Origin of the sequence: Shewanella frigidimarina NCIMB 400 (genome assembly GCF_000014705.1) — a bacterium.
In the GTDB taxonomy this organism is placed as follows: Bacteria; Pseudomonadota; Gammaproteobacteria; order Enterobacterales; family Shewanellaceae; genus Shewanella; species Shewanella frigidimarina.
The window spans coordinates 2,594,926-2,652,596 of the sequence record NC_008345.1; the positions used below are offsets into that span (position 1 = coordinate 2,594,926).

The following is a 57,671-nucleotide window of genomic DNA, read 5'->3' on the forward strand; positions in this document are numbered from 1 at the left end:
TAAACAACTTAACTTATCGCTAAATAATTGTACCAATTTAAGTCTAACTCAAGCACTACAAGGGTTAGCAGCTCATTTACAGTAGAAGTCCACAAGTTTATCCACAGATTTAGTGGATAAGTCACTAAAGCCCAATACTACTGCGGGGTAGCGCCCGAGTGAGTTTCATAAAAACGTAAGAAAGTCGTGATGAAATTAAATTACATTTGCGCATTAATACGAAAGATAGCGACAATAGTTCAGCTATTATTTTAAAATTGTTGTCAGCTCATATTTTAGCAACGCATTGAAGACCGATCAACTTGGCGATCTTTGACCAATTACCCTACACATTCAACTCCCCCGTATCGCTAAACATCATTGACTAAGTACACACTCCGTCTCATCGATAATATCCATACTCAAACCGTTATCTTTCAATCACAACTTCGTATGTAGTCGTAGCAGTACAATAGTATTCATCCAGTATGTGACGATAGATGAATAATATCACCAGTAATAGCCGTGTAATCTCATCAACACAAACAATGTAATACTCGGTGACGAAGCTTACTAGCTAAATGTATCCATTCCTTCACTGATTAAAATATCATTAACGTACCTTTCCTCAAGAAACTGTAGATAACAACATCTATCAAGCTTCATCAAATCAATCCCTCTTCAGGAAAATAAACAATTATCAAATATCAAATATCAAGGTATGCGGCTATCAGTTTGCTTAAAATGACATTGTGTTGCAATAAGGCCCTTGCTCGCATTTAAATTCGGCTTAATAAGTACCAACAATTGGTAAGTTGATATTACTGACTAGTCATCAAACCGATTTACTCTATCTCCCTAGACCAAGTTGTACTGATAAAGTGTTAAGTTACAAAATAAAATCACATCGAGCTACAGCGGATGAACCTACAAACGCAAAAATTGACACCAAAAACATGATATGCGCAAAATATTGCCGTTAAAATCATGAAAACGAATGTTTAGAGTAAGTGATTCATTTTGTTTTCATTGTTTAAAAATCGACACAAATGCCCAAAAGTCGTTCACGATGTGTGTTTGGTAACCAATTAGTCACATAAATGCGTTTTTTTTTATAACTCGAGTTGACTCAGTTACCAGAGCGTTTTACTATGCGCTCCGTTCTCAGCAATACATTGCTAAAAACGTTTCCCCAGTAGTTCAGTTGGTAGAACGGCGGACTGTTAATCCGTATGTCACTGGTTCGAGTCCAGTCTGGGGAGCCAATTTAGTGTTAAGAGTTGAGAAGTAAGCGTAATTCCCCAATAGTTCAGTTGGTAGAACGGCGGACTGTTAATCCGTATGTCACTGGTTCGAGTCCAGTTTGGGGAGCCAACGTTTACCGTTATCGAAATAATTCCCCAATAGTTCAGTTGGTAGAACGGCGGACTGTTAATCCGTATGTCACTGGTTCAAGTCCAGTTTGGGGAGCCATCGAGATAACACATTTGAAATATTACGCTTCCCCAATAGTTCAGTTGGTAGAACGGCGGACTGTTAATCCGTATGTCACTGGTTCGAGTCCAGTTTGGGGAGCCATTTCAACATAAGTGTCAATAGTAATAATACGTTTCCCCAGTAGTTCAGTTGGTAGAACGGCGGACTGTTAATCCGTATGTCACTGGTTCGAGTCCAGTCTGGGGAGCCATTATTAAACGCAACATTATCCACAATAATCCCGCAACATTCCCTACTAAAGCACAAAACAGCCTAACCTACCCTATAATTTCAATATCTTAATCAATAGTTTAATTTACCGTCTCTGTAACCGTTAATTTAACGGTATTGATTAGTACTATATTGCTAGTTTTTCTATTATTAATAATACCTTAGATTAGTAATTATTTATTCTCATTTCTGCTATGATGATATTGGTTATTATATAAACTATTTAAAGCATTATTATTTAAAGCATTATATTATTGGCTAGACAACACGGTCGAACATCTATTGCACAATATTTGTGCAAGGCCGAGAAAGTTTAGCCACACACTCATGGGAATGGTTGTTTTATGGGCTTATCGAAATCCTTTCAGCTTGTCCTTTTTATCGTTTTCGGTTTATTAATTTACCGAATTTACACGGTGGAAAACAACGAAGTACAAGAACAAGGTGAAATAGCACGTGCTAATTACCAGCAATATGTGCAAACCATAGATCAATGGCATGGTAGTGGAGAAGCGCTATACCAACGTATGTCTAAAGTGTTTTCTTTTCAATTTTTCCAATATATCCATAATACTGACAGCAATGAAAATTTTACTCATGGCAGCTTACTTCGTCCTGCTGACGATTTTGCCAGCGAGATTTTTAATGTTGAATTAGGTCATGTGCAAGATTTTCCTGACGGGCGCTTACAAGTTAGATTAGACACTGCGAGTGTGTTGTCACCTAGTTTTAATGACTTAGAACAAACGGCAACATTATTGATTACCGCTTATATCGCTTTGATGTTGTTATTTGCAGTGTTAATGCAATTACATCGTAAAAGAATTAACTATGCCGCCGAATACATTACTCATATTCCAGACTTATCATTCCTAGCCATTGAAAAATCTCGCTTCCCAGGGGTGCTACACCCCATCGGCAAAGCATTAGAAATATGTCGTAGTCAATTAAAACTCAGTCTAGATCGCGTACGCAAAGAAAATGAACAATTAACTAAAGCGGCTTATCAAGATCCCGTGAGTGGCTTTTCTACTCGACAACGCTTTACACAACATATTGAAGCCATTAGCAAAAAAGATAAGCAACAGTATGGTGTTCTGGTTGTTATTAAGGCCGCAGAACTGGCAACGATTAACGAACTTCATGGCCGTGCTGCTGGTGATGATTATTTAGCTAAACTGGCTACTTGTATTCGAAAATCAGTTACAAACCTCGGATTGAGTGAATGTTTTCGGGTATCTAGCGGTGATTTTGCTGTTTTCATTGAAAGTATTACTCTTAAAGAGGGTGAACGATTTTTAGAGCAACTTAAGCGCCATCTTGATGAATATGCTCAAAGCACAAAAAGTGACTCTGTTGCACATGCCGGTATGGTTCCGTACGAACAAGGAATTGAACCAGTAGCATTGATGACTTTAGCTGATACAGCCGTCAGCGTGGCACAAACACTAGGACCCAATCGCTACTATCAATTGGAAAAATTATCCGCTAATGAGCAATTCGGTAATGACCATTGGAAAGTCACCATTGACGACTTGATTAACCGTCGAAGTATCAAATTCTATCAACAACCTATTCAGCCCTGTAATAATGACACCGAAGTTTACCGTGAGCTTTTGGCTCGGTTTTATAACTCCGAAGGTGAACATTTACCCACAACCACAGTGATTGCAATGGCTGAGCGTTATGGAATGAGTGTAGAACTCGATAAAATGATAGTCACTCAAACCATTAAAGTGTTAAGTGAAAATCCGAGTATTTCAGGAAAAATGGGGGTGAATATTAGTGCATCCTCAGCACTACAAGACAGTTTTACCGTGTGGTTGAAAGATATATTATCTAAACACCGTGGTACTGCTGCCCGCTTAGTGTTTGAACTCAATGAGTCTGGAATGCAGGCTAACTTAGAGTCTAGCCATAAATTTGTTACTGAGATCCATAAAGTTGGCGCTAAAGTCGCTGTCGAACGCTTTGGTTTAGGTTTTACCTCATTTAAATTTTTCCGCGAGGTCCGTCCTGACTTTATCAAATTGGACAGCAGTTATAGTGATAATATTGAACAGGATAACAACAATAAATTCTTTATACGGATGATTGTTGATATCGCTAAACGCATCAGTATTCGTGTCATTGCCACCGGAGTTGAAAAACAAGATGAAAAGCTTGTCCTAGAAAAACTCTTAGTGGATGGTCTACAAGGATATTATATTGCTAAACCTGAAGCATTGTTAATTAAACAGTAAAAAAGTCGTTAATAGACGGTAAAAATAGCCATTTTATTCCAAGGTTAAACATTTTATGTTTAACCTTATTTTTTATCCGTTGTTTATCGGCGCCAAACCTAAGATAATACTGGGATCTATTGGTCAAAAAATTGTAGCAATGTCAGAGTATCTTCTCCTGTTGATCGGCACAGTGCTGGTGAATAACTTCGTTCTGGTAAAATTCTTAGGTCTATGCCCTTTTATGGGGGTGTCGAGCAAATTGGCGTCAGCAATTGGCATGTCGATGGCAACCACGTTTGTGTTGACCCTAGCCTCTATTCTGAGTTATCTCACCAATGAATTTCTACTGCAACCATTTGACCTCAACTACTTACGTACAATGAGTTTTATTTTGGTTATTGCAGTTGTAGTGCAATTTACTGAGATGGTTGTCCAAAAAACCAGTGCATCTTTACATCGTGCTTTGGGCATTTACTTGCCGCTGATCACGACTAACTGCGCGGTATTAGGTGTAGCTTTACTTAACGTCAATGAAGACCATAACTTTATTCAATCTGCTATTTATGGTTTTGGTGCGGCGGTTGGATTCTCCTTAGTATTAATTTTATTTTCGGCCATGCGTGAGCGATTAGCCGCTGCAGATGTGCCCTTACCTTTTAAAGGTGGCGCTATTGCCATGATCACTGCCGGTTTAATGTCATTAGCCTTTATGGGATTTGCGGGGCTAGTGAACTAATGATATCGAGTATATTGATTGCTGTTGCTGTATTAAGCGTTTTAGCATTAGTGTTTGGCGTCATTTTGGGTTTTGCCTCAAAGAAATTCAAAGTTGAAGGAAATCCTATTATTGATCAAGTTGAAACCCTGTTACCGCAAACTCAATGCGGCCAGTGTGGTTACCCTGGTTGCCGCCCTTATGCTGAGGCAATAGCGAATGGCGATAAAATCAATAAATGCCCTCCAGGTGGTACTGCTACCATGGAAAAGATTGCTGAGCTTATGGGGGTTGAACCTGAAGCATTAGGCGAAGAGGCGCAAGCCAGTGTAAAAAAAGTCGCTTACATCCGTGAAGATGAATGTATTGGTTGTACCAAATGTATTCAAGCCTGTCCGGTTGATGCTATTTTAGGCGCCGGTAAATTAATGCACACCGTTATTGCCAAAGATTGTACTGGCTGTGACTTATGTGTTGAGCCTTGTCCTGTCGATTGTATTGATATGATCCCAGTTGAAACCACAATACAAAATTGGGATTGGAAGTTACGTGCTATCCCTGTCAACGTGATTAATCCTGAGCAAGAGGACAAACGGTGCTAACGTTATTAGAGCAATTAGATAAAGGTACTTTGTGGCGCTCTCCTGGCGGGATCCATCCACCTGAACTTAAATCACTTTCCAATCAAAGCACCATCGCATCTTTGCCACTGCAATCGCGATTTGTGATACCGGTTCCTCTTGTTGGTCAACAAGCGACCTTGAGTGTCAAGGTCGGCGACTCGGTCTTAAAAGGACAACCACTCACTGAAGGTGCTGGTTTTATTTATTTACCCGTTCATGCTCCTACTTCAGGGACCGTTGTCGCGATTGAGCAACATGGTAGCAACCATGCCTCATCATTGCCCGTGTTGAGTTGCATTATCGAAGCTGATGGTCTTGATACTTGGTGTGAACTTACCTCAAGTAAAATTGAACAACTGTCCAAAGGCGATATTTTAGCCAAAATAAAGCAAGCAGGTATTGCAGGAATGGGCGGTGCGGCGTTTCCAAGCCATGTCAAACTCAATCCAGCGAGTGAAATCGATTTAGTCATTATTAATGGAGTAGAGTGCGAACCCTACATTAGTGCTGACGATCGATTAATGCGTGAATTCAGTGATGAAATATTAACGGGTATTAGTATTATTCATCATTTGCTTAACCCACAGCGTATTATCATCGCCATTGAAGATAATAAACCTGAAGCGGCCCAAGCAATGGAGTCTGCTATTCGTCGCAGTTCATTGCCTAACGACATGATCCGCGTCACCGTTATTCCGACTAAGTACCCTTCTGGTGGCGAAAAACAACTTATTCAAATTATTACTGGCAAAGAAGTACCCAGTGGCGCCATTCCTGCTCAACTTGGTATTGTGGTGCATAACGTCGGCACAGCCTATGCAATTCAAGAAGCGGTATTACAAGGCAAACCACTCATTGAACGAGTGGTGACGTTAACCGGTGAATCCATCGGTAAACCCGGAAACTATTGGCTTAGAATAGGCACAACAGTTGAAGATGCCCTTAGTCAAGTCAGCTTCCAGCCAGAAAGTTCACAAAAAGTCATCGTTGGCGGCCCCATGATGGGATACGCATTAGCCGATCTTGATGTACCTATATTAAAAGGCACCAACTGTTTATTAACACCAAGCCAAGCAGAAATAGCCCCAGATCCAGATGAAAAAGCCTGCATTCGTTGTGGTGAGTGTGCAGTCGCTTGCCCCGCATTATTATTACCGCAACAACTATTCTGGCACGCAAAAGCCGAAGAATATGACAAAGCTGCTAGTTTCAATTTAAAAGATTGTATTGAATGCGGTTGTTGCAGCTACGTATGCCCAAGTGACATTCCTTTAGTTGAATATTATCGTGTCGCAAAATCAGCATTGAAAAATGCTGCTGAAGAAAAGCTACAAGCTGAACAAGCAAAAATTCGCTTCGAAACACGCTTGCAACGACTTGAAGATGAAAAAAATGCTCGCGAAGAAAAGTCAAAACAAGCAGCCGCTAAACGTCAAGCGAATATGAAATCCGGTGATAAAGATGCGGTAGCAGCTGCAATGGCACGCATCGCTGCTAAAAAAGCACAAGCAGCAGAAGGCATCACTGCTGATCCTGCGGCAACAACACCTGATACCACTACAACAAAAGCAGCAATAGACGCTACCAGCGCGAAGAAAACAGCGGTTAATGCTGCGATTGAACGCGCGAAAGCTAAAAAAGCCGCCTTGGCTACTCAGTCTCAGAAAGATAATCAAAGTGATGTTGCTACGGTAACAAATGATATGCCTGTCGACACCATCGATCGCGCCAATGACAAAAAAGCACAAATTGCAGCTGCCATTGCCAGAGCTAAAGCCAAGAAAGCGGCATTAGCTAATGAATCTGCCGAGAAAAATGACGTAGACGCCGAACAGCCTAGCAATACCGTAAACGAAGTTAGTCCGGTAAATGAAACGGCTACAACAAGTGTAGTAGACCCGGCCGATGACAAAAAAGCTAAAATTGCTGCTGCCGTTGCCAAAGCGAAAGCCAAGAAAGCAGCATTAGCTGGTGATTCTACCGAGAAAAATGACGTAGACGGTGATCAGACTCGCGATACTATAAGCAAAGTTAATCCGGGAATCGAAGTAGATACAACTATTACAGCAACCTCAGTCGATGACAAAAAGGCTAGAATTGCTGCTGCCGTTGCCAAAGCGAAAGCCAAGAAAGCAGCATTAGTTGGTGATTCTACCGAGAAAAATGACATAGACGGCGATCAGACTCGCGATACGGTAAACGAAGTGAACCGAGCAATCGAAATTGATACAACAATTGCAGTAACACCTGTCGATGACAAAAAGGCTAGAATTGCTGCCGCTGTTGCTAAAGCGAAAGCCAAGAAAGCGGCATTAGCTAGTGATTCTAGCGCGACAAATGACGTAGACGGAGTTCAGACTCGCGATACGGTAAACGAAGTGAACCCAGCAATCGAAATTGATACAACAATTGCAGCAATCCCAGTTGATGACAAAAAGGCTAGAATTGCTGCCGCGGTTGCTAAAGCGAAAGCCAAAAAACTCGCTAACAGTGCTAAGCAAGAGGAACTATAACTATGGCATTTAAAATTGCCTCATCTCCACATGTCAGCACAACGTTACACACCAATACGGTAATGAAGCGTGTGGCGCTATGCCTTATTCCAGGAATTGCAGTACAAAGCTATTATTTTGGTTATGGCACGTTAGTTCAATTATTACTCGCAATTACGGTGGCTTATTTAGCAGAAGCGGCGGTAATGAAACTACGCAATAGAAATATTACCGCCACCTTAACGGATAACAGCGCATTGGTTACCGCAAGCTTACTTGCGGTTGCAATCCCGCCATTAGCGCCTTGGTGGTTAATTGTCATAGGAACATTATTTGCTATCGTTATTGTTAAACAACTTTACGGTGGGTTGGGTAATAATGTCTTTAATCCGGCTATGGCCGCATACGTCCTGTTACTGATTTCATTTCCGGTACAAATGACGTCTTGGGTTGCCCCTCAAACCTTAACGGTCAATTACGCTGATATGTTGCATACCTTCAACAGTATTTTTCAATTAAATGCAGGTTATGCAGCAGATTTTTTCCATTTGGCGATTGATGGCACCACCATGGCAACGCCGCTAGACACATTAAAAACAGACCTTTCTATGGGGCTTACCACAACAGAAAGTATGACTAAAACCATCTTCTCTGGCAGTGTTGGCGAAGGTTGGTTTTGGGTCAATATGGCCTATCTTGTGGGTGGCCTGGTGATGCTAAAGCTTAAGGTGATACGCTGGCACATTAGCGGCGCTATTGTGCTGACATTATTTGTCTGTGCCAGTATTGGTTTTTTGATCAGCCCAGATACCTTCGTTAGCCCGATAATGCATTTATTTTCGGGAGGAACCATGCTGGCGGCATTTTTCATTGCCACAGATCCCGTTACCGCTGCAACAAGCCCTAGAGGTCGACTTATTTTTGGTGCCATGATCGGCTTACTCATATACTTAATACGAACATTTGGTGGCTATCCTGATGCTGTCGCATTCGCGGTGTTATTAGCCAATATGTGCGCACCATTTATTGATTATTATGTGCGCCCACGCAGTTATGGTCATCGAGTAGGAAATTAATAATGTCTATTTTAACAACTAACCCGATGATTAAAAATGGTCTGTTACTGGGCCTGTTTGCCTTATGTTGCACAGGCCTAGTTGCATTAGTCAATGCGCTAACCAGTGACACCATATTATTGCAACAGCAAAAACAATTAACCTTAACGCTGAACCAAATTATTCCAACTGAATTACACGACAATGTACTCAGTGAGCAATGCATTTTGGTTAACTCTCCGGAGCTTTTAGGCACTAAAGCAGACTTACCGGCATATCTTGCCTATAAAAATGAACTGCCCGTAGCCATCGCGATAGAAGCTATTGCACCAGATGGTTATAACGGTGAAATCAAACTCATTGTTGGCGTGAATAATCAGGGAGAAATATTAGGTGTCCGTACCCTCTCCCATCAAGAAACACCAGGGCTTGGTGATAAAATTGATCTGCGAAAATCTGATTGGGTCACTCATTTCAGTGGTAAATTATTTAAAGACAACACCAACATGTGGAAAGTAAAAAAAGATGGTGGCCAATTCGATCAATTTACGGGTGCCACGATTACTCCGCGTGCTTATGTTAAAGCGATCGCCAATGCACTGACATTTGTCGAACAACATCGCCAAGCACTTTATCAAAGTCATTATGCCTGTGAGGCCAACCATGAGTAAATACAGTGAAATTGCAGCTCAGGGGCTATGGAAAAATAACCCCGGTTTAGTGCAACTATTAGGATTGTGTCCGCTACTAGCTGTTACTGCTACCATCACCAATGCATTAGGTTTGGGCGTCGCTACATTGTTGGTATTAATTGGCTCCAATGTTTTGGTCTCTTTGGTTCGCGATTTTGTACCTAAAGAAATTCGTATACCAGTATTTGTCATGATCATTGCCGCACTTGTTACTTGCGTGCAATTACTGATCAACGCTTATGCCTATAATTTATATTTGTCATTAGGTATTTTCTTACCTTTGATTGTAACCAACTGCGTCATTATCGGCCGCGCAGAAGCATTTGCCTCGCGTAACTCATTAGCGCATTCGGCATTCGATGGATTAATGATGGGCTTAGGCTTTACCGCTGTACTGGTTGTTTTAGGTGCTAGCCGCGAATTGCTCGGCCAAGGAACGTTATTTGGCGGTGCAGATTTACTATTAGGTGATTGGGCAAGTGTGTTAACCATTCATGTATGGCATGTGGACACGCCATTTTTATTGGCTATGTTGCCGCCGGGAGCATTTATTGGCATGGGATTATTAATAGCCCTTAAAAATGTCATCGATAGCCGAGTTAACGCCATGCAACCTAAAGTTGAAAGTGTTAGCGTAACGCGTGCGCGGATCACTAAAGTCAACTAACACGACTGCACAGTTAATCTGGAGCGGCCGTAAACTTAACGATAAATGACCGATTATTATGAATAAAGATAAGCGATACCAGATACTTACCAGATTAAGAGACAATAACCCTAAGCCTGAAACTGAATTGAACTTTTCGAGTCCATTTGAGCTACTCGTTGCGGTCACGCTATCAGCACAAGCAACCGATGTGAGTGTCAACAAAGCAACTGATAAGTTGTTTCCGGTTGCCAATACGCCTCAAGCAATATATGACTTAGGGATTGACGGGCTTAAGCAATACATCAAAACCATAGGCTTATACAATAACAAAGCTGTTAACGTGATTAACGCTTGTAAAATGTTGATTGATTTACATGCTGGTGAAGTACCAGAGAATCGTGAAGCATTAGAGGCTTTACCAGGCGTAGGACGTAAAACAGCAAATGTGGTCCTCAATACCGCCTTTGGCTGGCCAACTATTGCTGTCGATACTCATATTTTTAGGTTAGCGAATCGAACTAAGTTTGCCCCTGGCAAAAATGTCGACCAAGTTGAATTGAATATGCTTAAAGTGGTGCCGAGCGAGTTTAAAGTGGATGTGCATCATTGGTTTATTCTACACGGACGTTATACCTGTTTAGCACGAAAACCACGATGCGGCAGCTGTATAATCGAAGATTTATGCGAATTTAAAGACAAGGTATACCCAGAAGATTAACCCCCAAAGCACCGAAGGCACTTTGGGGGTTTTGTATCAATATATTGGATATTAACTCATCAATTAATATCCAATACATCTTTCGTGATGGCGCAAATGGGACTATCTATTTTTTGCTGACGCTTAAAACAACGACACAAAAAATGCACTAAAACAAATCGCAATAACAACAGTAGTACCTAATGCCATTTTCAATTCTGTATTCATTGTCTTGCCTCCAAATGTGTATATGGCAACAATAACGCTTTTTAGCGTTTAACCCAAAAAATATCCTCACAAATGTGAACTAAAGCAAAATTTTATTGGTATCAACCGCTAATATTTTCATTGTCATCCGAGCTTGTTAAACTTAGATAAATTTTTATAAGAGAGCATATCATGTCGCAATTACTTCATACGATGATCCGAGTAGGCAACCTAGAACGCAGCATTCAATTTTATACCCAAGTGATGGGCATGAAGCTACTGCGTCAATCTGAAAACTCAGAATATAAATACACCCTCGCCTTTGTTGGTTTTGGTGAAGAAACCACAGGCCAGGCCGTTATCGAATTAACCTATAACTGGGGTGTCGATAGTTACGATTTAGGTAATGGTTTTGGACATTTAGCCATTGGCGAAGACGATATTTATGCGCGCTGTGAAGCCATCGCTGCTGCTGGCGGTAAAATCACTCGAGCCCCAGGCCCAGTAGCTGGCGGTAAAACCGAAATAGCCTTTGTAGAAGACCCTGACGGATACAAAATCGAATTAATTCAAAAGAAATCGGCGACCGAAGCACTAGGTTAATATTGCTTTGCTGCAGCATTAGTTCTACTTAAAGTACGCTTTAGATACGCTAGATATAATAAAACCAGCATAAGCTGGTTTTATTATTTTGATGACCGAGATTTTGTACCAACACATCACTGTTAATGACGGTATACCTGAACGTCGTTAATGTATGGCTAAAATAGAAATAAACAGGTTAAGCTTTTTCAGGTCTAACCAAACTAAAATGATCATAGGCTCTTTGAGAAGCGATACGCCCTCTTGGCGTGCGTTGAATAAACCCTTGTTGAATTAAAAAAGGCTCCAATACATCTTCAATTGTTTCGCGGTCTTCACCGATGGCTGCCGCTAGATTGTCTAATCCAACAGGGCCACCCATAAATTTATCAATAATGGCCAATAATAATTTACGGTCTAAGTAATCAAAACCTTGGTCATCTACATCCAATAAATCCAATGCATATTCAGCCACTGTTTGAGACACTTTACCGTCATGCTTTACTTCGGCATAATCGCGTACTCGACGTAATAATCGATTGGCAATTCGCGGAGTTCCGCGTGAACGCTTAGCAATTTCAATAGCCCCTTGTTCATCTATCTCAAGGTTCATTACGTTGGCTGAACGAGTTACAATTGTGGTTAAGTCTGCGACGTTATAAAACTCTAAACGTAATGGAATACCAAAACGAGCCCGCAATGGCGAGGTTAATGCACCAGCACGAGTCGTGGCGCCGATAAGAGTAAATGGCGGCAAATCCAATTTAATTGAACGCGCGGCTGGACCATCACCAATCATAATATCCAGTTGGTAATCTTCCATTGCTGGATAAAGAATTTCTTCCACTACAGGGCTTAAGCGATGGATTTCATCAATAAACAGCACATCACCTTCTTCAAGATTGGTTAATAATGCCGCTAAATCACCCGCTTTTTCAAGCACAGGGCCAGAAGTGGATTTGATATTCACGCCCATTTCGTTAGCCACAATCATGGCTAACGTTGTTTTCCCCAAACCTGGAGGACCAAAAATCAGCATGTGATCGAGGGCTTCACGACGATTTATCGCGGCTTGAATAAAAACCTTAAGCTGAGCTCGAGTATCATCTTGACCGGTATACTCATCCAACATTTTAGGGCGCATAGCACGATCAATCAGTTCATCTTGACCTTGTACCTGCGGTTGGATTAGTCGATCAGCTTCAATCATTTTTACGTACCCTGTTTATGCATATCATATTTATAGCATTGATTTTAATGCAGCTTTAATTAGCGTTTCTGAACTCATGCCTTCTTTAAAAGCCGCAGAAACTGACTTACTGGCCTGAGCAGGTTTATAACCTAATGACAATAAAGCTGAAATGGCATCTTCTTCTGCACTATCAACAGCCGCTGCTGGAGTATAATTACTTTGCAGCATAAACTCGCGCTCTGAACCTGCAGAAGCTTCAAGTAAGCTTTTAAGCTTATCACGCATTTCAATCACCAAACGCTCTGCGGTTTTCTTACCAACGCCAGGCAGTTTTACTAAAGTCGCAATATCATCACGTTCAACACATGACACGAACTCAGACGCTGTCATACCCGACAAAATAGTTAATGCCAGTTTAGGCCCAACGCCATTGGTTTTAATCAATAAACGGAATAATGCACGTTCTTGTTTAGTGATAAAACCGTAAAGTAGCTGAGCATCTTCACGCACCACAAAATGAGTAAATAACATAGCAGCTTGGTTTAACGCTGGTAATTCATAAAAGCTGGTCATCGGCACTTGTAACTCATAACCGACGCCATTGACATCAAGCACCACTTCAGGCGCTTGCTTTTCTACTAATATTCCGCTTAGACGACCTATCATTTGTATCTTCCATATGTTCTGCTGCTAGCTTTACCGCCCATAGCGATAAGGCTTTGATAAGTATGAAAATGGCATATTGCTACCCCTAATGCATCAGCCGCGTCAGCTTGAGGTGAAGCAGGTAGTTTAAGTAATTGCTTAATCATATGTTGAACTTGCGTTTTTTGAGCTCGGCCAGTGCCCACTACAGCACTTTTAATCTGAGTTGCGCTATATTCCGCAACGGGCAGTCCAGCACAAGTAGCTGCAACAATTGCCGCGCCTCTGGCTTGACCAAGCTTTAAGGCTGAATCAGCATTTTTAGCCATAAATACCCGCTCAATAGCAAACTCATCTGGTTTATATTGGGTAATGATTTCGCATAAGCCTGCATAAATTTGTTGTAATCGTTGTGGTAAATCATCAGCAGAGGTTCGAATACAGCCACTACCAAGGTAAATCTGTTGACGGCCTTGGCATTGGATCACACCATAGCCTGTAATGCGGGAGCCGGGATCGACTCCTAAAATAATGGCCATTCATGCCTCATGCGTTGTCTAACGCTTGCATAACGTCATCTGATATCTCAGCATTATGATATACCTCTTGTACATCATCATGGTCTTCTAAGATATCGATTAAACGTAAAAATTTTTCGGCGGTATCGGCATCAAGTTCAGCTTTTAATGATGCAACCATAGTCACTTCAGCATGAACAGATCCAAAACTAGCACTATCAAGTGCATCCTTTACTTTGCCAAAGGCATCAGGAGTGGTAAATACATCGATAGAGCCATCATCATGAGTAATAACATCTTCTGCACCAGCGTCTAATGCACTGTCGATTAAGCTATCTTCATCAATATCGGTGTCATAAGAAATAATGCCAGATTTGGTAAACAAATACGCCACTGAACCATCGGTACCTAAGTTACCACCCGACTTATTAAAAGCATTGCGCACACCAGAAACGGTGCGATTTCGATTATCGGTCATCGTTTCAACCATGACCGCTGTACCACCAGGACCATAGCCTTCATAAATAATGGTTTCTAATTGCTGACCATCCATTTCACCGGCACCGCGTTTGATTGCACGTTCAACGGTGTCACGGGTCATATTATTGGATAAGGCTTTATCAACTGCAGCGCGTAATCTGGGGTTGGCATCAACATCTGAACCGCCTTCACGAGCGGCGACGGTAAGCTCTCGAATAAATTTGGTAAACAGCTTACCGCGTTTAGCATCTTGTGCGGCTTTACGATGTTTTATATTGGCCCATTTACTGTGTCCTGCCATCTTAAACTCCTGTTATCCAATTGGATCATTCAAGTAGAAAACCATACTTGTTAAAAACATACCGAGGCAGCAGCCTCGGTATGTGGTGCTCTTTTAAGAGCCTATTACGCTGAACAATAATGTTTATTCTTCAGTTTTAACCTTTTCAATCACCGCTATACCCAATTCAGTTAACTGCACTGGGTTTGCAAAACCAGGAGCGTTAGTTAATGGACATGCTGCGGTAGTCGTTTTAGGGAATGCCATTACGTCACGAATTGAGCTTGCGCCGGTCATCAACATAATAATACGATCCAAACCAAATGCTAAACCAGCGTGTGGTGGTGTTCCGTAGCGTAACGCTTCAAGCAAGAAACCAAATTTTTCTTGTGCTTCTTCAGCTTCAATACCTAAAATACTGAATACAGTACTTTGCATTTCGGCGTTATGAATACGCACTGAACCGCCACCTAATTCACAACCATTTAATACCATGTCGTAGGCATCTGAAATAGCTGCTGCTGGATCTGCTGCTAATTCTGCTGGGCTAATACCGCGAGGCGCAGTGAATGGATGATGAACAGCGTGGAATCCACCGTTAATTTTCTCAAACATCGGGAAGTCGACAACCCACATTGGGCGCCACTCACCTTCAAGTAACTTGAAATCTTCACCAGCTTTTAAGCGCAATGCGCCCAAAGCTTCTGCCACGACATTGGCTTTATCTGCGCCAAATAGAATGATATCGCCGGTTTGTGCACCCGTACGACTAATAATGTCGTTAACAATAGATTCTGTTAAAAACTTAAGTACAGGCGACTGAATACCATCCATGCCTGCAGCTAAGTCATTTATTTTCATCCACGCTAAGCCTTTAGCACCATAAATGCCGGCAAATTTAGTGTAATCGTCAATTTGCTTACGAGATAAAGATGCACCAGTTGGAATACGAAGTGCCGCAACGCGACCTTCAACATCATTTGCAGGGCCATTAAATACCGCAAATTCAACATCTTTAACCAAATCAGCAATATCAACTAATTCAAGTGGATTACGTAAATCAGGTTTATCTGAACCATAACGCTTCATTGCTTCGGCGTAGGTCATACGAGGAAAATCACCTAAATCTACATTCAATAAATCTTGAAATAAACCGCGCATCATTTGTTCAGTTTTTTCCATGACTTGTTCGGCAGACATGAATGAGGTTTCAATATCGATTTGAGTAAATTCAGGCTGACGATCTGCACGTAAATCTTCATCACGGAAGCATTTTACGATTTGATAATAGCGATCAAAACCAGACATCATCAACAACTGTTTGAACAACTGTGGTGATTGAGGCAAAGCAAAAAATTGACCTTTATAAGTTCGACTTGGCACTAAATAGTCACGCGCACCTTCTGGAGTGGCTTTAGTCAAAATAGGCGTTTCGATATCTAAAAAGCCATTGCCGTCTAAAAAGCGACGGACTGAGCTGGTCACTTTTGCGCGAAAAATAAGGCGCTCGGCCATTTCTGGACGACGTAAATCTAAATAACGGTATTTTAAACGTTGTTCTTCACTATTGTTTTGATAGTTATCCATGCTTAATGGTAAAGGAGCTGACGCATTAATAATGGTCAGTTGCTTACCCAAAATCTCAATTTCACCAGTTTTCATTTGTGAATTGATTTGGCTTTCTGGACGAGCGCGAACAACACCTTTTATTTGAACACAAAATTCACTGCGCAATGTGCTTGCCATTTCAAAAACATCTTTTAGATCTGGGTCATAAACAACTTGTACTAGCCCTTCTCTATCGCGTAAGTCTAAAAAAACAACTCCGCCTAAATCTCGACTACGGTTGACCCAACCGACTAAAGTAACTTCTTGACCTAGATGAGACTGATTAATGTCTCCACAATAATGACTGCGCATTGAACTCTATCCTTTATCCACAAAGCGGTATTTTGGAAATCGAAAACGATAAAAACGGCATTATATACCGTGACTCAAACTTATGCATTGAAGTATCAGGCAGATTGCATCAATTAACCAGACCTATAGCGAATAAACTGGATCAACTGACGGAAAAATCAGCAACTATAATCAGCTCATTTTATATTGATGACCACCCACCTTTTTAGCTTGATACATTAACTGATCTGATTTTTTCAATAATGAAGCAGCGGTATCGGCATCATTAGGAAAAATAGCGATACCAATACTGGCCGAAATAGAGACATTAATATCATCGATTAATAACGGTTTCTTTAATCCTAATAAGATATTTTCAGCCACTTGACGGGCATTTTCTTTGGCTTCGATATGATTTAATAACACCACAAACTCATCGCCACCAAAGCGAGCAACCGTGTCAGATTCTCTTACATGCTTGCCTAATAACAGGGCGATACGCTGTAATAACTTATCCCCAACATGATGACCATATTGATCATTTATTGCTTTAAAACCATCTAAATCAATAAACAACAGTGCAAATTTTGATTTATCTCGATGATGAGTCAATGTGGCTTGCGCTAATCTATCGTCAAGTAAACTGCGATTTGGCAATGCGGTTAAATTATCATGATTGGCCATAAATCGAAGATTTTCTTCAGCTTTAAGCCGTTTTTGAATTTCGACATTTAGGCGCCGATTCGACATTAATATTACAATGGCTATTAGGGTGATAATTAACAAACCAATCACTAATATTTTCAACCACCGTTGATAGCGTAATGTGTCACTATTAAGATCTAGCGAGACCCATTTTTGGTACATGTTCTGTTGTTCGGTTTCATCGATAGTCGCAATGACTCTATCAATCAAAGGCACTAAATTTTTCACGCCTGGGAATAACCCTATGTGGCTGTGCTGCTCGGTTAACTCAGCTAATAAAGACATTTTCAAACTCGGATATTGGCCACCTTTTAACGTAGTCGCCAATGTTGCAACTTGTTCAACAAACATATCCGCGCTACCTGTGATAACGGCTTCCATACCTTGTTTAGTGTCTGCAACGGGCACTAATTTTATACCTGGGTATTGTTGGCGAAGCTGATCGACAATATGGTAACCGTCAACAACAGCCAGACGTTTACCTGTTACCTGTGAAATATTAAAAATGGGAGGTTGGCTTAGCGACGTGACTATCGCCCAAGGTGATGGCCAATATGCTAAAGAGAATGCTAGTTTGTTTTCGCGCTCAACCGTTTTAGCCATACTGGCCACTAAATGAATTTCACCTTTAATTAGGTCATTCATCATGTTACCAAAATCATCGTAAGCCACTGGGATAATAGTTAAATTGAGTTGCTTGACTAGTAAGTTTTTAATGTCTGCATTCACCCCTAAAAACTCACCATTTTTGCCCTGGAATTCCATAGGGGCCCAATTTTTCAGGTAACCCATTTTAATGGCGCCTAAACTACTAACATATTGCTTTTGTTGTGTTGTTAATTTTATTTTATTGGCAGAATTCGCAAAAAAGCGGTCATCTGGATTAATTAACCATTTACGCTCAACCTGAACTTGTTCTTCAACAGAAATTAAATTAAATCCAGCTTGAATCCGATCGGCTAAACCACTGTCGTCAATACGGGTTAATACATACATATCTGTCGAAAATTCGATATCAGTATATTGACGAAATTCTGCCCACAACTTATTAGCCAATAAATAATGAGACGTCATTGCTGCAGATGAAACAAAACCGCTGATTTCATCGTTACGTGCGGCTTTAACCATGGCATCTAATGAATCATAAAAGCGTAATTGCGCCTTAGGAAAAGCTTTTTTAATATCACTGATATAAGGCGCTGTAGGATAAACGCCAATCCGCATCACAATGTCTTCAATGTTATTTAATGTTAAGTTTGAGCTAAAAAAACGGCTTTTAACCGAAATAATATGCCACGCTTGTTTCAAACCTGTGCGCATATCTTGGCTTTCAGGGTAACCAATATGAACATCTGCGACACCACGTTTAACATCATCAATTGTACTACTCATGTCACCAGCGACAAAATCAATATTGATACCGGTTTTTTCAGACCATAAAGTCCACAAATCCACCAACATTCCATGTGGTAATCCATCAGCACCGATATCCGCATAAGGTTCGACACCGTTTTGCATCGCGATAATCACCCCTGTAGTTTGTCGATGATAACCTAACCACCGCCGCTCTATTTGCTGAATAACTTTTGCAGGTATTAATTCAAAACCCTGGTTAATCTTGTTGAGAAGATCCAAATCCCCTTTTACCACCGCTGGGGCTAGGTTGATTTTTTTGATGAGAATACGCGATGAACTGTAAAAGTTTGCGGCTATGTCTTGTTCAAGCGCCAAATTGCGCTGGTATCCTTCAATACCGGCAAAAACAAATAACTCACCTTTTACGGCGGCTTGTAATAATTGTTCACGATTTTGATAACGCTTAAAACTAAGCTTAGGTTCTAGCGCTAATAATGTTGCTTCATGGGATGATCCACTGACGATACCGACTTGATAGGGAACCAAATCGCTAATTTGTTTTTTACTACTCAGCGACTTATGAATGTATAAATAGGTATTTAAGGAAGTAAATGGTTTTGCAAAATCGAACTTTTTTAACCGTGCTTGGTTTTGAGACATACCAATATGTATGTCAGCTTTTTTCTGTTCCAGCTGATCAAGTGACTGTTGCCAATGCCGAGACACAAATTGTACCTTGGTATCAGTAATGATGGACCACTCGCGCCATAAATCGACCAAAATCCCTGCTGGAGTGCCCTTCTCATCCAAATATTCAAATGGATAAGTATCTTCACCCATCACGATGACTAAGGGTAAATGATCTACTGACAGTTCGGTTTTATCTGAATGTATTGCCTGCGCGGGTAATGATATCCACGCAAATAACATTGCTAATATCCAAGGTATAAATTTCAAGTTTTTTCCCTAATACTTTCACTTTTTATACTTATTTATTTAATAAGCTTAGTCATTGCCATTTTCAGGTGAATTTACTTACCCCTTAGGCACGATATGAATCATGAAGGAGCGTAAAATGCTTGAAAGCAAACATCTTTTGTTGCTATTTTGTAACAAGGATAAATAATATCATTATTCAGTCTTGAGTCATGCTAATTTTATGAATAGAAATTAATAATCTGAAGCTTATGTACATAATACCAGCATTCATGAGCATTCAAAACCAGCCTCATTAACATGATTGTCAACAAATTGAAAAAAAACTCACAAATTACCAGCTAGATACTTGCTGCAGTTCACCATGATTAGCTAAAATACATTTCTAACTTTTCCACATTACAGCTGATGAACTCTCAACAAGATACGATATACGCTCATGTGACCGACCAAATTACAGATTTTCAATTTGATCAACGTGTTGCCGGTGTATTTAATGACATGATCCGTCGCTCCGTTCCTGGCTACGCACAAATCATCAATACCATTGGTGATTTTGCTAACCGTTTTGTCACACCCCAAAGCAATATATACGATCTCGGCAGTTCATTAGGCTCAGCTACGTTAAGCATTCGTCGCCAAATTGAAGGGCGCGGATGTCAAATTTATGCGGTAGACAACAGTCAGTCGATGATTGAACGTTGCACTGAAAATCTTGCAGCGTATGTCAGCGACATCAAAGTCAATTTATTGTGTGCTGATATCAGAGATATCGACATCAAGAATGCGTCTATGGTGGTGTTAAACTTTACCCTACAATTTCTACCCACTCATGATCGGGATGCTTTAATTAAACGTATTTACGATGGTATGTTACCGGGTGGAATTTTAGTCATTTCAGAAAAATTATTCTTTGAAGATAATCATATCCAACAATTACTAGATGAACAGCATTTAGATTTTAAGCGCGCAAATGGGTATAGTGAGCTCGAGATAAGTCAGAAACGCAGTGCATTAGAGAACGTTATGCGTCCAGATAGCTTAAATGTACACCAACAACGCTTAACCGAAAACGGCTTTAGTCACTTCTCAGTTTGGTTTCAATGTTTTAACTTTGCATCTATGGTAGCGATTAAATGATCAATTTTAGCTCTTTTTATAAAGACATTGCTGATTCAAACCTACAACACTGGTTAGAAACTTTACCGGCAATTTTAGGTAAATGGCAACGAGATCATAAACACGGTAATTTACCTAAATGGGAAAAAGTGCTCAATAAATTACATTATCCTCAACCGGATAATATCGATTTTAGCAGCAGTGTAACTATTGGAACCGGAGAACAACTCAGCCCCGGACAAGTTGAAAAACTCACTAATTTACTGGAGGTGTTTCAACCATGGCGTAAAGGTCCATTTTCCGTTCATGGTATTCAAATTGACACTGAATGGCGCAGTGATTGGAAATGGGATCGAGTCAAAAATTTTATTTCGCCATTAAAAAATCGCACTGTGTTAGATGTGGGTTGTGGTAGTGGCTACCACATGTGGCGGATGTTAGGTGATGGTGCAACTCGCGTTGTAGGCATTGATCCTTCACCGTTATTTTTATGCCAATTTGAAGCAATCAAACGAGTGGCCGGCAATCAGCACCCAGTATATTTGTTGCCTCTGGGCATAGAAGAATTACCTCCATTAGATGCCTTTGATACGGTGTTTTCTATGGGCGTGCTCTACCATCGTCGCTCACCGATAGACCATTTACTACAATTACGCGACCAATTAAGAGTCGGTGGTGAACTGGTACTTGAAACACTGGTGATTGATGGCGATGAAAATGCAGTACTTGTTCCACAAGATAGATATGGCAAAATGAACAACGTTTGGTTTATACCATCTGTTGCTGCCTTAATGTTATGGTTAAAGAAATGTGAGTTTATTGATATTCGTTGTGTTGACATCGATATCACCTCACTGGCAGAACAACGCAGCACCCACTGGATGAAAAATGAATCTCTAGTCGATTATCTCGATCCTAATGATGTGAGTTTAACCGTAGAAGGTTATCCCGCGCCCAAGAGGGCCATCATTATTGCAACAAAGAACCAACCGAATCACGATCTAGTATAAATATTACTATTCAACAGGAATTGACATGTTAAAGCAGGTAATTGCTCTATCCGTTGCAGCGGCCCTAATATCGGGTTGTACAACCATCCAAAAACCAATAACACCTCCGCTGACAAATGCTGACTTGAATAGCAGTTTGCAAGTTTCGCAAACCGTCATTATTGATGCCATTAATTCACAGAATAGTCAGCAAGCAAGCGACATAAGCGCTCTTTCTGAGGAAATGCGTAAATTGAAGACTCAGATAAGCACCGCGATGAGTCAAAAACCAAAAACCATCATTGTTCAACCACCAATGCCAAAACCAGTCTCGGTTCCACAACAATGTCCGGAAGCTATGATTGGCGAGAAGTTTTTACTTGGTGAAGTCGAGAGTGTATTTGTTGATGAAGTCAAAGCCAAGTTTGCGACTCGCATCGATACTGGTGCTGAGTCATCATCTTTAGATGCGCGCAATATCGTATTGTTTGAACGAGAAGGCGAACAATGGGTTCGCTATGACGTGATGACTAATGGAATAGACCAACCCGTCAATACATTTGAATCTAAAGTTGAGCGCTTTGTCCGTATAAAACAAGATGCTGATACAGGTGATGATCGCCGCCCAGTTATCCACGCCCATTTAAAAATAGGTAAATATGCAGCCGAAACGGATTTAAACCTTACGGATCGAAGCCACCTAGATTATCCTTTGTTACTAGGTCGTAAGTTTATGAAAGATATTGCCATTGTTGATGTAGGCCAAATCTACGTTCATGGTAAAGCCAAAAACCAAATTACCACGTTAATTAAGTAGGATCCGTAATGCATTCTCGTAAACCGTTTTACATATTCGTTGCGTTGCTATTTATCATTGGTATTAGCACCAGCATATATCGTGGTGTTGAACACAATGTGCCTTTTTTACCTGGTGAACAGGTACAAAGCTGGGCTGTGGATGCCAAAATCAGTTTTAATGGAACGAATCAACCTGCTGAGGTCAATTTCTCATTACCGAACGATCCTGCATTTGACATCTTAGTTGAAAATGCATCATCACCAGGTTATGGCTTAAATATTTCAGCTGATGCCCATAATCGTCGCGCAGTATGGTCAATACGTGATGCTTCTGGCTCACAAGCATTATATTACCGAGTGACTTTAGTACCGACAGGCAAGCTTAATATTGAAGCTGTCGAAGAACCTGCCACGCCAGAATTATATTCATGGCCTGCAACAGAAAAATCAGCAGCAGAGCAAGTCATTGAAGAAGTATGGGCTCGCAGTGCGACTAATCTATCGTTTGCTCAACAATTGATGAATTTGATTAACGATAACGATCAAAGCCAGAATATGGCGTTGTTATTATCTGCTAATACTTCAACCAATTTGTTTGTACGCATGTTGCATTCAAAAGGTGTCCCTGCACGTATCGTTAATGGTTTGCAACTTGAAGATCAGCGACGTCGTCAACAGCTTACATCATATGTTCAAGTTTATAATGATGGGGCATGGGAGCTTTTTGACGTTCCAAACAACAAAAAAGGCCGTGATAATACCCTAGTGCTATGGGAATATACTGGTCACTCTGTGCTTGATGTCATGGGAGGAAATAATTCATTAGTTAATTTCTCAATGCTACAAGATACTCGTTCAGCATTAGCAACATCTATCGACATGATGATGAATGACGATGCATGGGATTTCTCCCTATATCAGTTACCACTTGAAGAACAAAGCACCTTTAAAGGCATTCTATTAATCCCAATCGGCGTATTAGTCGTGGTGTTTTTACGTGTCATTGTTGGCATCAAAACATCAGGTACCTTTATGCCTGTTTTGATTGCGCTAGCGTTCATCCAAACTACCCTATTAACTGGCTTAATCGGTTTTTTATTGATTGTTGCCTTTGGTTTAATGATCCGTTCCTATCTGTCCACACTCAACTTACTGCTCATATCCCGAATATCGGCGGTCATTATCGTGGTGATTTTTATTATCGGCTTGTTTACCTTAATTTCATTCAAGTTAGGTTTAAGTGAAGGATTAACCATTACCTTCTTCCCGATGATCATTCTTGCCTGGACTATTGAACGTATGTCTATTCTGTGGGAAGAAGAAGGTCCTAAAAAAGTCTTTGTATCGGGTGGCGGTAGCTTATTTGTGGCGACATTGGCGTACTTAGCTATGGACAACCAATTAGTTCAACATTGGGTATTCAACTTCTTAGGCATTCATTTAGTGATTTTAGCCTTGGTATTAGTGATGGGACAGTACACTGGTTACCGTTTAACTGAGCTAAAACGCTTTAAACCATTAGTTGGAGAGCAATAATGAAGTACGCCTGGCCCTGGGAATTGAGCCGTAGCGGTGTACTCAACATGAACAGGCGCAATATTAGCTATATTGGTCGTTATAATCAGCGTAAGTTTTATAAACGCGTTGATGACAAACTAATTACTAAGCAACTTGCGCTTGCTAATGGCATTGCGGTTCCCGATTTAATTGGGGTTGTTCATGAACAACATAAAATCCAAGAAATTCCAGCTATGGTTCTTGACCGTAGCGGTTTTGTCATAAAACCGGCAAAAGGTTCTGGCGGTAAAGGCATTATGGTAATAACCAGAGTGAGCAATGGCTGTTATTACAAGCCCAATGGCCACGAAGTGACTCATAGTGAAATTTATCGTCATGTATCTAACATTTTAAGTGGTTTATTCTCACTCGGCGGTAAGCCTGATGTCGCGATTGTTGAAGGACTAATTGAATTTGATCCAGTCTTTGAAGGCTTAAGTTATGAAGGTGTCCCTGACATCCGCTTAATTGTGTTTAAAGGCTTTCCTGTCATGGGAATGTTACGTTTATCAACTGCTGCATCTGATGGTAAAGCAAATTTACACCAAGGCGCTGTAGGTGTGGGTTTGGATATCGCTACCGGAAGCAGTTTGCATGCTGTGCAATTTGATTTACCCGTTGATAAGCATCCTGATACTCATTTTCCACTGTCGAACATCAAAGTTCCTCATTGGGAAACCTTACTCCACACGGCATCGAGTGCCTACGAAATGTGCGAGTTAGGGTATTTAGGTACTGACATGGTGTTAGATAAAAACAAAGGCCCACTGCTACTTGAATTGAATGCCCGACCAGGTCTAACAATTCAAATTGCCAACGGTAGAGGGATTTTACCTCGACTTAAGCATGTCGAAGCGATGAAAAGCTCAACAATGTCAGTTGAGGAACGCGTGGCTTATGCTAAAAAGCATTTTTGTAGCAACCCTATTTTTTAATCTTTTGGCCACAGCAAGCGCTGTGGCTAATCCCTTAGCACTGTTCGTCGAACAGTGCTTACAATATCAACCTGATTTAGGACAAGACAAGCTTGTTTCTTTTCAGTCTGTTGAACAACAAGCTGTTGAATTTGAAAAACGCACACTTGCGTTAAATAATATCAACGACAGAATTCAATATTACCGCCCTTTCGCCAACGACAGCCTAAATAGACAAGGCTTATTATGGTGTCAATTACACCTTGCCGATGAACTTTATGCGCTAGCTACAGCAGCCAATACCCAACGCTTAATTGATCAGTTGCTACAGCTTCGACCACCTTATGATCAATTAGGACAACGCTTAGTCGCCATAAGAAAATCGCAGTGGGAGTTAATCCAAAAGTCAAAACTGCACAGCGCCCAGGCAAGCAATAATCAAGCATTATCACAGCAGCAATTTACCATGCAGTTTAATCAGCCGGACTGTGCATTAACTAATGAACTGAATGCGGATAACAACAATACCAATATTGAGATTCGTATTGCCAAATATTTACTTAAACAGCCCAATGAACATTGTAGAAAACAGGCTTGGCTTGCCTATCAAATTCGTGCGAAAGACAAACAAGCTTCAGCGCTTGCATTAATTCATCGATTACAACAACAGCATGCTATTGCTCAAGACTATGATAATAGCGCACAGGCACAACTCTCATTACATGACCTAACGCCACAGTTGTTAACGCAATTCTTAGCAAGCCAAACAATTAACCTTGATATTGCGCCATGGAATATCGCCAATGCCCTTAGCCGAGTCAGTAATTCATCGACCATAAAGCCGATTGCTACGGATGCATTTTTACAGAAAATCTTCGAAAGCCTAAAAGCTTTAGATCTCAAGTTTGAATTCATCACAGTAGGTGATGCTAGAGTTGATCATTCTAAAATAGACAAAACGACGTCGCCTAGTGATAGTCAACAAAACAGCCTTAGTGATACGCAACTCATCCGCGTTTGGCACCAACAGCGATTAATGGGAGAAATTTTTACATATACACAAGATGAACAACACAATCCTTTAAACGTAGATAGTCAATTGATAAAACAAACTGTTATAGGTCATCAATTCGGTCAATATTCGCTAAACTTTCCATCACAATTAACCAACGTAAAACAACAACAAAAATTAATTAACGCAATAAGTCGAGCAATAGTATCCTTGGCGCAAGGTCGTCAGTTTTATTTCCTCACCAATAGAGCACAAAACACTGAGGCCCATGCGATTGCCACGCAATGGCTCGCATACTACCTTGAGCAGCAGCTAAACCTACCAAAATTGTCTAAACGTCATCAATTAGTGGCGCAATATCAACAACAATTATGGGTATTTAGAGCAAAGGTTTCGCTAGCTTTTTATCAATATAAAGGTGACTTCAAAGGTCCGCAACAGGAGGTTTGGTTAAGCCATAATCAATCTCTGTCTACAGCTTTTGAACAAAGCTTTGGCTTACCATGGACAAACGCAACGGATGCAATATTTTGTTATCAAGCTATTGCTAATCAAGGTATTAATCATTATCTTCCTTTATGGCAAACGGCATTGGCTCAATTAATCATTGCAGAGACACCAGCCCAAATATCGCCTAATGAGATATTTGATTTATTGGTTGTAAACGAAACACATTTAACCTTAAACGATCAACTTGAGCGGCTTATTGGCCTACCAATTGACCCACATTCACTTATCAGGAGATTTAAACATGCTGGAACTACGCAAGAGTAAAACACTCTCGTATTTACTATTGTCAGCTACGTTGTTTAGTAGTGTGGCGTTCGCTAAAGAGTCAGTTGAAAAAACATCACATAATTTAACGGCTGACCAAGTTTATCAAGGCATTAAAACCAATTTAGAAACCAACCTTTATTCATTACCTCCGCGTGTGCAAGGGCATTATGCTATTCGTCAATTTCGTATGACGGGCGAAACCAAATACGCTAATGGCTCATTAATCGATTTACTAACCATTGCAGAGCGCCAAGCTTACTATTCTTGTAATCTTGATAAACCCGGTTTTATTAAAAGCGAATCACAAATTGAAGTGGATAAGTTAGGCAAAGGTCCTCGCGGTATCGCGCGTAAAGAAGCCATCGCCCCTTACCCGAATTTTATGTTATATAGCGATGTTTTATTACGTTACGCCAGTCGTGTAGACGAATTTGGTTTTACCGGACCGTGTCATGATTTAATGATTAAAACCTTAAAAAATGCCAACTTAGAACCCGCTTTAACAGATAAGAAGATGATCATAGCTTGGGCGGCACAGCTAATTAACTATGTGTACTGGGCTAAGCAAGTTGGTGTCGGTGACTATTATGAAGCTTACAAACAAGCCTTCATTAACACTTATCCTGACAGCAATGATGCTAAGCTCAAAAAGAGTCAATATAAAAACAAAGTTTATGGTATGACTCACTTTATTTTTTCAGCTAGCGAGTATTATCAACATTCGGTTGACCCAAAAGAATATCAGTGGATTTTAAATTACTTTGAAAAAAACATTGATCGCATTTTGACCGATACTACCGAAGATATTATTACTGAAGTAGGTATTAGTTTCTTAATTACCGGCAACGGTGATAACCCAGTGGTAGATAAAGTTAAAAAGCATGTGATTGCAGCTTACGATCCTAAACTGATGATGATCCCGTCACCACATGGAAAAGCTGAATTATCTTCTGGTGAACACAGAAACGTATTAGCAATGATGTTACTAGATTGGCCTGAAACGTTACATAAGGGACCATATTTAAATAATATTCCTAGCACTAAGAAATACTTACCAAAACTGGTTAAGCCTAAAGCGTCTATGAACGATGCCAAATCACACTAAATGTTAACAGTGAAAATTTGGGGCAAATGCAGTGCATTTGCCTTTTTTATTTCAAACAATGATATTATTTTTCGTCATTTTTACACAATAATAAAGAGAACACTTAATGAGCAGAGCCAAATCAACCCTAGAACAATGGCGAATTGTCCAAGCTGTCGTTGATTTTGGAGGTTATGCTCAGGCTGCAGAAAAACTCAATAAGAGTCAATCATCGCTAAACCATGCAGTGGCAAAACTGCAGCATCAACTGGGTATAAACTTACTCGAAGTCAAAGGTCGCAAAGCCTATTTAACCGAGCAAGGTGAAGTGTTATTACGTCGTTCTCGTCATTTAACCCAATCGGTTGAAGAGCTTGAACAACTCGCCAATAATTTAGGTCAAGGCTGGGAACCTAACCTAACGATCGCCAGAGAAATCATTTATCCTATGGACACGTTAGTGGCAGCTCTAGACGAATTTTTACCACTAAGTCGTGGTACAAGGGTAACGATTATCGACTCGGTGATCACCGGCACTCATGAACTTGTGCTTAATAATGAAGTAGACATTGCTATTTGTGCTACACCACCTAAAGGTCATATTGCAGAGCCATTATGTGAATCAAATTTTGAACTTGTGTGCCATCCAGACCATCCGCTTGCGCAATTAGAACGCATAGATGATGACAAGCAATTAGCCCAACATTTACAAATTGTGATTAAAGATACGGGAATAAATGCAATCAATGATATTGGTTGGCTTAAAGCGGAACAACGTTGGACTGTATCGAACTTTCATGAAGCAAAATCCATTTTAGCGCGCAACATCGGTTTTTGTTGGATCCCGAACTTTGTTGTGCAGCAAGAACTGCAAAATAAACAACTCATCCGCCTGCATTTACGTGGAGGTAATAATCGAAAAGCAATATTGAATCTGGTTGTCCCTAATAGAGATCAGCAAGGCCCTGCCTGTAAATTATTAGAAAGCTTAATGTTAAAACAGCATAACTTACCTTTTAATGGTTAATTATCAGCAAAAAAAAGTTTACTTAGATTTGGTGTTGTAGATATTTAATCAATATGGCGACTTATTCAAGTCAGCTTCTACATAACACATGATTTTTGTCATGTTCGTGAATCCTTCTCTTTCTGCACGTATCTGTCAATCCCTGTGCCCTGCACTTCCAATTAAGCATCTTGTCATCCATATAAATTAGTTCATTTGGCAAAAAAGAACATGGGCCATTATGATTTGGTTTGCGCTACTAGGATGCTTTCAGCCAAGTTCTGCTTAATGACTTGATCAGAACTTGGAATAATAGGTGAGAAATATCAAAACGTAGTTATTAACCACTTTCAAACTTGTCATTTTACTCAAACCCGAATTCAGGCAAGACGTGTCGCTTACAAGCGAATAACGGAGTAAATAGATAACTAAATGACTGTTCTATTACAAGTCGATTCAATGCTGTCTGCAAGGCAAAGGGCTGTTTATTGGCGTTTCTTATCTTGAATCAGATTATATAGCAGCGCTAAATTATCGAACTTAAATCAGTGTTGTATGAATACTGTAGAGACATAGAAAATATTATACGTAGATTTCGATGGATTGATGTTGTTGTGAATAACGTTCTGGGGAAGGTAGAGACTGACTAGTTGAATCGTTAACTGCTGTTGTGTCGTTTGCAATAGCAGAATGACTCTGTTCTGCTGATACTGAATGATTAGGAGACAATAGACTTATGTTTGAATCATCGGCATTAAGGGGATCATTGGTTAAAGTTTGACTGTTTTGAGCTCTAGAATTATTCGTTTTTGAAGATGACACAGAATCTGAATTATTTGTTATTAACTCTTTCTTTGCTTCATTCATGTTTTGTAATGCTTGCGCCGCGACGCGAATATCGGCCATAGACGGTTGTACAGGAGCCATTGCTGCTGCATACACTTTCTGCATTTTAGTTAATGTCGCTTGGGCGTCACCATCAACAGTAGACACATCGATATTAACCTCACCATCCACAGCATAACGACGTCCATCTGGGCCTTTTTCATATTGATAACTCGGGCTTTGTGCCAAACTACCGCCCACCGCTGCGTGAGCTTGTTCGTGAGTTTTAACTTCGGTATCTCGCTGTGCAAGTTGATCAATCTGTTTAATTTCAGCTTGTTCTATTTGCTGTTGCTTGTCTTTTACCTGTTGCTCAACTTGCTGCTCTGCTGAATCATCCTGACTGTTTGACGTTTGAGGTTCTGTATTAACTGACGATTCGTCTACGGATGAATTTTGTTCCGTCCTATTTGTCGCTACAGCTGAAGTATTTGTTTCTGTCGCTGAAGCATCCGAGGGTTGATTAAAGATATTAACTATAGGCTGTTGAGCATTAACAACTTCACCATTACTCGTTCTTGCTGGTTTAGCTGTACTCACAAATGTTCCAGCAGCGACATCAGTAGCCTGGGTTTGAATAGCTGAACGATTCAATACACCAGTAAGATTGAGCGGACCACTTTTTAAGCTGTAACTATTGAAGGGATCTGCAGCAACTATTTGTGGCGGCTTAACCCCATTTGTATTTGCAGAAACAGAATTTGACGGAGCGTTCTGATGAGTATCCGTACTTAAATTGGGTTTAAAGTCGACTGATGCTTTAAAAGCTGATGTTACTGTAGTTTGAATTGGGCTAGATTTGAGCGAACTGCTTTTTACTGAACTGTTTCTAACTTGATTTGAATGGATGATTTCAGGCTGAGCATCTATCACTTTAGCAGATGCCGGTTGAGCTTGTGGTGCAGATAAAGAATTGCGGTGGTTAAGTTGGGCAGTATTATTAACAGACCCAGTGTTAGCAGAAACCATCGCCGCATTCATGATTACACTTCAATATCAATCAAGCTACCAACAGTCTCAGATGCTACTTCAATCACTTTAGCAGATGCTTGAGCTTGGTTAGATGATTCAGTCGCTGACACTAAAGCAGATGTGGTGTCAGTTTGCCCAACAGCACGAGAACTTAAGGTCACAGTATCTTGTGCCGATGTATTTGGCACCGCAGGTTTTTGTTGATCTGGAGTGGCAACAGATGTTGTTGCTTGCGCTAAACCTTGTTGAGCACTCTGCAATCCCTGCATACCTGACGCATAGGCTGATTGAACTTGCATAATACTGCTCCTGATTTTAAAAAAGTCGATTTATTATGGCCTAAACCGACTAATATGTACAGTTTTCAAACAAAAGTTAGCTGTTAACCCAACCCATCTCCCAATCTTTCCATACTGGATTAATTCCTCGTCGCTTCATTTGTTCAACAACTTGCTCTACTGGGCGGTTATCACTGATTTCAAATTGATCAAGTTGGCTGTCTGGCGCCATATAACCGCCTGGTTGAGTTGAACTGCCTGCACTCATGTGGGTAATTCCTAAAGGGAGTAAATTATCCCTTAATGATGGTAACTCTCGCGTGGATAAACTGATTTCAAGCTGGGGGTTAAACAACCTAAATGCACAGATCATTTGTACTAATCCTGCATCGGTTAATTCAACTTTCGGTGTAATGCCGCCAGTACATGGACGTAAACGAGGTAGTGAAATACTGTAGCGACTGCGCCAGTAGGTATTTTCCAAGTAATCTAGATGAAAGCCCATAAGTAATGCATCTAAGCGCCAATCATCTAACCCAAGTAATACCCCGAGGCCAATTTTATCGATACCCGATTTTGCCACTCGATCAGGGGTATCTAAGCGATAGATAAAATCTTGTTTTTTACCGCGAGTATGATGCTGAGCATAAGTATGAGCACGATATGTTTCTTGGTATACCATAACGGCATCAACACCTAGTTTGCCAAGACGCTGATACTGATCAGTCTCCAATGGTTGCACTTCCATTGCCACGTAATTAAAAGCCCTGCTAACTAACGGTAGCACCGACTCAAAATACTCCATTCCAACTTTAGTTTCGTGTTCGCCAGACACCAATAATATCGAATCAAAGCCACGTTGTTTAATAATCGCCATTTCCGCTGCTAGTTCATCACGAGTAAGAGTTTTGCGCTTGACCTTATTGCTCATACTAAATCCACAATAATCGCACTCATTGGCGCACAAGTTTGATAAATATAAGGGTAAGAAAAGGCCGATATTTGCACCAAATCGCTGCCGAGTCAGCTGAGCTGCTTGCTTCGCCATCGGTTCAATGTATGGCATTGCGGCAGGAGATAATAATGCCAACAAGCTATCAAGATTACCGCTTGGATTTTTCAAAGCCAACTCAACGTCTTTGGCGGTTGTTGAATACAACTTCATCGATAATGCTTCGGGGGCTAATTGCGCAAATACGCTTGAATACGTCATACTACCCCCCCTTACTATTCACTGACTTTGCAAGTGAACTGATTGATGGCTCTGACAAGAATCCGGTCAAAGGACTGGTCGCGTGAGCATGGTTGTTCACGGCCCCTAATCCAGCAAGATAAGCTTGTCTTCCTGTGGCAACCGCATCAGCAAAACATTTAGCCATTTGCTGAGGATTGGCACTACTTGCAATCGCGGTATTCACCAATACTGCAGCTGCGCCCATTTCCATAGCTCTGCAAGCTTGTGAAGGTGCACCAATGCCGGCATCCACTATTACCGGGATATTAGCCTGTTCGATAATAATGCTTAAGAATGTTTCCGTTGCTAACCCTTGATTACTGCCTATTGGACTGCCGAGTGGCATCACCGCAGCGCAACCGACTTCTTCTAAGCGCCTACACAAGACTGGATCAGCATGCACATAAGGCATGACAATATAGCCTTTTTCGCATAAGTGTTGAGCCGCTATTAATGTTTCAATAGGATCGGGCATGAGGTATTTAGGATCGGGATGAATTTCAAGTTTAATCCATTTAGTGCCCAGCATTTCATAAGCGAGTTCAGCGGCAAAAATAGCTTCTTTGGCATTACGCGCACCAGCGGTATTAGGTAGTAATTTAACCCCCATACTTTGCAAAGGACCGAGTAAATTGTCATGGCCGCGAGTCAAATCAATCCGCTTCATCGCTAAGGTGACTAACTGCGAACCAGAACTTGCTATCGCTTGTAACATTGTATTGTGATTTGAAAATTTTCCTGTTCCGGTGAGTAACCGAGACGAAAATTGATGATCGGCTATCGTTAACATTATTAACCTCCAGCAACGGCAGAAAAGACGGTTATATTGTCATCGGCTTGACACACTGCATGCATCCAACGACTTCGAGGCACAACAGTATCGTTGACCACAATGGCCACTCCTTGAGTGGGTAAATCGCTGAGTATAAGTAGTTCAGCCAAATTCAAATTGGCCCGAACATGTTGCTCGACACCATTAAGGTGCAGGGTTATTAGCTCGAGGGGATCAGTTTGTGTCATTAGACCGCTCCTGATGATCAGTTAATGGATATTGATGACATACTTCACATTGTGGGTCTTGACTCATGTTGGCATACTGCCAACGTAAATCCTGAGCATTAAATCGATGTAAAACACCGTATTGCGTAAAGGTATTGCAGATGTGCTGCAGGCCCACCAGCGCTTGCATACTGGCTATAATGCCCACGGCCGGCCCAAACACGCCAGCTTGAGTACAATTTTGCATAATGGGGGTATCAAGTGGATATAAACAACAATAGCAACCGCTGTGTGAATGTGGTCTCGAAAAATCAAGACAAAATAATTGCCCCTGATATGCACTGATAGCACCACTAACCAAGGTTAACTGATGCTGTACACACAGTTGGTTTATCAATTGCCTCGCACTGACATTATCTGTGCAATCGAACACTACAGGTTTTACCGTAAATCGTTTAACAAGCTGATTAAAATGCGCTGAGGTAATGGGTTGTGCTAACACGTCGATATTGATTTGAGGGTAAGCATCACTCAGTGCACTTTTTGCAATGTTGACTTTTGCTTGGCCAATATCAGATGCCCTGAACAGTAGTTGCCTTGGTAAATTGGATAATTCCACCACATCATGATCAATTAACAGTATTTGCTGAACACCCGCAGCAGCTAAATAATGCGCCACTACATTTCCTAAGCCTCCTACACCGATGATCACTACAGGGCTATTCATAATGGCAAGCTGCCCTGCTTCTCCAATATCACCCAGTAGCATGGTGCGTGAATATTGAATGTAATCCAGACCAGATAGAGAATTCATACTCCCTCCTGAGGTGAACAGGCTTTTGCTAAAGGCCGCGTAAGCTGCAACCATTTATGATGCAAGGCTCGATACGCTTTTGCAGGATCGTCAGCCATAGTTACCGCTCTAACAACAGCAGCATCACCAACGCCGGTTTCAGCAATCTGCTCAAGGTTATTGAGATTTATCCCGCCAATTGCGACTGTCGGATAATGGCGCGCAAATAAACTGGCATAACGTTTAAGTTTGCTGAGCCCTTGAGGCGCGGAAGGCATTTGCTTGGTCGTGGTAGCAAAAATATGCCCAAGAGCAATATATGAAGGCGAACATTGGTGGGCTAACAAGGCTTCAAAATAACTGTGACTCGATAACCCTAACGCCATTCCTGTTGCCGCTATCGCGGTTAAATCTGCAATGAGCAAATCCTCTTGGCCTAAATGAACCCCAAAAGCACCGTGTTTAATCGCCAGTTGCCAATGATCATTAATAAACAACTGAGCATGATATTCGCGACCGAGTTTGATGGCCTCAATGATATTCGCTTCGAGTGTTAATCGTTGCCGATTATCGGTATCGGTATCGGCATCGGTATTAGTCGCTAACTTGGCACGATATTGGACCGTCTTGCAGCCCGCTTTTAATACATTTTTTAATATTCCAAGATCATCTAAAACAGGATAAATCCCCAAGGATTGATGCACCGCTTTAAAACTATTCAGTGGAGCTGGCTTAAACCGATCTTGAGCGCGATAGTCAGAGGATACTAAATTGATTGATGGCATCATTCCTAAATCAGCAGGCCAACCAGTACGGGCTAATACACCAGGTCCTTGCCCGAGACTTACACCTAAAGTGAGTCCCTTATTGACGTAGGCTTTTGCCAGCACAATAGCATCATGAATCACGAACTCATGGGCAATAAAACACGCTATTGCAGATGATAATGTGCAACCACTGCCATGATTATTGGTGGTTGCTATCCGCTGGCTACTTAGCATAAACACCGCATTACTGTGTGTAATACTGGCACCTTTAACGTTTTTACTCACATATACATCTATTGCATATTGTTGCTGCCACTGAGCATCACCGCCTTTAGCGAGCACATTGCATTTAAATGTATCGGATAACAATTTGGCATCGCAGATCATTTGCTGTTGCTGAGCAACCTTGTTATCGACATCACAATATTGCGCTAACGCATACTGAGAACATAAGCGCTTCAATTCGTGCTGATTAGGCGTTAGTAAATCAATTAAACCAATGAGAGGGCTAAAATCGAGATCGATAGAATTAAAATTAGCACCACTACTGGCGACCATGACGGGATCAAGCACCACAAAAGGTACTATCTTCTGAGTAGCGCGCATCTGAGTCAAACAGTCAGCCAATATGTCGACCTGTGCTTGGGATGCAAGCAGGCCAATTTTAATCGCCACTGGCGGCAAATCCACGAGTAAACTACTGAACTGAGCCAACAACATGGATTCAGAAACGGTTTCTACAAGACTCACACTGACTGAGTTTTGCGCAGTTACTGTGGTTATTACGCTACACCCGTGACACGACAAGTCTTGCATAGTTAATAAATCAGCTTGAATCCCCGCACCACCACCACTGTCTGAACCCGCTATGGTCCAGACAATGGGTGGGGTTTGAGTTATGGATTCACTGACAAATGTCGATGAATTCATGGCGATTATTCAACCTCTACCGTTAAGTCAGTATTAACTTGTGCTGCGGGTTTGACGTCGTGATAAAGCGCCGAGCCCGACGCTTTGAACTCTGCCGACTTTTGCGCCATCGCTTCGGACGGATTTATGGCTTGAGCCGTATGTAGAGCTTGATAAGCACTAGCAGAAGATACTTCAATCTTAAGTGCTTCAGCTTGTTCAAGATTCGCGGCATATTCACGTACTTCGTGGGTTATTTTCATCGAACAGAATTTAGGCCCACACATTGAACAAAAATGAGCCACTTTGGCTGATTCTTGTGGTAACGATTCGTCGTGGTAAGCACGAGCGGTATCAGGATCAAGACCTAGGTTATATTGATCTTCCCAACGGAATTCAAAGCGGGCTTTTGATAATGCATTATCACGTACTTGCGCACCTGGATGACCTTTAGCGACATCCGCAGCATGGGCAGCAATCTTGTAGGCAATTAAGCCTTGTTTTACATCTTCTTTGTTAGGCAAACCTAAGTGTTCTTTAGGGGTGACGTAACACAACATCGCCACGCCGTACCAAGCCATCATGGCAGCACCAATACCTGAGGTGAAGTGATCATAGCCAGGCGCAATATCGGTTGTTTGTGGGCCTAATGTATAAAATGGCGCTTCATCACAAAGGGCCAATTGCTTTTCCATATTGACTTTAATCAATTGCATTGGCACATGACCTGGGCCTTCGATGATGGTCTGCACATCGTATTCCCATGCAATTTTGACCAATTCACCTAAGGTTTCTAATTCCGCAAATTGCGCTTCATCATTGGCGTCGGCAATTGAACCGGGGCGCATACCATCCCCTAACGACAACGACACATCGTATTGGGCGCAAATTTGGCAAATATCGCGAAAATGTTCATATAAGAAACTTTCTTGATGATGACTTAAACACCACTTAGCCATAATTGAACCGCCACGCGACACAATGCCGGTAAGGCGTTTGGCGGTCATGGGTACATAACGCAATAACACCCCTGCATGAATCGTAAAATAGTCTACGCCCTGCTCGGCTTGTTCAATCAATGTATCTCTAAATACCGCCCAACTGAGGTCTTCGGCAACGCCATTAACCTTTTCTAATGCTTGATAAATCGGCACAGTACCAATCGGCACAGGCGAATTACGGATAAGCCACTCACGCGTTTCATGAATATAACGTCCAGTCGACAAATCCATGACCGTATCGGCGCCCCAACGGGTAGACCACACGAGTTTTTCAACTTCTTCTTCAATCGAAGATGTCACCGCCGAATTACCAATATTGGCATTCACCTTCACCAAAAAATTACGCCCAATAATCATAGGTTCAGTTTCAGGATGGTTAATATTCAGCGGAATAATTGCTCGACCTCGGGCGACTTCATCGCGGACAAACTCAGGAGTGATAAGTTGCCCAATATGTGCACCAAAATTCTCACCTGGGGCTTTTTGAGTCAACACGCTATCGGTTACTTCAGCGCGAGCCATGTTTTCACGAATGGCAATGTATTCCATTTCAGGGGTAATAATACCTTGGCGTGCATAATACATTTGGGTCACGCATTTGCCCTTCTTGGCACGTTTAGGCGCGACTAAGGCGTCAAATCGTAAATGATCGAGTCCATCGTCGGCCAGTCGTTGTTGGGTAAAACCCGAACTTGCACCCGTTAATTGCTCAGTATCTTGTCGCTCATCAATCCATGCTTGACGGATTTTAGGTAAGCCTTCACGCACATTGATATCAGCAAGGGGATCAGAATAAGCACCCGCGCAGTCATAAACCATGATCGGCGGATTGGCTTGTTTAATGGGTTCAGCGTCGGTACCACCAATAACGGTATCAGTTTGATTAACTTGACGCATAGCAACGTTGATATCAGCACGACTACCCGCTAAATAGACTTTTTCCGAGTTAGGATGTTGTAACGGTTTAAGGGTATCAATAAATTGTTGAGCGTTAGCTCGAGTTTGACGACGGTTTGGATTTGACATTAGCAACCTCAATATTAAGAGTAGAGTTGCTTGTCTGGAGAGGTGTTGATAGCAGCAGTAAACAATAAAAAAGCTATTGCTTACGTCAATAATCACATAGAAAAATACTAAAGTAATAACGTAACTGGAATATAAGCCGATAAAAAACTCGGAGGTAAACGTCCAATTACAATCGTGTTAATACGTTATTTATCTTCCCAATAATCATGATTATTACGCTTGTTTCCTTCGCAGGTTCTAGCCTGATCAGGTTCAACGGATCCCGAATAAACGGTCTCAGCCATAATGGCACTCCGACAAGATGTCACGCAGTATAAGCAAGCTTGTCGCTAAATAACAAGCACTAAAATAATCATTTCATACAAAAGTCATCAATCCACATGTCAGAAACTGATGCAGTGTCATTGATATCTCAATGATTCATTTATCACCACAGACAGCTATTCATCAAGCTGCGACACTATGTCGCATTCATCATATTTATTAGCAGGTTATAATTTAACAGACTAATAAACACCTTTGAAATATATTCATCAAAGGTTGATAAAATAACAATAAAGGTGATGACATTGACAAATAAAGTAATGCAAACCATTAAATTAAATACTAATTCCCCATGGGTTTACTCATCAATTGCATTGGCTATAATGTTTGCTATTACACAACCAGTGATGGCTGAACAGTATGATAAGCGAAATAGTGAAGGCATTGAGCGGGTTGAAGTACATGGACAAGCGGCCAATAACGATTTACTCGGTTCTGCCCAAAACTTATTAAATAAACAAGGTGTAGATTTTTCTGAAGCGGGTGGCGTATCTGCATTACCGATTTTAAATGGCATGATGGGCGATCGGATCAAAGTGCTCATTGATGGCAGCGACATTACGTCATCATGTGCAAACCAGATGAACCCGCCACTTTCATATGTGTCAGCCAATCAAATTAGTTCGACCCAAGTGGTTGCTGGAGTCTCTCCGGTGAGCGCCGGTGGCGATAACATTGCAGGCGTAATTAACGTCACTAGCTTAACCCCTGTATTTACCGATAGCGACACAGTGACATGGCAAAGTGGTAACATATCTAGCGGTTATCGAAGCACCAATGACGCCATTCTCGCAGGTGTAAATGCCACTGTTGCTAGTAAAACATTAAGCTTTAATTACCAAGGATCATTTGAAGATGCAAACAGCTATACAGATGCCCATGGCGATAAAGTACTAGACACTTTATACCAATCACAAAATCATGCATTAACCGCTGCTTGGCAAGATGACATTCAACAAGTTGCTGTCAAATTGACTCATCAACATATCCCCTTTCAAGGTTTTGCAAACCAGTATATGGACATGACGAATAATGACAGTTATGGCGCATTAGTACGTTATCAACGAACACTTGAAAACGAAGGCGAGTTCACAGCCCAAGCAAACTGGCACAATGTAGAGCATCAAATGGGCTTCTTTACCGATGAAAAAACCGGCATGATGCCAATGAAAACTAAGGGTAAAGATTACAGTTACCAACTGCATTGGCAGCTACCAATGAGCTCAGACAGCACCTTATTAATTGGCCAAGAATATTATGTTTATCAACTTGATGATACATGGCCTGCGATTGAAGGTTCAGCCATGATGGGTCCCAATGACTATGTCAATATTAATGGTGGCGAACGCCAACGTGCAGCTCTTTATGCCGAGTGGCAACAAACAATGAATACACGTTGGTGGCTGTCTGCAGGTGTTCGTTATGAATACGTATCAACCAGCACAGGTGAGGTTCAGCCTTATAACACCATGAGCATGATGGGCATGACCAATGTTAATGCCATAGCCGCAGATGAATTTAATGGCCTCTATCGAAAGCGCAATGACAATAACATCGATGCCACCCTTCTAGCTCGCTATCAACTCAGTGATACTGAAGTGATAGAGCTTGGTTTAGCCCAAAAGAACCGCGCACCCAATTTATATGAGCGATACAGTTGGGGCCAAAGCACCATGGCCACAACGATGATTGGCTGGTATGGCGATGCAAACGGCTACATAGGCAACCCAGACCTTAGTGCAGAAACTGCACATACATTGAGTATGGCTTACAAGCTAGTACAAGATGATTTAGCATTTAGTGCAACAGCTTGGTACAGCAGCATTAACGATTTTATTGATGCCAATGTGGTCAGCAGCTTTAATCGCACAAGCATCGATACTAATAGTCGTCATATTTTACAGTTTACAAATGTCGACGCCACCCTGTTTGGTGCACGCATTGATGCTGAATATCAACTAGCAGACAATGACACGGGTAAATGGCGCTTTAACGCTAACATCAACGCAACTCGCGGCGAAAGAGATGACAATGACCAGCCGCTGTATCAAATAAAACCTTTGCAAACAGAGCTAGCTTTGCAACAACAGCTAGGTGATTGGCAAAATAGGTTCAGTTGGCAATGGGTTGCAAGTAAAGATCGCGTGGATGAACAGCGTTTAGAAAACACAACTGACAGTTACTCACTGCTTAATTTAAGCAGCAGTATCCAATGGCATGATGCCACAATGACTATTGCAGTGAAAAATCTACTGGATGAGTATTATCAACTGCCTCTGGGCGGTGTCAGTATCGCTGAATATAAGGCTGACAGCAGTAACGGTTTTCAACAAATAGCCGGTTCGGGTCGCTCACTGGAGCTCAATGTCAATTACGTATTCTAGTTAACCAGCTATAAGTAATAAGCCGATGCCATGTAATAATTACCACATTATTGGCTAACCTGAAACGGCAGTACTGCTGATGTTAAGATAGACAAAAGCCTCTACATTGCTGTAGAGGCTTTTGTCTTATTTGGCGAAGCAGACGCTGATATTGAAACAGTGAACCCGCGACCTCCGGCGTGACAGGCCGGTTTCTATTGAACTGCGATGGAATAACATTAATGCGCTGACATTTGATAATCTAGTAGGTATTGCATCCTAGTCTGAATCACCAATTCTGTTAATTTTTGAACAGAAAAAAGCCTCTACATTGCTGTAGAGGCTTTCATCTTATTTGGCGGAGCGGACGCTGATCTTGAAACAGTAAACCCGCGACCTCCGGCGTGACAGGCCGGTTTCTATTGAACTGCGATGGAATAACATTAATGCGCTGACATTTGATAATCTAGTAGGTATTGCATCCTAGTCTGAATCACCAATTCTGTTAATTTTTGAACAGAAAAAAGCCCCTACATTACTGTAGAGGCTTTTTTCTTATTTGGCGGAGCGGACGCTGATGTTGAAACAGTGAATCCGCGACCTCCGGTGTGACAGGCCGGTTTCTATTGAACTGCGATGGAATTACATAAATACACTAACATTAGCTAATATGGGCGGTTTCTGGCTAAGTAAAACACCAAATCTTTTGATTTTTCATAAGAAAAAAGCCCCTACATTGCTGTAGAGGCTTTCATCTTATTTGGCGGAGCGGACGGGACTCGAACCCGCGACCCCCGGCGTGACAGGCCGGTATTCTAACCAACTGAACTACCGCTCCAAAACGGTTTGTATACACTTAATAAAACTAACAATAGTATAAATATTATCTGTTTTATTAAGTGTAAACAGTCACTTGAATGGCGGAGCGGACGGGACTCGAACCCGCGACCCCCGGCGTGACAGGCCGGTATTCTAACCAACTGAACTACCGCTCCACACAAGTGCGATGAATAATAAAGTTGTGATAATTAATCGTCAACAGTTTTTTAATTGTTTTTGCTCATTTAGTTAAAAAACGTACAATTATCAAGTTTTAGTACAAAAAGCACTCACTTCAGTGGGTTAGTTTTTGTCATCAGGCATACTTAAATCAATATCATCTAGGTCGACGCTTTCTAGAATACTGTCTTTAGGTTTATCCTCATTAACGGGGTTTTGCTTTAACCTTTCTTCTGCCGCAGCCATCGCCTTTGCCAGCGTTTGTTTTTTTCGCCATATCACCAAACCGATAATACCAACAAAAAAGAGTACGCCATTAATGGTAATAATCCAGAACATTGCATCGTCTTTAGCTACTTTCTCTTCAATTTCTGCTTGAATAGCCGCTTTTTCAGCAAGTTCTTCAACTGATGGAGGTGGAGCTGGGGGCTCTACTAAATTAAAAAACATTTCAGGTAAATTGAGTACAATTTCTCGGCCATCAACCGTCGTAGAAACCGCACTGCCTTTAACACGATAACTGCCAAACTCAGTCACTTTAGGTAAGTATAAAATTTGATCTGCACTGGTCATGGTTTGCAAGGTGATAGGCAGCAACAATCCTGCAGGGCCGACTAAGTCAAACTCAAAATGCGTTTCTGCTAATTTCACCACAGATTCATCAACCGTCAATTGTATCTGCCATATGCCTTTTAATGGATCGCTATTGGGCACCATTTTGACAGTAATTGGTTGTGGCGATAGCTCAAACGGCATCACATATTCACGTTCAAATATATTATTTCGGGCGGTAACGTTGAGTACATAATGACCGGTAGGTTGTTGTAAATTATGGCTTCCGGTAAAGATGCCATCATCAGGTACTTCGTCCAACAATTCACCATTGTCTTTATAAGCACCGACAATAATGGTGCCCGTTGCAAAGTTATCGTCAGTAGGAAGATGCTCACTGGTAAAACGAGCAGTCCATTCGACCATATACTCCAAACCCGGCATTCTCATGGTTAAACTATCACCCAAGAGTCTTGCTGTTACTTTCAACCTTTCACCCTGATAAAGTGGTTGCGGTAACGGTTGCACAGCAATGTCTAATGCAGATAATTTTTTAATTGTCGACCCTTCAACCACACTCCCCAATAACTGCCAAGGCCCTGGCATTGGTTTTTCGATATAAATCATATCAGCAGCAATACCGTCTACCCATTTTACCGTTTGAGGATGACGATTTGAGTACCATTTACTGCCATCGGGTAAAATGACCACGACAGGAGCGGAACCATAGCTTCGTTGGATAACCAACGTTAAATGATCGACCATGTGATCGATTCGAAAACGATTTTTAAGTTCTGCTGCTTGCGATGCATTGACCACTGCAGCCTGGGCATTAGGTTGCCACGCTAAGATAAGACTCAGCAACAATAAACAAAGAATAGCAAGATAACCGGCGCGAGTAGCACTCATAAAGGTTGGTTTACCCTCTCCAGAGACATTTACCTGACTTCGCAATGAGGTCAAGTCGTTGTTCGTGTAATAGTATTTCATCGGCAGATGCACCAACGACTTTAAGATTAAACGCCGAAGGATCGATATTTTTAATTCCGCCACCTTCTTGACCCGCTTTTTCATTGGACAAATTAAACTTAATTTGTCCACCAGTCATGATTAAGTAAACATCAGCAAGAATTTCCGCATCGAGTAATGCGCCGTGATAAGTACGGCGGCCATTATCGATACCATAACGTCGACACAATGCATCTAGATTGTTTTTTTGGCCTGGATGCAGACGTTTGGCAATGGCCAAACTGTCGAGAATACTGCAAATGTCTTTGGTTTTAGGCCCAATTGGATTGAGTTTTGAAAACTCATGGTCCATAAAGCTCACATCGAAGTTGGCGTTATGAGCGACAATTTCAGCACCATCGATAAAATCGATAAAATCTTTGGCTATTTGATGAAAACGCGGTTCGTTGGCCACACGGTCATTGGTAATACCGTGAACTTGAATTGCCTCTTCATCAATCGCTTGACCAGGATTAATATATTGGTGATACGTTCGGCCTGTTAAGCGACGATTAATCACTTCGACACAACCAATTTCAATAATGCGATGGCCCACATAAATAGGTCCACCCGCTTGGTTCATACCGGTAGTTTCGGTATCGAGGATCACTTGACGACTTGCACTAGAAATAATGTTCATATTTTTTACTCATTCAGCCCTCGCCTTTGTATAAATTGAGTATACTGGCGCGAATATTTCGCTATGGTAACAACTTGATGGCCGAACTCAAACAGCTGTATATTTTTACTGATGGCTCTTGCTTAGGAAATCCAGGACCTGGCGGTTATGGCGTGGTAATGAAATATAAACATCAGCAACATGAAATCGCCGATGGATTCTCATTAACAACCAATAATCGTATGGAACTTTTAGCCCCAATTATCGCGTTAGAAACGTTATACGAACCCTGTAATATTATTTTAACCAGCGATAGCCAGTATATGCGCCAAGGTATTATGACTTGGATCCATGGTTGGAAGAAAAAAGGCTGGATAACCTCAACTAAACAACCTGTCAAAAACGTCGATTTATGGAAGCGTCTAGATGCGGTAAGTCAATTACACAAGATTGACTGGCACTGGGTAAAAGGCCATGCAGGCCATATTGAAAATGAACGTTGCGACGTATTGGCACGCAAAGCAGCCGAAGCTAAACCTCAACAAGTTGATACTGGTTATAATCCTGAATAATTCGGTTTTAGTTATTTAACCTTCGCGCTGGATGATCACAGTTATCAAACTGTTCTTTGCCATGCTAACAGGGTTGCACTGACCTGCAATAAGCTAGATATTGACTCGTCAATAAGCCCTGTTAGTACAAAATGGCATATTGATATGAAAATAATTCAAATATTCAGGTGTTGGCTTTCGGACCTCATATCTTAAACCGAGCGGAGGTTATTTTTATGGTTTTGAACTGTTCAATGTCTGGGTCTCAATACTCGGAGTATGAGTTAATCCGTTACGGCCAGCCGATGGCGCCGTTGACCAGTTGGGTGCTTTTACCTTCGACTTATCTTTAATCGGTGTAAGCGGAGTCGTCATTTTGCGAGCCACAATTAAGTAAACACTGCCGGTACTAGGTAGCCAGTTAGCGATACTTTTTTGCCACAATGGTGCTTGTTGAGGTTTGCTCGGTTGATTAGGTGTGCTGACCCCGCGTTGGCCTAATAACGAATGGTACATTAACCGTTCATCTGCTAATACTTTATATCCCAGTAACCCAAGCCAATCTTTTACCCTTGATGGCATAAAAAACTGCCCGTTCCAAGGTAATTTAGTTTGATATTTTGGCAAGATTTTGCCTATAAAAGCTGGACTGATGGGATTAAAACCGACAATAAAAATATAACCACTGCTGATGAGCACTCGGTCGAACTCTCGTAAAATTTGATAAGGATCAGATTCAAATTCTAATAGAAAACAACTTAACACCGCATCAATTGCACTTTGTTGTACGGGTAAATGATGCGGATCAGCCTGAATATTCGCATCTGAGCCGTCATAGACAGAAAAATGTCGTGCTATGTTGCAATGTAAACTGTTTAACTGGCTACTTAACGCCCCGGCTTTAAGAAAATGATAGCCAAATATTCGCGGCCACCAAGGGGCTAATTTAGCTTCAATCTCAGCTTGCAATAATTCACCAAAAGGCAAATCTTGCCAAATAAGGGGTTTTAACATGGAGCCCGCCAACTAATACTTTGCAAAAATGTCATATTTTCTCAACCCATCAACTTTACCATAGCTTGTTTGATGTTCAGCTAACCATCATTGATACTTTCAGAATAACTTCACTTGAAGTTATTTAACGATATCCGTTACCCTAACAGATAGTCAATCATCACTCGAGTCAGATTATGCTTAACGTTCACGCCATTCCAGCTTTTAATGACAACTACCTTTGGTTAATTCATCAAACAAGTAGCCTTGATGCTTACGTAGTTGATCCAGGCTGTGGCCAAAGTGTTATCGATTATTTAGCCACCACAGAACTTAACTTAGTCGGTATTCTCATTACCCACCACCACAGCGACCACACTGGCGGTATAAAACAACTGCAACAGCACTTCAACAATAGTCTTATTGTTTATGGTCCGAGTAACGAACGTATCGATGGTTTAACTCACCCATTAACAGTTACATCGGATATAAATATTGAGATACCTCATTTAGGGCTTACTCAGGTGATAGCCGTACCAGGACATACTTTAGGTCATATTGCCTACTATATTGATGATAAATTATTTTGTGGCGATACCTTATTCAGTGGCGGGTGTGGACGGTTATTCGAAGGCACTCCGACGCAAATGCTGCAATCGTTGACCGTGTTGGCAAACTTACCCGACCAAACCCAAGTTTTCTGTGCTCATGAATACACACAATCCAACCTTAATTTCGCCTTACATGTCACACCCAATAATTTACAGTTGATTGATTATGCCCATAAAGTTAATCAATTACGCTCACAAAACATACCAACCATCCCTAGCACAATCGCGACAGAAAAAGCCATAAACCCGTTCCTACGTTGTCATATAAATGAGACTCAAGTCGCAATATCAACAGAATACAAAATAGTAAATATAGATGATATTCAGACATTTACATTATTAAGGGAATGGAAAAATCAATTTTAGATTAACATGAAAACACTTTAATAAGACATGCCAAATAATTTAATCTACAATGCCAAACTGAACTAAAGCATGTCCAAAAGAGTCTCATAGGCATTTGGTATGTTCGCCCTTTTTTTTACGCCCTGAGAACTTGAGGAAGTGTATCTTCAAATGAAAGCAAACTTGATTATTATAGCTGGCAGTATGCTGGCTATAACGGGGTGCCAGACACTCCATACTGCAGAGCCAAGTTCTGATAGTACAACCCAGACTGTTACAGCTAACGCTAAAAACAAAAAATCAGCGACCGTAACTCTTGAGCAAATTGAAGAACAAGTTGCTCAAGTTAACGATTTATGGCTCAGGATCAGCAACCAAATGCACTTTCCTGTTGTCGATAATGCTTTGGTTGCTCAGTACCGCCAATGGTACATCGATAATCCTATGCATTTAGAAATCGTCACTCAACGTGCTCAGCCATATCTGTATTACATTGTTGAACAGTTAAAAAAACGCAATTTACCTTTAGAGCTAGCATTGCTGCCTATTGTTGAAAGTGGTTTTGACCCACTAGCCCATTCACCAAGTGATGCATCGGGTTTATGGCAATTAACCTCACCAACGGCCATGTCGTTTGGCGTAAAGACAAATTGGTGGTATGACGGACGCCGTGATGTTGCCTCATCGACAAAAGCAGCTTTAGATTTAATGGAATACCTTTACGCCAAAATGGATCACAATTGGTTATATACCATTGCCGCTTATAACTCTGGTGAAGGTCGAATATTCAATGCCATAAAACATAACCAAGCCCGCGGAAAATCGACAGATTTCTGGTCATTATCGCTGCCAAGAGAAACCGCTCACTATGTCCCCCAGTTATTAGCATTGGCAGATGTCATTAAACATGCAGATAAGTACGGCATCAATTTAACGCCTATAGATAACTCGCCTCAAATAGAGGTAGTCGATATTGAAAGCCAACTCGACATTAATTTAGCGGCTGATTTGGCTCAAATTGACATAAATGATTTAAAAGCGATTAATCCAGGTTTAAAGCGCTGGGCAACAGCCCCACAAGGTCCACATCAATTGATTGTGCCTAGTGATAAAGCGGTATCCTTTAAACGAGCATTAGCCACTATTGAACCAAACTCCCGTATTAACTGGGTTCGTTATAAAATTAAGTCTGGTGATAGCATCAGTGAAATTGCCGACCAATTTGAAACCACGGCTACATTAATAAGAAGCAGTAACGGTATTAAAGGCAATAATATTATTGCTGGTCGATTTTTAATTATTCCTGTTGCGGCAAAAGATCCAGATTTAGCCACCATGACCGCAGACCAAGTACTGGCACGCAAAACGGTGGTCAAATCAAGCCCAAACAAGCAAGCTTATATCATTAAATCTGGTGATTCATTATGGAAGATAGCGCAGTCACAGCAAGTGACTGTCGCACAATTAATGAAATGGAATAATCTTAAAAAACAATCCACGTTAGCCATCGGTAAATCATTAGTTATTTTTCCTAATGAAGTCGCCATTAACACTGCAAGCAATGATAAAACGGTTAGCTATCGCGTCCAATCAGGTGACTCTTTAGCGCGTATAGCACTTAAATATAAGGTTACCGTTGCAGAGTTAATCGAATGGAACAGTTTACAAAATAGTAAATTGATCCAACCTGGACAGATACTGAAACTGATTGTGACCAATAGCTAGTTAGCTTTGCCTATAAGGGACTGTTACTCAACAAAGGTTATTGGTATTGGAATCGCTATTGGTATGAATTAAATACTCAGTTAAATTCAGCCATAAAAAACGGACAAGTTATTATTTGTCCGTTTTTTACGGCATAACATTAATAAATCAACTGTTTCGCAGTGTTCAATAATTTGATTAGGCTAACCATACTGCCATTACAGCACATTACTATCCATTTTTAACCTAGTTAACCTCTACTGGGATAATAAACGTTTATCAAACAGTCCTTTGTCTCGCTAACTGTGTTGCATTGACTTGCAATAGGCTAGCTATTGACGTACCAATTTGCCTTATTAGCAAAACAAAAGACAAGTTTGATATAAAATAGGCCGAATATTGTCATTTCGACTCACATATCCCACTTCTTAACCCGAGTTGAGGTTAGTTAACTGCAAACCATATAGCAGTAACAAAAGCCGCTTTGGACAAGGCTGTAGTCCTCATATCGAATCTCCTACAGCCTTTGTTATTAATGGATGATTTAAATTCCAAGCTTCTTAAACAATCCTTCTTTTAGCTTTTCTTTGGCTTTATCTGCTTCATCTTTAAATTGGCCTTCCAATAACGCTTTGGTATCAATGCCAAACTTAGGCTCTTGGAAAGTACCTTTAATAGTTAACGGAATGTCGATACCTTTAAGAGACTCATCAGCAGGTTCGCCTTGTCCTGATAATGACCCAACGACACTGGTTGTTAAGGTGTAATCTAACGCTTCAGTAGCAATGTTTGCCGTACCTTTACCATTTAAGCGAATTAACGGTGAAGCCATCGCTAAATCAGGGTTAGTTACAACAGCATCTTTCATGGTGAAACTTCCAGTTAAACTGGTAAAATCGGTTTTCAACTCTTCTTTCTTATCCGCCGATAAATCACCTTTCAGCTTTTGCTGTGCGCTACGGATCATCTGTGGAATGTTAACTCCATACAATGATCCATCTGCTACTTCAAACTTACCCACGGCATTAAGATTGTTTTTAAGATTATCGACAATCAAACTGGCACCACTACCTTTAACTTCAAAACTCGCTGTTCCAGAAAGCAAATCTACTTCAGCGGCATCGGTTAATAACGGACGAATTTGCACCCCAGTCAACTTTTTATCAAACACATAAGTTGGTACCGCTTTACGACCATCAAGCTTAGCGCTAAGTGCTAGCTTACCTTCATATAAATCGGCAGTCAGCAACGACAACGTTAATACGCCTTTATTAACGGCCATTTTCATTTGCCAATTTTGCGTTAGCATATTACTAACTTTAATTGATTTAGCGGTTAAGTTTAGGGTTAAATCGACACTCTTTAATCCCGACAAATCAGGTTCTTTGCTTGGTGCAGTTTCAGGAGTTGCCTCATTTTCTTTGGCATCGCCTTCTTGCTTTGGCAGTAATGCATCGACATCAATATCACCAACATCAAGATTCATCGCAATTTTAGGAATGCTATTACCATAGTTGATCTTAATATCGCCAGTGGCGGCTAAGTCCATAGCTGACATTTTAGTCAATTGCAGCTCAATGGTTTTTGCATCTAATGCCATCTTCATTTGTGTACTCAGCTCAGCGGTAATCGCTTTGCCTGGCAAACTATCGCCTTGGGCTTTATGCACCATGTCAAAATCATTAATCGTGACATTCTGTAATGCTTGGTCGACTTTAATTTTGCCTTGTCCAGATGACGCTAACTGCATATCAGGCAGTGTCGCTGAAAACTCGTAAGCAAAATCAGCGAATTGTCCTAGGCTGAACTGTCCTAAAGTAAAACTTTTTAGACTGAAAGTTTGAGTCGTATTGCTGGCCATATCAATAATATTGATATTCGTATTGGTAAGTTCAATACCGCCAATATCTAACGTCTGTAAAGACATTGCCTCTGAATTGCTTGAGGTTGATTGTGGTTTTTCTGCCGATGTTTCAGCAGTCAAACCATCAAAACTAGTCTTGCCGTCTTTTTGAGTGACTAAGTTAAGTGTTAAGCCATCTAGCTTTAATAAATCAACTTCTATTTGTTGGCTAAACAATGGCATCAACGCCACATTGGCCACGGCCTCATTAACATCAAGCATCGCAGCGGGTGTAAACCCATTTGGGTTCGATAACGAAATGCCCCCGAGCTTGATGCCTAAAGATGGAAACACGCTCCAGCTTAAATCTTGGCTGATTTGTAAGTCACGGCCAGTTTGTTTTTTTACCGCATCAACAATTTGCGGTTTAAAATTATTTAAATCGAAAAACATTGTGAGGTAGACGGTTATACCGACCACTATGGTTAGCACTATCGCTAACAACCACTTTACTACTTTCATTTTTGCTTCCTTGTCTGTCGCTACTTTAAGCTAAAATAGCTAAATCCAGTGCCTGCCTACTGACAGCAACACCATTTAAATCAGCGTAGATCATCATTCCAGGAGAAATACTGATGCCAGCAATCTCGATTGTGACATTGACCTCACCTACGTCTTTTTTGTCTGTTTTAATGGGATTAGTGCCTAAAGCTTGCACACCAATTGGCATAGTGTTGATGGTTCCAGCGTCGCGAATACAACCATTGATGATAATACCTTCCCAACCATTATCGCATGCATTTAAGGCTATCATGTCACCAAGCAATGCTCGTCTTGTTGAGCCTCCACCGTCAACAACTAATACTTTACCGTGACCCTTTTTTGCTAATTCAGATTTTACTTTTGAATTGTCTTCAAAACATTTAACGGTCACGACTTCACCGTAGAATATCGATTTTGCACCAAATGCTTTCCATGGATTTGACAACAACGTCAATTGTTCAGGGTAGTGATCAAATAAGTCTGGCAATAGATCTAACATGACTCCTCCTTGTAGATCAAAATCTTAGGTTACCGAGAATGAGTATATTCAACAAGTATTGTTAACGATATATTATTACACTCAGAAAGTATCGTTAACTTAGTATATCAACACATCCACAAATCAAGTAAAAGAGTGACTTATTCAATAAAAATGAATATAATTTCTAAAAATAACGTAGAAAATCATACTTATGAGTGAAGATTTAAATTTACAGAAAATGATGGATGCGTTTGATGAGCTAGATTTCGAACAACGCACAACCACAAACCTTGAAAATGCCCGTAATAAGCAGCAAATGACAGCGTATATTGAGTCGTTAGATTTTAGCCTGCGCCGTTTATTAATTTTGCAAGACACGGTAAATACTATTGTTGAGCAAAAACAAGTAAACCTGCTTAAACAAGAGCATATTCAAACTTATAAAACTAAAATTATTAACCTCTCTCGCCAGTACAATATCTCATATCAAGATGTCATCAATATAATGGTGCAAATATCACGTTAATAACGATTAACTAATTGAATCAACTTCGTAAAGAAAATGAATTTATTCTCATTCTGCAATATTAAACTTGTTATGTGATTTGCTCACAAGGTGTTTTCGCTTGGTGCTTGTCATACGAGTAACAGTCTTAATTTAACTAAAAAATACTGTAGATAGTAAATGAGAGAGTCAGTGAGATAGAGAGCATTTAGACATCGTTGATTATCGCTAACGGAAGCTAGTCAGGCTAATTGAATTAATCAACCTGACTATCAGCGGGCTATTTTACTTTAAATTGATCCACAAGTTGATGTAACTGAATTGCACCTTGTTCGATACCCATACTGCCTTTATTAATGAGCTCATTCTGAGTTCGATTTTCTAACGACATGTCCTTGATGCGAGTAATATTCATATTCAGTTCGCCAATAACAGTGCTTTGCTCGTCTGTGGCGGCTGCTATTTGAACATTCATTTGCGATATTTGCTCAATTGAAGACTTAATATTATCAAGTGCACCTACAACTTGTTGTGTTTCATTGACCGTTTCAGATGATTTAACTTTAGCCCTTGCAACAGAAGCATTAACACTATCAATGGCACTTCTGATTGCGTCGATGATAAGATTAATTTCACTTGTTGAAGCTTGAGTTCGGCTAGCAAGCGTTCGAACTTCATCAGCAACAACGGCAAAACCACGACCAGCCTCACCTGCTCTAGCGGCTTCGATGGCAGCATTCAACGCTAACAAATTAGTTTGATCTGCTATTCCCACAATCACATCCAGAATTTGACCAATCTTACTTGAACTTACTTGTAAGCCTTTTGCAACATCTTCTGTCGCAGCTAATTCACTGGATAATTCAGATATTTTTTTCATTGCGTTATCGACAACGGAAGCTGATTTGTCTGCCTCTTTGTCTGCATGGTGCGTACTGTCTGCTGCCAGTTGTGCATTAGAAGCGACTTCTGATGCAGTCATCGACATTTCATTAATCGCGGTTGCCACATTCTCAGTTTCGGCTTGCACATTGGATGAAATTTGATTGGCCTGTTGTGCAATCGTCGACATGTTTTTAGCTAAACGACTCGATTCATCAACCGAATGGCTGACAGAAATAATGACTTTCTGGATTTTATCAATAAAGGCATTGAAATGATGTGCGATTTGTTTGAGTTCATCATTACCCTCTTCAGACAAACGTAAGGTCAAGTCCCCCTCGCCCTTGGCTATATTTTTAAACGCGCTAATGGTTTCAATCATCGGCCCTGAAATACTGCGAATGATAAAAAACAGCAGTAAGATGACCGGCAGCCAAACCAGTGTCAATAACAATAAGTATTGAGTAATGAATTGATTTTTATCGGCTTGAATGTCATCAACATAAATGCCAGTCCCGATGATCCAACCCCAAGGTCTAAAGCGCTTAACCACTGACATTTTCGGGCTAGGTTGTTCATGTTTTGGTTTGTTCCACATGTAATCCACCCGTGCGGCATCTTGCTGTTCGGTACGTTGGATCATTTGTTCAAACAGCTTAACGCCATTTGGATCTTGCATTGCCAATACTTTTGTATTCACTAATTGCTTTGCAAAAGCATGCTGAATCATCGTCCCTTGAGTATCAATACTGAAATAATACTCATTGCCTGAATAGCGTAGTTTATCTATCGCCGCCAAAGCCATGATTTTAGCTTCATCTTCGGTCATGATTCCTGATTCGGCATCTTGATAATATTTATCAGCAATGGTGGTCGCGATATCTACCAAAGCATTCAATTTAGCTTCTTTCTCATTAATTAACACGTTTTCAACTCGTGTTAATGAAAACCAGAACACGATTACAGTAGCAATGATCGCTAATGCCAACATTCCTAATAAACGGTTAGCAATTGTCGTTTTGCGAAAAAACATGTTAGTTGGGTTCATATAGGCACCATGACATTATGATTATTATTAAAATGGTTTATAAGATGAATACTGACACGAACTCAGCAATGTTCGTTATATTCTAAAATATGCTCATTAACAGAAATGTTTTATCACTGTCACGCTTTGTTACACAATTGTTAATCATAGTACTTAACAAACGGTAAATATAGTAGACTTATTTGTGATTACTAAAAATAGTCGCTTAATTTTTTCACAGCAAAATCGCTAATAATGCACTTGGTCTTGTTCGTTATATCAAGCTGATTTTTTCTCTGAAACATTCCTATCCAGCAATAAGATTATTATTCTGCAATGATCGCCATCTCAATTTGTGCTCTTAACCAAACAAATGCGGGATCCGTTTCAGTATTCATGTGCCAGTATAAATGAGTATCAATGTCCGGTAGTTCAAATGGCATGGTGCACACATGTAAATCTGGATGTATAAACTGCTCCGCTATAGAGCGCGGTAAGGTCAACATTAAAGGCGACCCGATGACAATTTTAGCAGCGGTTTGGTAACTCTGGCATCGGTATTTAATGTGCCGATTTACACCTTGTTGTTGTAACAATATATCTTCCATCACTCGACCAATAGGTCTGCTTGATACGGCTACATGTTCAGCATTAGCATAATCAGTCGGAGTCAATTTGGTACTAGGCTCTAAATGCATTGCATGTTGTCGACGGTCTATCAACACACAAAATGGATCTGACAATAGGGTTTTGTGAGCTAAAGGGGCATTCACCGCTCTCGCAACATCAATGGCTAAATCCACCTCCCCATTGGCTAACTGACGCGCTATATTTTCCCGAGATAATGACATACTGGCTATTTTCGCATGCGGAATTAACTTCACAACTTGCTTAATCAGCGTTGGCATTATTTGGCTTTCTAGCGCTTCATGAATGGCTATTTTAAAAGTTTGCTCCGTAGTAAGCGGGTCAAATTCACCACATTGCTGCAGTACTTGCCTTATTCGATTTAGCGCACTAATAAGTTGCGGAGCCATACGTTGACAAGCTGCTGTTGGTTGCATTTGCAGACCTTGGCGTACAAACAGCGGGTCGTTTAACACTAAACGTAATCGTTTTATCGCATGGCTCACTGCTGAAGGCGTTATAAACAACGACTTTGACGCTAAAGTCATATTTTGCTCCGAATAAAGAGCTTCAAATATTTTTAACAAATTAAGGTCAAGCTGCTGAATTGCTTTGGTATCTGCCATTTTGGTCTCTATTGTTAAATGAATTTGCAACACACAACTATGAATAGTATTCATTGCAACCTAACATGTTATTTCATTTTATTCACTTATATTACTGCGATATGCTAACTACACAAATAATAGCTCGGTCACGTAATCACAATAATTGTGGTTTACGTCACGCAGGATGCTTACATGAATATCTACGCTACAGAAAAATCACAACAATATTTAGCAAAAGTAACCTCATTTATTAATGACAAAATTTTACCCATTGAAGCAGAATTGTTTATCGAAAACAGACGCCTTAACCACAATAGCGATTGGACTCAATGGCAACTATTACCGCAAATAGAAGCGCTTAAAACGCAAGCAAAAGCAGAGGGGTTATGGAATTTATTTCTGCCTGATGCCGAATTAGCTAAAGGGTTGACCTGTGTTGAATACGCCCCTTTGGCTGAAGAAATGGGACGCTCGCTTCTGGCCCCGGAAATCTTCAATTGTAATGCTCCAGATACCGGCAACATAGAAGTGCTTTATCACTTTGGTGATAAGCAACAGCAGCAACAATGGTTAACGCCGCTACTTGCTGGTGAAATACGCTCAGTATTTGCGATGACAGAACCTGATGTCGCCTCATCGGATGCCACTAATATGCAAGCTACCATCATTGAAGACGGTGATGATGTGGTGATTAATGGCCGTAAATGGTGGTCAACGGGCTTAGGTCATCCAAACTGTAAAGTAATGATCTTTATGGGCTTGTCACATAGCGATGCACCTAAACATCAACGTCATAGTATGGTATTAGTGCCGATGGACGCGCCTGGGGTCAGCATCACACGTATGTTAACCGCCTATGGTGATTATGATGCCCCTTATGGCCATGGAGAAATGGAACTCGTTAATGTACGTGTACCTAAAAGTAATGTGATTATGGGTTTAGGTAAAGGCTTTGAAATAGCTCAAGGTCGATTAGGCCCCGGTCGTATTCATCATTGCATGCGGGCTATTGGCGCAGCAGAACGCGCCTTATCATTAGCGATTGAGCGCGGACAATCTAGAGTTGCCTTTGGTCAACCTATTATCAAGCTCGGTGGCAATCTTGAACGTATTGCCCAAGCGCGCATGGCAATAGAACAAGCACGATTACTGACACTGAATGCCGCATGGAAAATCGATAACTTAGGCGTCAAGCACGCTATGACCGATATTTCGGCAATTAAAGTGGTTGTCCCAAATATGCTGACCCAAGTCGTCGACATGGCGATTCAAATGTATGGTGGCGCAGGGATGAACCATGACACACCATTAGCAGGGTTTGCAGCAATGGCCCGCAGTTTACGTTTAGCTGATGGACCTGATGAAGTGCATATGGCCATGGTGTCACGTCTTGAGTTAGCTAAGTACAAGTAATGGTGATGACTATGAAACCAATAACACAATCACAAAATGTAGTGGTCACTGGCGCGGCATCGGGTTTAGGTAAAGCACTGGCACTAAAATGGGCGAGTCAGCACGCCGAAGTGTGCGTTGCAGATATTAATAAACCAGCTGGTGAACAGGTGTGTCAAGAAATCCAAGCGTTAGGAGGTAAAGCATTTTTCGTACCTTGCGATATTACCAACACAGACAGCATTACAGCGCTCGTACAAGTACTGAATGAGCGTTGGCAACATATCGATGTGTTAATCAATAATGCCGGCGTTGCGTCAGCAGATAAAATTGAAGTTGAACCTATTTTGCAATGGCGCTGGGTAATGGAAATCAACCTGTTTGGTATTGTGAATATGTGCCAACAGTTTGTTCCCATTTTTAAACAACAAGGCGTTGGCAGTATTGTCAATGTCGCTTCACAAGCTGGCTTGACTCCAATCCCGTTTATGTCCAGTTACAACGCATCAAAAGCGGCTGTGGTGTCGTTGTCAGAAACCTTGCGCATAGAACTTGCCGATGACAATATCAATGTTAGCGTGTTATGCCCAGGCTTCTTTAAAACCAACTTAGGCAGCAGTCTACGTACTCAACTGCCCACAATGGAAAAGCTGCTGGGTAAGCTATTTGATAAGTCACCCATAAATGCAACGCAAGTCGCCGACATTGCTTATCAAGGTGAAAGTAAAAAACAATTCCTCTTACTGACACATCAACAAGGCAAACGGCTTTATCAGTTAAAACGCTTATTGCCTTTGCATTGGTATTTTAAATTAGTATTGAAACAAACACATCGTCTTAGGCAATTGTTAAGGGAGGAATAAGCTTAATGAACCAACAATATCTGGATAAAGCCAAAGCGGTTCGTACCGGCGAGGAGCTTGATGCTGCGATAATTGACCCGTGGTTAAAACAACATATCGACGGACTTGAGGGAGACGTAACCATAACCCAGTACACTGGCGGTGCATCCAATTGGACTTACTGCTTAAGTTACGCCAATCGCAAGCTTATTTTACGCCGCGCGCCCAAAGGCACTAAAGCTAAAGGTGCTCACGACATGGGGCGCGAGTATCGATTACAACAAGCACTTAAACCTGTTTACCCTTATGTACCAGCAATGCTGGCACATTGTGATGATGAAAATGTATTAGGGACTGAGTTTTATGTCATGGAAAAGCTCAATGGCATTATCCCAAGACAAAACCTCCCTAAAGGCTTAAAAGTCGATAAGACGCAAGCCAGAACGCTTTGCACTAATGTAATTGATTGTTTAATCGAATTACATAAAGTGGATGTAGATGCCGCTAATCTTAACCATATCGGCAAAGGCGAAGGATATACGCAGCGCCAGATTGATGGCTGGAGCAAACGCTACACTCAAGCTAAAACCTGGAATGTGCCCTCTGGCAAAAAAGTGATGGCTTGGCTACAACAACATAAACCAGCACAAGAAAGCATTTGCCTAACCCACAATGACTTTCGGTTTGATAACGTAGTGTTAGATCCAAATGACATCAGTAAGGTCAATGGAATACTCGACTGGGAACTGGCGACGCTGGGGAACCCATTAATGGATTTGGGTAATACCCTCGCCTATTGGGTTGAAGCAGATGATGACTTTTTAGCACAAATGACTCGCCGCCAACCCACACACCTTGATGGTATGCTCACTCGACAACAAGTTGTTGAATATTATTGCGATAAAATGAATATCACCATTGATGATTTTCGTTTTTATGAGGTGTTCGGTTTATTCCGTTTAGCAGGCATAGTGCAGCAAATTTATTATCGCTATCACCATAAACAAACACGCAACCCTGCATTCAAACAATTTTGGATTTTTTCACATTATTTATTGTGGCGTTGTCAACAAACAATGAAGCAAAAAGGATAACCAT

General features: G+C 41.0%; 47 protein-coding genes, 7 tRNA genes and 1 riboswitch (1 of these 55 running past the window's edge). Of the genes, 31 read left to right on the top strand and 23 right to left on the bottom strand.

Features of this window, described 5'->3' with window-relative positions; genetic code table 11:
* Positions 1-1,168 precede the first annotated feature (1,168 nt).
* The 14 genes from SFRI_RS11170 (at position 1,169) to gloA (ending at position 11,644) form a co-directional block, all read left to right on the top strand.
* Positions 1,169-1,244: transfer RNA gene (locus tag SFRI_RS11170), tRNA-Asn, on the top strand.
* A 33-nt stretch (positions 1,245-1,277) separates the two neighbouring features.
* Positions 1,278-1,353 (top strand) — tRNA-Asn (locus SFRI_RS11175).
* A gap of 23 nt (positions 1,354-1,376) precedes the next feature.
* Positions 1,377-1,452: transfer RNA gene (locus tag SFRI_RS11180), tRNA-Asn, on the top strand.
* 29 nt (positions 1,453-1,481) lie between these two features.
* Positions 1,482-1,557, top strand: a tRNA-Asn gene (locus SFRI_RS11185).
* Between the two features lie 33 nt (positions 1,558-1,590).
* Positions 1,591-1,666 (top strand) — tRNA-Asn (locus tag SFRI_RS11190).
* Positions 1,667-2,030: 364 nt separating this feature from the next.
* Entirely contained in the window at positions 2,031-3,929 is a 1,899-nt protein-coding gene (locus SFRI_RS11195; protein WP_011637627.1) for an EAL domain-containing protein, read from the top strand.
* A gap of 139 nt (positions 3,930-4,068) precedes the next feature.
* Positions 4,069-4,647 (top strand): electron transport complex subunit RsxA, encoded by a 579-nt coding sequence (rsxA, locus tag SFRI_RS11200; RefSeq protein WP_041413578.1) that lies wholly within the window; start codon positions 4,069-4,071, stop codon positions 4,645-4,647.
* A 2-nt stretch (positions 4,648-4,649) separates the two neighbouring features.
* Complete coding sequence (gene rsxB, locus SFRI_RS11205) at positions 4,650-5,228, top strand: electron transport complex subunit RsxB (protein ID WP_041413579.1); 579 nt, start codon at positions 4,650-4,652, stop codon at positions 5,226-5,228.
* On the top strand, positions 5,222-7,762 hold the full coding sequence (rsxC, locus tag SFRI_RS11210; RefSeq protein WP_011637630.1) for an electron transport complex subunit RsxC: 2,541 nt from the start codon (positions 5,222-5,224) through the stop codon (positions 7,760-7,762). Before rsxB ends, rsxC begins: the two co-directional genes overlap by 7 nt.
* A gap of 2 nt (positions 7,763-7,764) precedes the next feature.
* A complete protein-coding gene (rsxD, locus tag SFRI_RS11215) occupies positions 7,765-8,817 on the top strand; it encodes an electron transport complex subunit RsxD (protein WP_011637631.1) in 1,053 nt (350 codons plus the stop codon).
* Positions 8,818-8,843: 26 nt separating this feature from the next.
* Complete coding sequence (rsxG, locus tag SFRI_RS11220) at positions 8,844-9,467, top strand: electron transport complex subunit RsxG (protein WP_041413580.1); 624 nt, start codon at positions 8,844-8,846, stop codon at positions 9,465-9,467.
* Entirely contained in the window at positions 9,460-10,155 is a 696-nt protein-coding gene (locus SFRI_RS11225; RefSeq protein WP_011637633.1) for an electron transport complex subunit E, read from the top strand. Before rsxG ends, SFRI_RS11225 begins: the two co-directional genes overlap by 8 nt.
* A 58-nt stretch (positions 10,156-10,213) precedes the next feature.
* Positions 10,214-10,855, top strand: a complete 642-nt coding sequence (gene nth, locus SFRI_RS11230) for an endonuclease III (RefSeq protein ID WP_011637634.1) — start codon at positions 10,214-10,216, stop codon at positions 10,853-10,855.
* A gap of 378 nt (positions 10,856-11,233) precedes the next feature.
* Complete coding sequence (gene gloA / locus SFRI_RS11235) at positions 11,234-11,644, top strand: lactoylglutathione lyase (RefSeq protein WP_011637635.1); 411 nt, start codon at positions 11,234-11,236, stop codon at positions 11,642-11,644.
* A gap of 178 nt (positions 11,645-11,822) precedes the next feature.
* On the opposite strand, the gene ruvB is transcribed toward gloA, so the two are convergent.
* The 6 genes from ruvB to SFRI_RS11265 form a co-directional block, all read right to left on the bottom strand.
* Positions 11,823-12,833 carry a Holliday junction branch migration DNA helicase RuvB gene (ruvB, locus tag SFRI_RS11240; protein ID WP_011637636.1) on the bottom strand — a complete coding sequence of 337 codons (1,011 nt, stop codon included), beginning with the start codon at positions 12,831-12,833 and terminating at the stop codon, positions 11,823-11,825.
* A 30-nt stretch (positions 12,834-12,863) separates the two neighbouring features.
* Positions 12,864-13,481 (bottom strand): Holliday junction branch migration protein RuvA, encoded by a 618-nt coding sequence (gene ruvA / locus SFRI_RS11245; protein ID WP_011637637.1) that lies wholly within the window; start codon positions 13,479-13,481, stop codon positions 12,864-12,866.
* Positions 13,478-13,999 (bottom strand): crossover junction endodeoxyribonuclease RuvC, encoded by a 522-nt coding sequence (ruvC, locus tag SFRI_RS11250; protein ID WP_011637638.1) that lies wholly within the window; start codon positions 13,997-13,999, stop codon positions 13,478-13,480. The genes ruvA and ruvC overlap by 4 nt, the downstream gene beginning before the upstream one ends.
* A gap of 7 nt (positions 14,000-14,006) precedes the next feature.
* Entirely contained in the window at positions 14,007-14,759 is a 753-nt protein-coding gene (locus tag SFRI_RS11255; protein ID WP_011637639.1) for a YebC/PmpR family DNA-binding transcriptional regulator, read from the bottom strand.
* Between the two features lie 123 nt (positions 14,760-14,882).
* The gene (aspS, locus tag SFRI_RS11260; RefSeq protein WP_011637640.1) at positions 14,883-16,658 is read right to left on the bottom strand and encodes an aspartate--tRNA ligase; all 1,776 of its coding nucleotides are present in this window, start codon (positions 16,656-16,658) and stop codon (positions 14,883-14,885) included.
* Positions 16,659-16,829: 171 nt separating this feature from the next.
* A complete protein-coding gene (locus SFRI_RS11265; protein ID WP_011637641.1) occupies positions 16,830-19,655 on the bottom strand; it encodes a diguanylate cyclase domain-containing protein in 2,826 nt (941 codons plus the stop codon).
* A 387-nt stretch (positions 19,656-20,042) separates the two neighbouring features.
* Here SFRI_RS11265 and cmoA point away from each other — a divergent pair, with 387 nt between their 5' ends.
* From cmoA to SFRI_RS11305, 8 genes are all read left to right on the top strand, one after another.
* Positions 20,043-20,774: a carboxy-S-adenosyl-L-methionine synthase CmoA gene (cmoA, locus tag SFRI_RS11270; RefSeq protein ID WP_011637642.1), complete on the top strand. Its 732-nt coding sequence runs from the start codon at positions 20,043-20,045 to the stop codon at positions 20,772-20,774.
* Positions 20,771-21,763, top strand: coding sequence for a tRNA 5-methoxyuridine(34)/uridine 5-oxyacetic acid(34) synthase CmoB (cmoB, locus tag SFRI_RS11275; protein WP_011637643.1), 993 nt, complete (start codon positions 20,771-20,773; stop codon positions 21,761-21,763). The genes cmoA and cmoB overlap by 4 nt, the downstream gene beginning before the upstream one ends.
* Positions 21,764-21,788: 25 nt before the next feature.
* Positions 21,789-22,559, top strand: a complete 771-nt coding sequence (locus SFRI_RS11280) for an ATP-dependent zinc protease family protein (RefSeq protein WP_011637644.1) — start codon at positions 21,789-21,791, stop codon at positions 22,557-22,559.
* An 8-nt stretch (positions 22,560-22,567) separates the two neighbouring features.
* Positions 22,568-24,076 (top strand): UUP1 family membrane protein, encoded by a 1,509-nt coding sequence (locus tag SFRI_RS11285; RefSeq protein WP_011637645.1) that lies wholly within the window; start codon positions 22,568-22,570, stop codon positions 24,074-24,076.
* Positions 24,076-25,032, top strand: a complete 957-nt coding sequence (locus SFRI_RS11290) for an alpha-L-glutamate ligase-like protein (RefSeq protein ID WP_011637646.1) — start codon at positions 24,076-24,078, stop codon at positions 25,030-25,032. Before SFRI_RS11285 ends, SFRI_RS11290 begins: the two co-directional genes overlap by 1 nt.
* Complete coding sequence (locus SFRI_RS11295; protein WP_011637647.1) at positions 24,995-26,797, top strand: hypothetical protein; 1,803 nt, start codon at positions 24,995-24,997, stop codon at positions 26,795-26,797. The genes SFRI_RS11290 and SFRI_RS11295 overlap by 38 nt, the downstream gene beginning before the upstream one ends.
* Positions 26,775-27,905, top strand: a complete 1,131-nt coding sequence (locus tag SFRI_RS11300; RefSeq protein WP_011637648.1) for a DUF3541 domain-containing protein — start codon at positions 26,775-26,777, stop codon at positions 27,903-27,905. The genes SFRI_RS11295 and SFRI_RS11300 overlap by 23 nt, the downstream gene beginning before the upstream one ends.
* A 106-nt stretch (positions 27,906-28,011) precedes the next feature.
* Positions 28,012-28,911 (top strand): LysR family transcriptional regulator, encoded by a 900-nt coding sequence (locus SFRI_RS11305; protein ID WP_011637649.1) that lies wholly within the window; start codon positions 28,012-28,014, stop codon positions 28,909-28,911.
* Positions 28,912-29,472: 561 nt separating this feature from the next.
* On the opposite strand, the gene SFRI_RS21020 is transcribed toward SFRI_RS11305, so the two are convergent.
* The 8 genes from SFRI_RS21020 to thiC all read right to left on the bottom strand — a co-directional run bounded on the left by SFRI_RS21020 (position 29,473) and on the right by thiC (position 37,754).
* Complete coding sequence (locus tag SFRI_RS21020; RefSeq protein ID WP_011637650.1) at positions 29,473-30,756, bottom strand: putative metalloprotease CJM1_0395 family protein; 1,284 nt, start codon at positions 30,754-30,756, stop codon at positions 29,473-29,475.
* Between the two features lie 2 nt (positions 30,757-30,758).
* On the bottom strand, positions 30,759-31,046 hold the full coding sequence (locus tag SFRI_RS11315) for a hypothetical protein (protein WP_011637651.1): 288 nt from the start codon (positions 31,044-31,046) through the stop codon (positions 30,759-30,761).
* Positions 31,047-31,122: 76 nt separating this feature from the next.
* The gene (gene thiH / locus SFRI_RS11320) at positions 31,123-32,238 is read right to left on the bottom strand and encodes a 2-iminoacetate synthase ThiH (RefSeq protein WP_011637652.1); all 1,116 of its coding nucleotides are present in this window, start codon (positions 32,236-32,238) and stop codon (positions 31,123-31,125) included.
* 1 nt (position 32,239) lies between these two features.
* Positions 32,240-33,049 carry a thiazole synthase gene (locus tag SFRI_RS11325; RefSeq protein ID WP_011637653.1) on the bottom strand — a complete coding sequence of 270 codons (810 nt, stop codon included), beginning with the start codon at positions 33,047-33,049 and terminating at the stop codon, positions 32,240-32,242.
* Between the two features lie 2 nt (positions 33,050-33,051).
* Positions 33,052-33,279 carry a sulfur carrier protein ThiS gene (gene thiS / locus SFRI_RS11330; protein ID WP_011637654.1) on the bottom strand — a complete coding sequence of 76 codons (228 nt, stop codon included), beginning with the start codon at positions 33,277-33,279 and terminating at the stop codon, positions 33,052-33,054.
* Positions 33,266-34,072 carry a HesA/MoeB/ThiF family protein gene (locus SFRI_RS11335; protein WP_011637655.1) on the bottom strand — a complete coding sequence of 269 codons (807 nt, stop codon included), beginning with the start codon at positions 34,070-34,072 and terminating at the stop codon, positions 33,266-33,268. The genes thiS and SFRI_RS11335 overlap by 14 nt, the downstream gene beginning before the upstream one ends.
* Complete coding sequence (thiE, locus tag SFRI_RS11340) at positions 34,069-35,748, bottom strand: thiamine phosphate synthase (protein WP_011637656.1); 1,680 nt, start codon at positions 35,746-35,748, stop codon at positions 34,069-34,071. The genes SFRI_RS11335 and thiE overlap by 4 nt, the downstream gene beginning before the upstream one ends.
* A gap of 5 nt (positions 35,749-35,753) precedes the next feature.
* Positions 35,754-37,754: a phosphomethylpyrimidine synthase ThiC gene (gene thiC, locus SFRI_RS11345; RefSeq protein ID WP_011637657.1), complete on the bottom strand. Its 2,001-nt coding sequence runs from the start codon at positions 37,752-37,754 to the stop codon at positions 35,754-35,756.
* 206 nt (positions 37,755-37,960) lie between these two features.
* Positions 37,961-38,060: riboswitch (TPP riboswitch) on the bottom strand.
* 257 nt (positions 38,061-38,317) lie between these two features.
* Here thiC and SFRI_RS11350 point away from each other — a divergent pair.
* Complete coding sequence (locus SFRI_RS11350) at positions 38,318-40,462, top strand: TonB-dependent receptor plug domain-containing protein (RefSeq protein WP_011637658.1); 2,145 nt, start codon at positions 38,318-38,320, stop codon at positions 40,460-40,462.
* 740 nt (positions 40,463-41,202) lie between these two features.
* On the opposite strand, the gene SFRI_RS11355 is transcribed toward SFRI_RS11350, so the two are convergent.
* The 4 genes from SFRI_RS11355 to dnaQ all read right to left on the bottom strand — a co-directional run bounded on the left by SFRI_RS11355 (position 41,203) and on the right by dnaQ (position 43,640).
* Positions 41,203-41,279: transfer RNA gene (locus SFRI_RS11355), tRNA-Asp, on the bottom strand.
* Positions 41,280-41,359: 80 nt separating this feature from the next.
* Positions 41,360-41,436: transfer RNA gene (locus tag SFRI_RS11360), tRNA-Asp, on the bottom strand.
* 127 nt (positions 41,437-41,563) lie between these two features.
* Complete coding sequence (locus SFRI_RS11365) at positions 41,564-42,901, bottom strand: TIGR03503 family protein (protein WP_011637659.1); 1,338 nt, start codon at positions 42,899-42,901, stop codon at positions 41,564-41,566.
* 10 nt (positions 42,902-42,911) lie between these two features.
* Positions 42,912-43,640 (bottom strand): DNA polymerase III subunit epsilon, encoded by a 729-nt coding sequence (dnaQ, locus tag SFRI_RS11370; protein WP_011637660.1) that lies wholly within the window; start codon positions 43,638-43,640, stop codon positions 42,912-42,914.
* A gap of 77 nt (positions 43,641-43,717) precedes the next feature.
* On the opposite strand from dnaQ, the gene rnhA reads away from it, so the two are divergent.
* Positions 43,718-44,191 (top strand): ribonuclease HI, encoded by a 474-nt coding sequence (gene rnhA / locus SFRI_RS11375; protein WP_011637661.1) that lies wholly within the window; start codon positions 43,718-43,720, stop codon positions 44,189-44,191.
* A gap of 213 nt (positions 44,192-44,404) precedes the next feature.
* On the opposite strand, the gene SFRI_RS11380 is transcribed toward rnhA, so the two are convergent.
* Positions 44,405-45,184: a methyltransferase domain-containing protein gene (locus SFRI_RS11380; protein WP_011637662.1), complete on the bottom strand. Its 780-nt coding sequence runs from the start codon at positions 45,182-45,184 to the stop codon at positions 44,405-44,407.
* Between the two features lie 176 nt (positions 45,185-45,360).
* Between SFRI_RS11380 and gloB the strand changes: the two genes are divergently transcribed.
* Both gloB and SFRI_RS11390 read left to right on the top strand, forming a co-directional pair.
* On the top strand, positions 45,361-46,140 hold the full coding sequence (gene gloB / locus SFRI_RS11385; protein ID WP_011637663.1) for a hydroxyacylglutathione hydrolase: 780 nt from the start codon (positions 45,361-45,363) through the stop codon (positions 46,138-46,140).
* 150 nt (positions 46,141-46,290) lie between these two features.
* Positions 46,291-47,844 (top strand): lytic transglycosylase, encoded by a 1,554-nt coding sequence (locus SFRI_RS11390; RefSeq protein WP_011637664.1) that lies wholly within the window; start codon positions 46,291-46,293, stop codon positions 47,842-47,844.
* Positions 47,845-48,367: 523 nt separating this feature from the next.
* On the opposite strand, the gene SFRI_RS11395 is transcribed toward SFRI_RS11390, so the two are convergent.
* Both SFRI_RS11395 and SFRI_RS11400 read right to left on the bottom strand, forming a co-directional pair.
* On the bottom strand, positions 48,368-50,188 hold the full coding sequence (locus tag SFRI_RS11395; RefSeq protein WP_011637665.1) for an AsmA family protein: 1,821 nt from the start codon (positions 50,186-50,188) through the stop codon (positions 48,368-48,370).
* 25 nt (positions 50,189-50,213) lie between these two features.
* A complete protein-coding gene (locus SFRI_RS11400) occupies positions 50,214-50,708 on the bottom strand; it encodes a putative 4-hydroxy-4-methyl-2-oxoglutarate aldolase (RefSeq protein WP_011637666.1) in 495 nt (164 codons plus the stop codon).
* A gap of 193 nt (positions 50,709-50,901) precedes the next feature.
* Here SFRI_RS11400 and SFRI_RS11405 point away from each other — a divergent pair, with 193 nt between their 5' ends.
* Positions 50,902-51,216, top strand: a complete 315-nt coding sequence (locus SFRI_RS11405) for a hypothetical protein (RefSeq protein ID WP_011637667.1) — start codon at positions 50,902-50,904, stop codon at positions 51,214-51,216.
* 259 nt (positions 51,217-51,475) lie between these two features.
* Here SFRI_RS11405 and SFRI_RS11410 read toward each other — a convergent pair whose 3' ends face one another.
* A complete protein-coding gene (locus SFRI_RS11410; RefSeq protein WP_011637668.1) occupies positions 51,476-53,125 on the bottom strand; it encodes a methyl-accepting chemotaxis protein in 1,650 nt (549 codons plus the stop codon).
* Positions 53,126-53,430: 305 nt separating this feature from the next.
* Positions 53,431-54,357 (bottom strand): LysR family transcriptional regulator, encoded by a 927-nt coding sequence (locus SFRI_RS11415; RefSeq protein ID WP_041413000.1) that lies wholly within the window; start codon positions 54,355-54,357, stop codon positions 53,431-53,433.
* A 174-nt stretch (positions 54,358-54,531) separates the two neighbouring features.
* Here SFRI_RS11415 and SFRI_RS11420 point away from each other — a divergent pair, with 174 nt between their 5' ends.
* The 4 genes in view from SFRI_RS11420 to SFRI_RS11435 are tightly spaced (at most 11 nt apart) and all read left to right on the top strand, a layout consistent with a single transcriptional unit that may run on beyond the window.
* Positions 54,532-55,752, top strand: coding sequence for an acyl-CoA dehydrogenase family protein (locus SFRI_RS11420; protein WP_011637670.1), 1,221 nt, complete (start codon positions 54,532-54,534; stop codon positions 55,750-55,752).
* Between the two features lie 11 nt (positions 55,753-55,763).
* Positions 55,764-56,594 carry an SDR family oxidoreductase gene (locus SFRI_RS11425; RefSeq protein ID WP_011637671.1) on the top strand — a complete coding sequence of 277 codons (831 nt, stop codon included), beginning with the start codon at positions 55,764-55,766 and terminating at the stop codon, positions 56,592-56,594.
* 5 nt (positions 56,595-56,599) lie between these two features.
* Positions 56,600-57,667, top strand: a complete 1,068-nt coding sequence (locus SFRI_RS11430; protein ID WP_011637672.1) for a phosphotransferase family protein — start codon at positions 56,600-56,602, stop codon at positions 57,665-57,667.
* Between the two features lie 2 nt (positions 57,668-57,669).
* Positions 57,670-57,671: a 2-nt sliver of a histidine phosphatase family protein gene (locus SFRI_RS11435; protein ID WP_011637673.1), read on the top strand. The gene runs 706 nt beyond the window's last position; a 2-nt sliver of its 708-nt coding sequence is all that appears in the window; its start codon straddles the right edge of the window (only 2 of its three bases are visible, at positions 57,670-57,671); its stop codon lies off the right edge, out of view.

Excerpts from the sequence above, each read along its gene's own strand:
- SFRI_RS11195 (WP_011637627.1), top strand. The coding sequence starts at position 2,031 with ATGGGCTTATCGAAATCCTTTCAGCTTGTCCTTTTTATCGTTTTCGGT.
- rsxA (WP_041413578.1), top strand. The coding sequence starts at position 4,069 with ATGTCAGAGTATCTTCTCCTGTTGATCGGCACAGTGCTGGTGAATAAC.
- rsxD (WP_011637631.1), top strand. The coding sequence starts at position 7,765 with ATGGCATTTAAAATTGCCTCATCTCCACATGTCAGCACAACGTTACAC.
- rsxG (WP_041413580.1), top strand. The coding sequence starts at position 8,844 with ATGATTAAAAATGGTCTGTTACTGGGCCTGTTTGCCTTATGTTGCACA.
- SFRI_RS11225 (WP_011637633.1), top strand. The coding sequence starts at position 9,460 with ATGAGTAAATACAGTGAAATTGCAGCTCAGGGGCTATGGAAAAATAAC.
- nth (WP_011637634.1), top strand. The coding sequence starts at position 10,214 with ATGAATAAAGATAAGCGATACCAGATACTTACCAGATTAAGAGACAAT.
- gloA (WP_011637635.1), top strand. The coding sequence starts at position 11,234 with ATGTCGCAATTACTTCATACGATGATCCGAGTAGGCAACCTAGAACGC.
- ruvB (WP_011637636.1), bottom strand. The coding sequence starts at position 12,833 with ATGATTGAAGCTGATCGACTAATCCAACCGCAGGTACAAGGTCAAGAT.
- ruvA (WP_011637637.1), bottom strand. The coding sequence starts at position 13,481 with ATGATAGGTCGTCTAAGCGGAATATTAGTAGAAAAGCAAGCGCCTGAA.
- ruvC (WP_011637638.1), bottom strand. The coding sequence starts at position 13,999 with ATGGCCATTATTTTAGGAGTCGATCCCGGCTCCCGCATTACAGGCTAT.
- SFRI_RS11255 (WP_011637639.1), bottom strand. The coding sequence starts at position 14,759 with ATGGCAGGACACAGTAAATGGGCCAATATAAAACATCGTAAAGCCGCA.
- aspS (WP_011637640.1), bottom strand. The coding sequence starts at position 16,658 with ATGCGCAGTCATTATTGTGGAGACATTAATCAGTCTCATCTAGGTCAA.
- cmoA (WP_011637642.1), top strand. The coding sequence starts at position 20,043 with ATGAACTCTCAACAAGATACGATATACGCTCATGTGACCGACCAAATT.
- cmoB (WP_011637643.1), top strand. The coding sequence starts at position 20,771 with ATGATCAATTTTAGCTCTTTTTATAAAGACATTGCTGATTCAAACCTA.
- SFRI_RS11280 (WP_011637644.1), top strand. The coding sequence starts at position 21,789 with ATGTTAAAGCAGGTAATTGCTCTATCCGTTGCAGCGGCCCTAATATCG.
- SFRI_RS11285 (WP_011637645.1), top strand. The coding sequence starts at position 22,568 with ATGCATTCTCGTAAACCGTTTTACATATTCGTTGCGTTGCTATTTATC.
- SFRI_RS11290 (WP_011637646.1), top strand. The coding sequence starts at position 24,076 with ATGAAGTACGCCTGGCCCTGGGAATTGAGCCGTAGCGGTGTACTCAAC.
- SFRI_RS11295 (WP_011637647.1), top strand. The coding sequence starts at position 24,995 with ATGCTAAAAAGCATTTTTGTAGCAACCCTATTTTTTAATCTTTTGGCC.
- SFRI_RS11300 (WP_011637648.1), top strand. The coding sequence starts at position 26,775 with ATGCTGGAACTACGCAAGAGTAAAACACTCTCGTATTTACTATTGTCA.
- SFRI_RS11305 (WP_011637649.1), top strand. The coding sequence starts at position 28,012 with ATGAGCAGAGCCAAATCAACCCTAGAACAATGGCGAATTGTCCAAGCT.
- SFRI_RS21020 (WP_011637650.1), bottom strand. The coding sequence starts at position 30,756 with ATGAATGCGGCGATGGTTTCTGCTAACACTGGGTCTGTTAATAATACT.
- SFRI_RS11315 (WP_011637651.1), bottom strand. The coding sequence starts at position 31,046 with ATGCAAGTTCAATCAGCCTATGCGTCAGGTATGCAGGGATTGCAGAGT.
- thiH (WP_011637652.1), bottom strand. The coding sequence starts at position 32,238 with ATGACGTATTCAAGCGTATTTGCGCAATTAGCCCCCGAAGCATTATCG.
- SFRI_RS11325 (WP_011637653.1), bottom strand. The coding sequence starts at position 33,049 with ATGTTAACGATAGCCGATCATCAATTTTCGTCTCGGTTACTCACCGGA.
- thiS (WP_011637654.1), bottom strand. The coding sequence starts at position 33,279 with ATGACACAAACTGATCCCCTCGAGCTAATAACCCTGCACCTTAATGGT.
- SFRI_RS11335 (WP_011637655.1), bottom strand. The coding sequence starts at position 34,072 with ATGAATTCTCTATCTGGTCTGGATTACATTCAATATTCACGCACCATG.
- thiE (WP_011637656.1), bottom strand. The coding sequence starts at position 35,748 with ATGAATTCATCGACATTTGTCAGTGAATCCATAACTCAAACCCCACCC.
- thiC (WP_011637657.1), bottom strand. The coding sequence starts at position 37,754 with ATGTCAAATCCAAACCGTCGTCAAACTCGAGCTAACGCTCAACAATTT.
- SFRI_RS11350 (WP_011637658.1), top strand. The coding sequence starts at position 38,318 with ATGACATTGACAAATAAAGTAATGCAAACCATTAAATTAAATACTAAT.
- SFRI_RS11365 (WP_011637659.1), bottom strand. The coding sequence starts at position 42,901 with ATGAGTGCTACTCGCGCCGGTTATCTTGCTATTCTTTGTTTATTGTTG.
- dnaQ (WP_011637660.1), bottom strand. The coding sequence starts at position 43,640 with ATGAACATTATTTCTAGTGCAAGTCGTCAAGTGATCCTCGATACCGAA.
- rnhA (WP_011637661.1), top strand. The coding sequence starts at position 43,718 with ATGGCCGAACTCAAACAGCTGTATATTTTTACTGATGGCTCTTGCTTA.
- SFRI_RS11380 (WP_011637662.1), bottom strand. The coding sequence starts at position 45,184 with ATGTTAAAACCCCTTATTTGGCAAGATTTGCCTTTTGGTGAATTATTG.
- gloB (WP_011637663.1), top strand. The coding sequence starts at position 45,361 with ATGCTTAACGTTCACGCCATTCCAGCTTTTAATGACAACTACCTTTGG.
- SFRI_RS11390 (WP_011637664.1), top strand. The coding sequence starts at position 46,291 with ATGAAAGCAAACTTGATTATTATAGCTGGCAGTATGCTGGCTATAACG.
- SFRI_RS11395 (WP_011637665.1), bottom strand. The coding sequence starts at position 50,188 with ATGAAAGTAGTAAAGTGGTTGTTAGCGATAGTGCTAACCATAGTGGTC.
- SFRI_RS11400 (WP_011637666.1), bottom strand. The coding sequence starts at position 50,708 with ATGTTAGATCTATTGCCAGACTTATTTGATCACTACCCTGAACAATTG.
- SFRI_RS11405 (WP_011637667.1), top strand. The coding sequence starts at position 50,902 with ATGAGTGAAGATTTAAATTTACAGAAAATGATGGATGCGTTTGATGAG.
- SFRI_RS11410 (WP_011637668.1), bottom strand. The coding sequence starts at position 53,125 with ATGAACCCAACTAACATGTTTTTTCGCAAAACGACAATTGCTAACCGT.
- SFRI_RS11415 (WP_041413000.1), bottom strand. The coding sequence starts at position 54,357 with ATGGCAGATACCAAAGCAATTCAGCAGCTTGACCTTAATTTGTTAAAA.
- SFRI_RS11420 (WP_011637670.1), top strand. The coding sequence starts at position 54,532 with ATGAATATCTACGCTACAGAAAAATCACAACAATATTTAGCAAAAGTA.
- SFRI_RS11425 (WP_011637671.1), top strand. The coding sequence starts at position 55,764 with ATGAAACCAATAACACAATCACAAAATGTAGTGGTCACTGGCGCGGCA.
- SFRI_RS11430 (WP_011637672.1), top strand. The coding sequence starts at position 56,600 with ATGAACCAACAATATCTGGATAAAGCCAAAGCGGTTCGTACCGGCGAG.